At 31.2% G+C, this 57,671-nt stretch carries 60 protein-coding genes (2 of these 60 cut by a window edge); 9 read left to right on the top strand and 51 right to left on the bottom strand.

Annotation, left to right across the window (positions count from 1 at the left end):
- The 23 genes from ACFQ1O_RS03635 to ACFQ1O_RS03525 form a co-directional block, all read right to left on the bottom strand.
- On the bottom strand, nt 1–534 hold the 5' portion of the coding sequence (locus ACFQ1O_RS03635; protein WP_377713444.1) for an NAD(P)/FAD-dependent oxidoreductase. It extends 519 nt beyond the left edge of the window; 534 of the gene's 1,053 nt are visible here — the first part of the coding sequence; the start codon lies at nt 532–534; its stop codon lies off the left edge, out of view.
- Nucleotides 535–548: 14 nt separating this feature from the next.
- On the bottom strand, nt 549–1,463 hold the full coding sequence (locus ACFQ1O_RS03630; protein ID WP_377713442.1) for a 3-deoxy-7-phosphoheptulonate synthase: 915 nt from the start codon (nt 1,461–1,463) through the stop codon (nt 549–551).
- Between the two features lie 263 nt (nt 1,464–1,726).
- Nucleotides 1,727–2,857: an FAD-dependent monooxygenase gene (locus tag ACFQ1O_RS03625; protein WP_377713440.1), complete on the bottom strand. Its 1,131-nt coding sequence runs from the start codon at nt 2,855–2,857 to the stop codon at nt 1,727–1,729.
- Between the two features lie 52 nt (nt 2,858–2,909).
- The gene (locus tag ACFQ1O_RS03620; protein WP_377713438.1) at nt 2,910–3,473 is read right to left on the bottom strand and encodes an anthranilate synthase component II; all 564 of its coding nucleotides are present in this window, start codon (nt 3,471–3,473) and stop codon (nt 2,910–2,912) included.
- Between the two features lie 10 nt (nt 3,474–3,483).
- Nucleotides 3,484–4,875, bottom strand: coding sequence for an anthranilate synthase component I family protein (locus tag ACFQ1O_RS03615; protein ID WP_377713436.1), 1,392 nt, complete (start codon nt 4,873–4,875; stop codon nt 3,484–3,486).
- Nucleotides 4,876–4,878: 3 nt separating this feature from the next.
- Nucleotides 4,879–5,577, bottom strand: coding sequence for a 4'-phosphopantetheinyl transferase family protein (locus tag ACFQ1O_RS03610; protein WP_377713434.1), 699 nt, complete (start codon nt 5,575–5,577; stop codon nt 4,879–4,881).
- A gap of 13 nt (nt 5,578–5,590) precedes the next feature.
- Nucleotides 5,591–6,883, bottom strand: coding sequence for a hypothetical protein (locus ACFQ1O_RS03605; protein WP_377713432.1), 1,293 nt, complete (start codon nt 6,881–6,883; stop codon nt 5,591–5,593).
- A complete protein-coding gene (locus ACFQ1O_RS03600; protein WP_377713430.1) occupies nt 6,852–7,649 on the bottom strand; it encodes an outer membrane lipoprotein-sorting protein in 798 nt (265 codons plus the stop codon). The genes ACFQ1O_RS03605 and ACFQ1O_RS03600 overlap by 32 nt, the downstream gene beginning before the upstream one ends.
- Nucleotides 7,650–7,675: 26 nt before the next feature.
- Nucleotides 7,676–10,039 carry an efflux RND transporter permease subunit gene (locus ACFQ1O_RS03595; RefSeq protein WP_377713428.1) on the bottom strand — a complete coding sequence of 788 codons (2,364 nt, stop codon included), beginning with the start codon at nt 10,037–10,039 and terminating at the stop codon, nt 7,676–7,678.
- A gap of 10 nt (nt 10,040–10,049) precedes the next feature.
- The gene (locus tag ACFQ1O_RS03590) at nt 10,050–10,559 is read right to left on the bottom strand and encodes a hypothetical protein (protein ID WP_377713426.1); all 510 of its coding nucleotides are present in this window, start codon (nt 10,557–10,559) and stop codon (nt 10,050–10,052) included.
- Entirely contained in the window at nt 10,559–11,656 is a 1,098-nt protein-coding gene (locus tag ACFQ1O_RS03585; RefSeq protein ID WP_377713424.1) for a beta-ketoacyl synthase N-terminal-like domain-containing protein, read from the bottom strand. The genes ACFQ1O_RS03590 and ACFQ1O_RS03585 overlap by 1 nt, the downstream gene beginning before the upstream one ends.
- Nucleotides 11,657–11,671: 15 nt before the next feature.
- A complete protein-coding gene (locus ACFQ1O_RS03580; protein ID WP_377713422.1) occupies nt 11,672–12,901 on the bottom strand; it encodes a beta-ketoacyl-[acyl-carrier-protein] synthase family protein in 1,230 nt (409 codons plus the stop codon).
- A gap of 38 nt (nt 12,902–12,939) precedes the next feature.
- The gene (locus ACFQ1O_RS03575; RefSeq protein ID WP_377713420.1) at nt 12,940–13,689 is read right to left on the bottom strand and encodes a 3-oxoacyl-ACP reductase; all 750 of its coding nucleotides are present in this window, start codon (nt 13,687–13,689) and stop codon (nt 12,940–12,942) included.
- Between the two features lie 160 nt (nt 13,690–13,849).
- A complete protein-coding gene (locus ACFQ1O_RS03570; RefSeq protein ID WP_377713418.1) occupies nt 13,850–14,713 on the bottom strand; it encodes an MBL fold metallo-hydrolase in 864 nt (287 codons plus the stop codon).
- Nucleotides 14,713–15,699: a beta-ketoacyl-ACP synthase 3 gene (locus ACFQ1O_RS03565; protein WP_377713416.1), complete on the bottom strand. Its 987-nt coding sequence runs from the start codon at nt 15,697–15,699 to the stop codon at nt 14,713–14,715. The genes ACFQ1O_RS03570 and ACFQ1O_RS03565 overlap by 1 nt, the downstream gene beginning before the upstream one ends.
- A 1-nt stretch (nt 15,700) precedes the next feature.
- Complete coding sequence (locus ACFQ1O_RS03560; protein ID WP_377713414.1) at nt 15,701–16,039, bottom strand: SCP2 sterol-binding domain-containing protein; 339 nt, start codon at nt 16,037–16,039, stop codon at nt 15,701–15,703.
- A gap of 4 nt (nt 16,040–16,043) precedes the next feature.
- Nucleotides 16,044–17,012 carry a diiron oxygenase gene (locus tag ACFQ1O_RS03555; RefSeq protein WP_377713412.1) on the bottom strand — a complete coding sequence of 323 codons (969 nt, stop codon included), beginning with the start codon at nt 17,010–17,012 and terminating at the stop codon, nt 16,044–16,046.
- Nucleotide 17,013: 1 nt separating this feature from the next.
- On the bottom strand, nt 17,014–18,516 hold the full coding sequence (locus ACFQ1O_RS03550) for a phytoene desaturase family protein (RefSeq protein WP_377713410.1): 1,503 nt from the start codon (nt 18,514–18,516) through the stop codon (nt 17,014–17,016).
- 22 nt (nt 18,517–18,538) lie between these two features.
- A complete protein-coding gene (locus tag ACFQ1O_RS03545) occupies nt 18,539–18,784 on the bottom strand; it encodes an acyl carrier protein (protein ID WP_377713408.1) in 246 nt (81 codons plus the stop codon).
- Nucleotides 18,785–18,799: 15 nt separating this feature from the next.
- Entirely contained in the window at nt 18,800–19,840 is a 1,041-nt protein-coding gene (locus tag ACFQ1O_RS03540; protein ID WP_377713406.1) for a 3-oxoacyl-ACP synthase III family protein, read from the bottom strand.
- A gap of 55 nt (nt 19,841–19,895) precedes the next feature.
- Nucleotides 19,896–20,807 (bottom strand): hypothetical protein, encoded by a 912-nt coding sequence (locus ACFQ1O_RS03535; RefSeq protein ID WP_377713404.1) that lies wholly within the window; start codon nt 20,805–20,807, stop codon nt 19,896–19,898.
- 59 nt (nt 20,808–20,866) lie between these two features.
- Nucleotides 20,867–22,450 (bottom strand): AMP-binding protein, encoded by a 1,584-nt coding sequence (locus ACFQ1O_RS03530; protein WP_377713402.1) that lies wholly within the window; start codon nt 22,448–22,450, stop codon nt 20,867–20,869.
- 58 nt (nt 22,451–22,508) lie between these two features.
- Nucleotides 22,509–23,036, bottom strand: coding sequence for a UpxY family transcription antiterminator (locus ACFQ1O_RS03525; protein ID WP_377713400.1), 528 nt, complete (start codon nt 23,034–23,036; stop codon nt 22,509–22,511).
- A gap of 885 nt (nt 23,037–23,921) precedes the next feature.
- Between ACFQ1O_RS03525 and ACFQ1O_RS03520 the strand changes: the two genes are divergently transcribed.
- Nucleotides 23,922–24,707, top strand: a complete 786-nt coding sequence (locus ACFQ1O_RS03520) for a sulfite exporter TauE/SafE family protein (RefSeq protein WP_377713486.1) — start codon at nt 23,922–23,924, stop codon at nt 24,705–24,707.
- A gap of 95 nt (nt 24,708–24,802) precedes the next feature.
- Here ACFQ1O_RS03520 and ACFQ1O_RS03515 read toward each other — a convergent pair whose 3' ends face one another.
- The gene (locus ACFQ1O_RS03515) at nt 24,803–25,078 is read right to left on the bottom strand and encodes an ATP-dependent Clp protease adaptor ClpS (protein WP_377713398.1); all 276 of its coding nucleotides are present in this window, start codon (nt 25,076–25,078) and stop codon (nt 24,803–24,805) included.
- Nucleotides 25,079–25,097: 19 nt separating this feature from the next.
- Nucleotides 25,098–25,934: a 50S ribosomal protein L11 methyltransferase gene (gene prmA, locus ACFQ1O_RS03510; protein WP_377713396.1), complete on the bottom strand. Its 837-nt coding sequence runs from the start codon at nt 25,932–25,934 to the stop codon at nt 25,098–25,100.
- A gap of 75 nt (nt 25,935–26,009) precedes the next feature.
- Here prmA and ACFQ1O_RS03505 point away from each other — a divergent pair, with 75 nt between their 5' ends.
- Nucleotides 26,010–27,218 (top strand): porin, encoded by a 1,209-nt coding sequence (locus tag ACFQ1O_RS03505; RefSeq protein ID WP_377713394.1) that lies wholly within the window; start codon nt 26,010–26,012, stop codon nt 27,216–27,218.
- A 50-nt stretch (nt 27,219–27,268) separates the two neighbouring features.
- Here ACFQ1O_RS03505 and tpiA read toward each other — a convergent pair whose 3' ends face one another.
- From tpiA to ACFQ1O_RS03460, 9 genes are all read right to left on the bottom strand, one after another.
- Complete coding sequence (gene tpiA / locus ACFQ1O_RS03500; protein ID WP_377713390.1) at nt 27,269–28,027, bottom strand: triose-phosphate isomerase; 759 nt, start codon at nt 28,025–28,027, stop codon at nt 27,269–27,271.
- Nucleotides 28,028–28,063: 36 nt separating this feature from the next.
- On the bottom strand, nt 28,064–28,576 hold the full coding sequence (locus ACFQ1O_RS03495) for a TlpA family protein disulfide reductase (RefSeq protein WP_377713388.1): 513 nt from the start codon (nt 28,574–28,576) through the stop codon (nt 28,064–28,066).
- A gap of 7 nt (nt 28,577–28,583) precedes the next feature.
- A complete protein-coding gene (locus ACFQ1O_RS03490; RefSeq protein WP_377713386.1) occupies nt 28,584–28,883 on the bottom strand; it encodes a hypothetical protein in 300 nt (99 codons plus the stop codon).
- A 1-nt stretch (nt 28,884) separates the two neighbouring features.
- Nucleotides 28,885–29,283, bottom strand: coding sequence for an ACT domain-containing protein (locus ACFQ1O_RS03485; protein ID WP_377713384.1), 399 nt, complete (start codon nt 29,281–29,283; stop codon nt 28,885–28,887).
- A 1-nt stretch (nt 29,284) separates the two neighbouring features.
- Nucleotides 29,285–30,355, bottom strand: coding sequence for an ABC transporter permease (locus ACFQ1O_RS03480; protein ID WP_377713382.1), 1,071 nt, complete (start codon nt 30,353–30,355; stop codon nt 29,285–29,287).
- A 14-nt stretch (nt 30,356–30,369) separates the two neighbouring features.
- Complete coding sequence (locus ACFQ1O_RS03475) at nt 30,370–31,062, bottom strand: hypothetical protein (RefSeq protein WP_377713380.1); 693 nt, start codon at nt 31,060–31,062, stop codon at nt 30,370–30,372.
- A gap of 64 nt (nt 31,063–31,126) precedes the next feature.
- Nucleotides 31,127–32,356 carry a MauE/DoxX family redox-associated membrane protein gene (locus tag ACFQ1O_RS03470; protein WP_377713378.1) on the bottom strand — a complete coding sequence of 410 codons (1,230 nt, stop codon included), beginning with the start codon at nt 32,354–32,356 and terminating at the stop codon, nt 31,127–31,129.
- Nucleotides 32,353–32,757 (bottom strand): hypothetical protein, encoded by a 405-nt coding sequence (locus ACFQ1O_RS03465; protein WP_377713376.1) that lies wholly within the window; start codon nt 32,755–32,757, stop codon nt 32,353–32,355. Before ACFQ1O_RS03465 ends, ACFQ1O_RS03470 begins: the two co-directional genes overlap by 4 nt.
- A 25-nt stretch (nt 32,758–32,782) precedes the next feature.
- A complete protein-coding gene (locus ACFQ1O_RS03460) occupies nt 32,783–33,328 on the bottom strand; it encodes a DUF1599 domain-containing protein (protein WP_377713374.1) in 546 nt (181 codons plus the stop codon).
- 111 nt (nt 33,329–33,439) lie between these two features.
- Here ACFQ1O_RS03460 and folP point away from each other — a divergent pair, with 111 nt between their 5' ends.
- Genes folP through ACFQ1O_RS03445 form a run of 3 tightly spaced genes read left to right on the top strand, consistent with a single transcriptional unit; the run spans nt 33,440 to nt 35,574 of the window.
- Nucleotides 33,440–34,264, top strand: coding sequence for a dihydropteroate synthase (gene folP, locus ACFQ1O_RS03455; protein WP_377713372.1), 825 nt, complete (start codon nt 33,440–33,442; stop codon nt 34,262–34,264).
- Nucleotide 34,265: 1 nt separating this feature from the next.
- The gene (locus ACFQ1O_RS03450) at nt 34,266–34,760 is read left to right on the top strand and encodes a hypothetical protein (RefSeq protein ID WP_377713370.1); all 495 of its coding nucleotides are present in this window, start codon (nt 34,266–34,268) and stop codon (nt 34,758–34,760) included.
- 31 nt (nt 34,761–34,791) lie between these two features.
- A complete protein-coding gene (locus ACFQ1O_RS03445) occupies nt 34,792–35,574 on the top strand; it encodes a diadenylate cyclase (RefSeq protein WP_377713368.1) in 783 nt (260 codons plus the stop codon).
- On the opposite strand, the gene ACFQ1O_RS03440 is transcribed toward ACFQ1O_RS03445, so the two are convergent.
- Both ACFQ1O_RS03440 and truA read right to left on the bottom strand, forming a co-directional pair.
- On the bottom strand, nt 35,571–37,331 hold the full coding sequence (locus ACFQ1O_RS03440; RefSeq protein ID WP_377713366.1) for an ABC transporter ATP-binding protein: 1,761 nt from the start codon (nt 37,329–37,331) through the stop codon (nt 35,571–35,573). The two genes, ACFQ1O_RS03445 and ACFQ1O_RS03440, sit on opposite strands and share 4 nt — an antisense overlap.
- Nucleotides 37,321–38,070, bottom strand: a complete 750-nt coding sequence (gene truA / locus ACFQ1O_RS03435; protein WP_377713364.1) for a tRNA pseudouridine(38-40) synthase TruA — start codon at nt 38,068–38,070, stop codon at nt 37,321–37,323. The genes ACFQ1O_RS03440 and truA overlap by 11 nt, the downstream gene beginning before the upstream one ends.
- 90 nt (nt 38,071–38,160) lie before the next feature.
- Between truA and ACFQ1O_RS03430 the strand changes: the two genes are divergently transcribed.
- Nucleotides 38,161–38,658 carry a metallophosphoesterase family protein gene (locus tag ACFQ1O_RS03430; protein WP_377713362.1) on the top strand — a complete coding sequence of 166 codons (498 nt, stop codon included), beginning with the start codon at nt 38,161–38,163 and terminating at the stop codon, nt 38,656–38,658.
- Between the two features lies 1 nt (nt 38,659).
- On the opposite strand, the gene bshC is transcribed toward ACFQ1O_RS03430, so the two are convergent.
- The 10 genes from bshC to ACFQ1O_RS03380 all read right to left on the bottom strand — a co-directional run bounded on the left by bshC (nt 38,660) and on the right by ACFQ1O_RS03380 (nt 46,613).
- Complete coding sequence (gene bshC, locus ACFQ1O_RS03425; protein ID WP_377713360.1) at nt 38,660–40,240, bottom strand: bacillithiol biosynthesis cysteine-adding enzyme BshC; 1,581 nt, start codon at nt 40,238–40,240, stop codon at nt 38,660–38,662.
- 78 nt (nt 40,241–40,318) lie between these two features.
- The gene (gene rimO, locus ACFQ1O_RS03420) at nt 40,319–41,626 is read right to left on the bottom strand and encodes a 30S ribosomal protein S12 methylthiotransferase RimO (protein ID WP_377713358.1); all 1,308 of its coding nucleotides are present in this window, start codon (nt 41,624–41,626) and stop codon (nt 40,319–40,321) included.
- Nucleotides 41,627–41,733: 107 nt separating this feature from the next.
- Nucleotides 41,734–42,687 (bottom strand): signal recognition particle-docking protein FtsY, encoded by a 954-nt coding sequence (gene ftsY, locus ACFQ1O_RS03415; protein WP_377713357.1) that lies wholly within the window; start codon nt 42,685–42,687, stop codon nt 41,734–41,736.
- A 133-nt stretch (nt 42,688–42,820) separates the two neighbouring features.
- Entirely contained in the window at nt 42,821–42,973 is a 153-nt protein-coding gene (locus ACFQ1O_RS03410; RefSeq protein ID WP_377713354.1) for a DUF4295 domain-containing protein, read from the bottom strand.
- A 33-nt stretch (nt 42,974–43,006) separates the two neighbouring features.
- Nucleotides 43,007–43,189 (bottom strand): 50S ribosomal protein L33, encoded by a 183-nt coding sequence (gene rpmG / locus ACFQ1O_RS03405; RefSeq protein WP_010134999.1) that lies wholly within the window; start codon nt 43,187–43,189, stop codon nt 43,007–43,009.
- Nucleotides 43,190–43,214: 25 nt separating this feature from the next.
- Nucleotides 43,215–43,454, bottom strand: coding sequence for a 50S ribosomal protein L28 (gene rpmB / locus ACFQ1O_RS03400; protein WP_377713351.1), 240 nt, complete (start codon nt 43,452–43,454; stop codon nt 43,215–43,217).
- Between the two features lie 118 nt (nt 43,455–43,572).
- Nucleotides 43,573–44,823: a competence/damage-inducible protein A gene (locus tag ACFQ1O_RS03395; protein WP_377713484.1), complete on the bottom strand. Its 1,251-nt coding sequence runs from the start codon at nt 44,821–44,823 to the stop codon at nt 43,573–43,575.
- 13 nt (nt 44,824–44,836) lie between these two features.
- Nucleotides 44,837–45,178, bottom strand: a complete 342-nt coding sequence (locus ACFQ1O_RS03390; protein WP_377713350.1) for an Hpt domain-containing protein — start codon at nt 45,176–45,178, stop codon at nt 44,837–44,839.
- A 46-nt stretch (nt 45,179–45,224) separates the two neighbouring features.
- Nucleotides 45,225–45,836, bottom strand: a complete 612-nt coding sequence (locus ACFQ1O_RS03385; protein WP_377713349.1) for a fumarylacetoacetate hydrolase family protein — start codon at nt 45,834–45,836, stop codon at nt 45,225–45,227.
- A 3-nt stretch (nt 45,837–45,839) separates the two neighbouring features.
- Nucleotides 45,840–46,613, bottom strand: a complete 774-nt coding sequence (locus tag ACFQ1O_RS03380; RefSeq protein ID WP_377713346.1) for an exonuclease domain-containing protein — start codon at nt 46,611–46,613, stop codon at nt 45,840–45,842.
- A 110-nt stretch (nt 46,614–46,723) separates the two neighbouring features.
- Between ACFQ1O_RS03380 and ACFQ1O_RS03375 the strand changes: the two genes are divergently transcribed.
- Nucleotides 46,724–47,074, top strand: a complete 351-nt coding sequence (locus ACFQ1O_RS03375; RefSeq protein ID WP_377713344.1) for a hypothetical protein — start codon at nt 46,724–46,726, stop codon at nt 47,072–47,074.
- A 55-nt stretch (nt 47,075–47,129) separates the two neighbouring features.
- On the opposite strand, the gene ACFQ1O_RS03370 is transcribed toward ACFQ1O_RS03375, so the two are convergent.
- The 4 genes from ACFQ1O_RS03370 to ACFQ1O_RS03355 all read right to left on the bottom strand — a co-directional run bounded on the left by ACFQ1O_RS03370 (nt 47,130) and on the right by ACFQ1O_RS03355 (nt 53,936).
- Nucleotides 47,130–48,449 (bottom strand): dihydrolipoamide acetyltransferase family protein, encoded by a 1,320-nt coding sequence (locus tag ACFQ1O_RS03370; protein WP_377713342.1) that lies wholly within the window; start codon nt 48,447–48,449, stop codon nt 47,130–47,132.
- 85 nt (nt 48,450–48,534) lie between these two features.
- Nucleotides 48,535–49,647, bottom strand: a complete 1,113-nt coding sequence (locus ACFQ1O_RS03365; protein ID WP_377713340.1) for a glycosyltransferase family 2 protein — start codon at nt 49,645–49,647, stop codon at nt 48,535–48,537.
- A gap of 592 nt (nt 49,648–50,239) precedes the next feature.
- Nucleotides 50,240–50,857: a recombination mediator RecR gene (gene recR, locus ACFQ1O_RS03360; protein ID WP_377713338.1), complete on the bottom strand. Its 618-nt coding sequence runs from the start codon at nt 50,855–50,857 to the stop codon at nt 50,240–50,242.
- Between the two features lie 97 nt (nt 50,858–50,954).
- Nucleotides 50,955–53,936: a T9SS type A sorting domain-containing protein gene (locus ACFQ1O_RS03355; protein ID WP_377713336.1), complete on the bottom strand. Its 2,982-nt coding sequence runs from the start codon at nt 53,934–53,936 to the stop codon at nt 50,955–50,957.
- A gap of 68 nt (nt 53,937–54,004) precedes the next feature.
- Between ACFQ1O_RS03355 and ACFQ1O_RS03350 the strand changes: the two genes are divergently transcribed.
- Nucleotides 54,005–55,462 carry a sodium:solute symporter gene (locus tag ACFQ1O_RS03350; protein ID WP_377713334.1) on the top strand — a complete coding sequence of 486 codons (1,458 nt, stop codon included), beginning with the start codon at nt 54,005–54,007 and terminating at the stop codon, nt 55,460–55,462.
- Here the strand turns inward: ACFQ1O_RS03350 and ACFQ1O_RS03345 are convergent.
- Entirely contained in the window at nt 55,446–55,811 is a 366-nt protein-coding gene (locus ACFQ1O_RS03345) for a CoA-binding protein (RefSeq protein ID WP_377713332.1), read from the bottom strand. The two genes, ACFQ1O_RS03350 and ACFQ1O_RS03345, sit on opposite strands and share 17 nt — an antisense overlap.
- Nucleotides 55,812–55,954: 143 nt before the next feature.
- Between ACFQ1O_RS03345 and ACFQ1O_RS03340 the strand changes: the two genes are divergently transcribed.
- Nucleotides 55,955–57,671 carry the 5' portion of a TonB-dependent receptor domain-containing protein gene (locus ACFQ1O_RS03340; RefSeq protein ID WP_377713330.1) on the top strand. Its footprint extends 650 nt past the window's final position, so the window shows 1,717 of its 2,367 coding nt (coding positions 1–1,717); it begins with the start codon at nt 55,955–55,957; its stop codon lies beyond the right edge, outside the window.

The following is a 57,671-nucleotide window of genomic DNA, read 5'->3' as shown; positions in this document are numbered from 1 at the left end:
AGTTACTTCACTAGCTACGTTTGCTAAAAAGATGCTCCAATCTAATGCAGAATCTCCTCCTCCAGCAATAACTACTTTTTTATCTCTATATACTTCTGGATCTCTTATAATATAAGCTACTCCTTTATCTTCAAAACTCGAAATATTTTGGATAGGCGGCCTTCTTGGTTCAAAACTTCCTAATCCACCAGCAATAGCAACAACTGGTGCCGTATGCTGAGTACCTCTATTTGTAGTAACAATAAAATTTCCGTCTTCTAGTTTCTCTATTGTTTCTGCTCTTTCTCCTAAAGTAAACCCTGGCTCAAAAGATTTTATTTGCTCCATTAAATTGTCTACCAAATCTCCAGCAAGTACTTCTGGAAATCCAGGTATATCATAAATAGGTTTCTTAGGATAAATTTCTGCACACTGACCTCCGGCTTGAGGCAATGCATCTATTAGGTGGCACTTTAATTTTAATAGACCGGCTTCAAAAACAGTGAATAATCCTGTTGGCCCAGCTCCTATTATAAGAATATCTGTTTTAATCATTGCTTTATATTACTTTAAACAAAAGATGAGATCCTTTGTTCTTCCTTTATTAATCCTATTTGTTCTTTTAAGTCTCTTTTCTTTAAGAACACATCTCCTAGTTGATCTTTTAATGTGTCTATTCTAAAGTCTAATTCTAATAGCTTTTCTATAGAAGGATCTAAGCTTAATTCTCCTTCTCTATACAGTAAATGATCTAACATTGCTAATAAGACTTCTGGTAAAACTTGTTGCTTTGCATCACTCCATGCCTTATCTGGATTGTTATGTGTTTCTATGATTAATCCGTCAAAATTTAAAGACAGTGCTGTTCTAGAAAGATCGAAAACTAAATTACGGTCTCCGGCAACGTGAGATGGATCGAAGATTATGGGTAAGTCTGGAAATTCTCTTCTTAATCCTAAAGGTATTTCCCAGATAGGGGCATTTCTATATTTAATCTTCTCATAACTAGAAAATCCTCTATGAATTGCTCCTAATTTTTTGATGTTCTGTCCGCTAAAACGTTCTATTGCACCCATCCATAATGATAAGTCTGGATTAATTGGGTTCTTTATTAAAATTCTATTTTCTATTCCATTACATGCATTAGCTATTTCTTGAACTGTAAATGGGGACACTGTAGTTCTTGAACCTATCCAAAGTACATCTACATCATTCTTTAATGCTAATTCTACATGCTTAGGGTTTGCTACCTCAACTGCTGTTTCTAAACCTGTTTCATCTTTTACTCTCTTTAACCAAGAAAGCCCCTTCTCTCCTATTCCTTCAAAATTTCCTGGCCTTGTTCTTGGCTTCCATATTCCTGCACGAAAGACATCTACGTTAGTTTCTTTTAAGCTATGTGCTATGCTTAATACCTGTTCTTCAGATTCAGCACTACAAGGACCTGCAATAACATAAGGCTTCCCTGTTTTAATTTTTTTCATACGCTCCACAATGATTGAATTTATATGGTTAATTTTTTACTAATATTCATTCAGATAAATACTAACTCAATTTAAAATTTGAGTAGCAACTATATCTATAAATAAATTAATGTGAGGTTTACAGGTGTTCTTTAAACACCTAGAATATTAAGTAGCCTTTATAATTGGGGTTTATAGTTTAAACTTATATAAGTAAATGCTAATTATGTTAATTGAACAACATAATTGCTATAATTGGGGTGACAAACTAAAATACTATTATACTATACTGTAGCTATTTTAAATAGTTTTTCTGATTGCTTCTTTCTCATAACTTCTGGTGAATTTTTAAGCATAAAATTCACACATTTAGCTAAAAACGGATTTTTAACATGAGCCATTTTACCTATGTGCCAACTTGTTTTTACTAATGATTGAGCTTTTGCAATTCTTAACTTTTGATACTTTTTAAACGCCTCTTGAAGTGGATATTTCTCTAAACACTCACTCAACACATAAGCATCCTCTATTGCTTGACAAGCTCCTTGTCCTAAATTAGGAGTCATCGCATGGGCTGCGTCTCCTAGCAGACAGACATTTCCAGTTGCCCAACTAGAGATTGGTTTTAAATCTGAAACTTCATCTGTATGTATTTGATCTACTGGTGTAAGCCCTATCAACTCACCTACTATTGGATGAAACTTATTAAATTTTTCTTTTAATTGATCTTTTTGGTGCTCGTCTATACTATTATTAAAAGTAGTTAGGGCATACCAATACACTTTATCTTTTGCTATTTGAACAAAACCAAAGCGTAAATTATTATACCATGCTTCTTTTAATTCTCCTATTAAATCTTGAGGCAATTCATACTTAACAACTCCTCTCCAACAAACCTGTTTAGCTTTCCTTATCTGAAATTTAGGGAAGAACTCTTTTCTAACTACAGAGTGAATACCATCTGCACCTATTATTGCTTGTGAAGATGCTGTTGTACCATCGTCAAATTTTAAAGTATATGGATGTTCTTTATTTATTTGAACCAGTCTTTTCCCTAATTTTAATTTACTTGTGTCTATATGCTTTAAAAGCATTTGCTGTAAAACTCCTCTATGAACTGCAACATTCTTCACTTGATATTTTTGCTCAAAATAAGAAAGGTCTACTTTAGAAACTGTTTTTAATGATGCTTCAGTTATATTTAAACTACTAATATGATTCCCTAATGCTTCTAGCTCTTCTCTAAGTCCTAGTTTTTGAAATACCTGCATCGCATTATTAGCCATAATTATACCAGTTCCAGCTAGCTTTATCGTCTCTGCGCTTTCATAAATAGTATAATCTATTCCTTTTTGCTCTAAAGCGACTGCTGTAGTTAATCCTCCTATTCCTGCGCCTAAAATATCTATTTTCATTCCCTATTATTGATGGCTATAATAGAATAACCATTATACTTATGATGTTCTCTTATTTGATCCAGTTTTCTAACATTTTCTTTCCCTCCGGTGTTAAAACAGATTCTGGATGAAACTGTACTCCCCTAACATCTAAACTCTTATGCTGAATAGACATTATATTTCCATTTTCATCAAAAGAGGTAGCTTCTAAACACTCTGGAAGGTTATTTTCTACAACCCAAGAATGATATCTCCCTACAGTAAATTCTTTTGGAAGGCCGTTAAACAACAACTCATCTTTTTTGTTTTGAATTATGTTAGTTGCAATACCATGATAAGGTTGTTCTAGATTTATTAGTTTCGCTCCGAAAACTTCACCTATAGCTTGTTGCCCTAAACACACTCCTAAAATACTTTTACTCGGTGCATATCTAGCTATTATTTCTTTTAACAAACCTGCTTCATCTGGAACACCTGGACCAGGAGACAACAGTATTTTTTCGTAATCTTCAACTTCTTCTAAAGTTATTTGATTATTTCTCTTAACTACAGTCTCACAACCTAATTCTTCTAAAAAATGAACTAAGTTGTATACAAAAGAATCGTAATTATCTATAACTAAAACTTTCTTCATCTCTCTATTTTTATACTTCATTAGCATACTCAAGAGCTTTAACTAATGCTCCCGACTTGTTATACACCTCATTCAACTCGCTTTCTTCCGAAGAGCTAATTACTATACCTGCTCCTGCTTGCCAATTTAAGTGTTGATCTTTACTTAAAAATGTTCTTATCATTATAGCATGGTTAAAGTTACCCTCAAAATCTATATAACCAATTGCTCCACCGTAAAAATCTCTATTATTTGGTTCATATTTCTCAATTAGCTCCATTGCTTTATACTTTGGTGCTCCACTTAACGTTCCGGCTGGAAAAGTATCTGCTACTAATTGTAATGTGTTTATCTCATCATTCTTCTTACCTGTAACTTTACTAACTAAATGAATTACATGAGAAAAATATTGAATCTCCTTATATATTTCTACATTAACATCTTTTGCATTTCTACTTAGATCGTTTCTAGCTAAATCAACTAACATTACATGCTCGGCATTCTCCTTAGCATCATTATATAATTTATTGGCTAATTCTCTATCTTTTTCATCACTACCGCTTCTTCTATATGTTCCTGCTATAGGATGTATTTCTGCAATATTATTTTCTACGATTAATTGTGCTTCTGGAGAACAACCAAAGATTTTAAAGTCATGGTGATCATAAAAAAACATATATGGAGACGGGTTAATTTCTTTTAAGACTTTATATACTTTTAATTCATCTCCTTCAAACTTTTGCATAAAACGCTTAGACAATACCAATTGAAAGACATCTCCTCTTAAACAATGTTCTTTAGCTTTAGCTACCATTTCTTTAAAGTCTTCATCTGCAACATTAGACTGTACATCACCAACTTTTTTGAAAGACACTCTAGCTTCTGTTCTATATTGTAAAATAGTCTCTATTAAACTAAAGTCCACTATATAATCTTCTGAATAGATTAGCAAATAAGTTTCTTTCTTTAAATGATCTATAACTATAATGTTCTTATATACATTATAAAATATATCTGGAATATTTAATCCGTCTTTCTTTGTAAGCTCTATTGTTTCAAAATAACGAACAGCATCATAAGACATATAACCAAATAAGCCATTATTTATAAAATCATGCTCGTGTTTCCCTACTTTAAAACTAGCAGCAAAGTCTTTTATACAATTTACAACATTATCTTCTTTTTCTAATAAAGTCTCTTCTGCTTCTCTATTAGGGAATTTCTTTATTACGGTTTTATCTTGAATCTTTAAAGACGCTATAGGATCAAAACATATATATGATATATGTTGCTTCTTTTTTGTGTCATTAGCTTCAAAAAGAACGCTATTCTTATAAATTGTTCTGAATTTATTAAACGCTACTATAGGATCTTCTATAGTCTTATCTAACTTCTTCAATGATAAGTTTAATTGATATGTCATAATCTATAAAAAATGATGCAAAATATTGTTGTTATACTGAGGTTTTATTGTCTTTAATTCCTTTAGGTTTCTTTCCCTAAAGACTACTTTACTTTTTTTGTTAGAAACACAACTAACCCAATAGTTTTCTGCTAACTCTGAGGTATTAAAATACCAGTCATCTCCTTTATAATTGACTTTATTATCAAGACAATTAATTTTCTTAAGACTATTCTTAGTATAAATTCCTGTCCCAATAGCTTTATAAAAGGCCTCCTTTCTAGTCCAAATCTTTAAAAATGCTTCAGCCTTTTTCTTTTGCTTATAAATTTCTTCTTGCTCTTCTAAAGCAAAATAACTTGAGAGGTCTTCTAATGAATTAACTGCTCTATTTTTCTCTATATCTAATCCTATTTCTATTGGCTCATTACATGATGATATTGCTAATGCTACATACTTTCCTCCATGCGATATATTAAATGCTGGAGAGTCTTCTAAATAGAGTTTACCTGTATGTTTTAGAGAAAAAGTTAGTTTATCTAACTCTTTACTAGAAAACTCAAGGCTATTCATATATAGTAAAGCTCTACCCAGCAAACTAGTTTTTTTAGTTATTAAATTACCCTTAACTCTTCTCTGAAAATTATCTGGGAGAACTTCACATATAAAATCAATATCTTCTTTAGACACTCTTGTTATGTCTATAAAGTCTACGTGTATCACTTCTCTTTTATCCTTAGAAGAACCAACCTATTTGCAATCCGTAATAGGTATTAAAGTTATTAATGTATAATGGGTCTGTTTGTGCTATACTTCCAGAGGAAAAACTCATTTTCCCTGACACTTTAAATTCGCTAAAGATTCTTCTTGAAATATCCATATCGAAAAAATGATAGGATACATCTTTGCTAGAAAAAACCTTAGCCCTAAATGTTGTATCATTAATGTCCCCTAGATTAAATGTGTATAACGTTATAAAGTTATTTCCGAAAGGTAAATTCTTTCTTATTCTATATTTATCATGGACATACTCTACACTAATATTCATTGTAGAAGCCCCTTGATAAAGTTTAGAAATATCATAACCTAAAGCTATATGTAATCCAAAGAAATTTTCGTTATTACGATATGTTTGATTAATAAATTCAGAGGTGAAAGTTAAACCTTTATATAACGTTTGCCATTCTAAACTCCATTGAGACATGGTAAGATATAACTCTGAGAACTCTCGCTTTGATGGTTGAAAAACAAAATCTGGATTCTTATTATATCCATAAAAATATCCTAATACAACTTCATTGTTTTCTTTCTTTGCTCCCACCCTTACAGAAACATTAGGCAAGAACTCCTTACTGTTATGATCGTATTGCGGATTGTTCCCATCAATAGGAAAAGGCACTAATAACAACCTACTATCTCCTGCATTAAAGTTTACTTTTCTAAAATAAGGCATAACATATAGCTCTGCACTTATCTTCTTATATATGTATTTAAAATCTATACTTGGTTGCCCTAATTTTTCAAAAGACAAAATAGATTCTTTAATGTCCATTCTATTCATAATATCTACCAGAGAAAATCCTGTAAATTTCCCTAAGGTAAATAGTCTCATACCTGCATTTATAGTTAAATTTTTATTCCAATAAGACACATATAAATTACGCATGTCTGCATGTGTTCTATAGCTGTCTATTGCATCTAATCTAATATGAGGCTGAGCAACAAATTTAAATTTGCCTTTAACGTATTTAAATTCTCCTGTAATTAATGTAGAAAGTTGATGTGACAACTGACTTTCTTTAAAAGGTTCTTTATTAAAATAATTATAATCTAAAGCTATATTCCCTCTTAAATAGGTTTTCCCTTTTTTCTTTTTCTCACTATTCGTGTCTTGAGAAAACCCTAAAAATAATGATAATAAAAGCAAGCAAGAACTCAGAAGTCTTGACTTGCTTTTGATTAATCGAACCAAACGGAACGACCCTTCTTGAATACTATTATTCAACATTTGCAATATTTTCGGAATCAAAGAATGATGCTTCAAATGCTACATCAAACTGGAAATTACTACGCTTTAAAGTTGTTGTTCTTTTGTTCTTTACATTAATAACTTTAGCTGTTGTTAATAGCCAAGAACCTCCTTTAAATTGTTCCCATACTATCTCTTGATTCTTAAAGTACTGTCCTTTTCTATTATAATATTTAAGAAAAGCAGGTAAGAAACCATCTTTGGTTACATGAATATCTACATATTTATAGCCTGAGTATTTGTTTATAGGATAACTTCTTATTACATGACATTCTTTACCATTAAATGATTTAGATTCTAAATATTCAAACTTGTATTTAAACAGGTTCATTATTCCTAAGTCTTCATTAGCAAATTCACTACCCATAAATGCTCCTGACTTATTCTCATTAGCAATACGTTTTGTAGCATTGATTCCTGGAATATAGATCCATTGATCATCACTCTTAGACATAAAAGAATGAATTAAAGATTTCATTCCTTTTACATCTTTTGGAGTATTAAATTTCATTAATGAATATTCTTTTTCCCTGTTAACTTCTTTGTTAAAAGAAACCATTTGTCTAGTATAAGACTTTCCGTTTCCTCTAGTTAAAATCATTTCAACATCAGTTTTATAATCTGAATGACCTAAAATAGTATTTTGAACTTTCTCCATTATTTTATCAGCATCTACTTTAGTTTCTTTTACTTTATTAAAACTAATTAATACTGCTGTCAAACATAATAATGCAAACTGTACAGTTCTCTTTGTAAATTGTTTCATTGGTAAATTGTATTTAAAACGACTTTCTAAGCCACTAATTTTTTATTCTTGGAGTTTGGTTGTAATGCTTTTACCTCTTGTTTATAGCGCTTTTTGTCTACCAGTAAGATTAAACACGGTAAGAACAACAAATCAAAAAGCAATGCAAATGCTATAGTTATAGCACTCATTAATCCCATACTAGAGTTTAATGCAAATGGAGAAAGCATTAAAATTCCAAAACCAGAAATTAGTATAATACTTGTATTCATTAAAGAAGGCCCAACTGTTTCTAACGTTTTAAGAACGGCTTGCTTAGTTGTACTATCGTTATTTCTTTTAATATCTAAGTATTTCACCAAGAAGTGAATTGTATCGTCTACTATTATACCAAGTGTTATTGAAGTAACAAAAGTTAGTGCCATACCAACCTTTCCTACTAATAATCCCCATATACCAAAGGCTATTAGACCTGGCATTATGTTTGGTATTAAGCTTAGCATTCCAAACTTTAAAGACTTAGTTGAAAGAATTATTAAAAATGTAATGAACAGAATTGCTATTAAAAATCCTTTTACCATAAAATTCACATTATTTTCTGTCATATGGTTTACTATAACCGAATTACTTGTTCCCTGAAACCACATTTCTTTAGGTGAATTATCTACTAACCATTGGTTAGCTGCATTCTCTAACTTTTTCAAATCTTTAGTATACAGATTTTCAAAAGACACTCTAAACCTTGAAGCAGACTTATCTAAATTAACCATATTGTTAATGTCTCTTCCAATTGGTAGGTTCATTTCATAGAGCAATAAATACTGACTAATTAATTTTTTATCCTCTGGAATACGATAATATTCAGGATTATCATTATTCATTGTTCTATTAATGGTTCTTATTGTTTCTGTAAAAGCACTAACGTCTATTACTTTATCTTGACTTAAAAACCAATTTTCAAATTCTTCTACCTTTTTTAAATAAGCTGGATCTGTAACTCCTTGCTCTGTACCTGTTCCTAAGGAAAATTCCATAGAATAGATACCTGTAAGGTTGTCTACAGTAAACTTGGTATCTTTAATGATCTTCATGTCCTGATCGAAATAATCTAAGAACATATCATTAATTTCATTCTTAACAACAAATGCAGACAATCCTAAGAAAACAATAGTTACTACAACCAACACTTGCTTAGGTTGTCTTATTAAAAAGACTCCTAATTTTTTAAATCCGCGTTGTACCATTGTAGATTTTGCTTTTACTAATGGTTTGAATCCAATAATTGCGAGTAATGCTGGAAGGAACATTAATGAGAATACAAAACCACAAAACACTCCTATAGATACAATATTTCCTAACTCTCTAAATGGAGGAATATCACTAAAGTTCATACTAAGAAAGCCAACTATTGTAGTTACAGATGTTACAAAGATTGGTTTTGCATTTATAATGATACTATCTTTAAGGGCTTGCTTTCGCTCTACACCTAATCTAATTTGCTGAGATAAGGTGGTTAGTAAGTGTACACAATCTGCAATTACAATGGTCATAATCATTGTGGGTGAAATTGCAGTTAAATTGTTTACATTAAATCCTAAAAAACCAAAAACACCTAAGGATATAGCTATAGAACAGATAATTACTATAAGAGTTCCTATTGTTCCAGATACAGACCTAAAAGCAACAAATAACATTATTAGAATTACTAGGTACATTAAAGGCATTAATGTTTGCATGTCTTTTCCTGCAATCTCAGCAAATGTATTATCTATAATTACTGTACCTGTAGGCCTTAAGCTAACCTCATCAGTTTTATATTTTTGAACTGTGCTCTTTATAAATTCAACAACCTCTGGACCTTCACTCATTGCATCTACCTTAGGAAATTTTATGGTTACAAAAATTCCTGCAACGTGACCAGACTTAGAAACTAAACGGTCTATTAACTGCTTTTCATTTAAAGCAATACTCTTTATTCGTTCTACTTCTTTAACACTGTATTCAGACGCATCCTCTACAAGGTTGCTTACCTTTAGAAAATCTCCATCTACTTCTGTATGTTGAAAATTACTTAGGGCATCTACTCTACTTGCATAAGGAGTTAACCATAATTCATCGGTTAGATTTTCAATAAGGTTTAGGCTCTTCTTGGTAAAAACATTTCCATCCTTAGGTTCTACTACTATAAGAACATTGTCTGTCTTCTCATATTCATCATGAATTAAGTGTAGTCCTTTTAATTGCGGATTATCTTCAGAGAAATAGATATCTATATCTCCTTCTATTTGTAAATATTTTGCACCATAACCTAGGCCTATCACAAGAAACAATCCAAACAACACAATGAACCATTTCCTACGAAGTACCCAGTCTGCAAATCTTTCTAAAAATTTAAGATTTTGTTTGCTCATACATTTAAAATTATAAAGCAACAGCCTCTGTCTGTGGTGTTAATTGTTTTTTATCTGCCATTGCTACTGTAACAGTACCTTTAGCAAATAATGTATCCCCATTATAAGCTTTTACTTTTAAACATGAAGCAGCTCCCATAGTCCAATCTAACTCTCCATGTAAATACACTAATGTTCCAGGAACAACAGGAGCAAAGAATTTTACTTTATAACCTCCAAATACTCCTACTCTCGCAGCATCAATATCATAATTAATAGGCTTCCCAACTTCCCAATCTTGAGTACTTAACTCTACTAATAAACCACAGGCCTGACCCATAGCCTCTGTTAATAATACTCCTGGAAAAATTGGGAGTTCTGGAAAGTGTCCTTGAAATGCTGGCTCACCTATCCCAACTGCTTTAATAGCTGTAATAGACTTTCCTTTTTCGTAACCAATTACTTGATCTACTAACTGAAAAGGGTATCTATGAGGTAATAATTTTTGTATTTGATAGTTTTGAATTAGTGCCTTTTCCATTAGTTATATTTTCTAATTAGTGTTAATACTGCATAACCAGTTTTATCTATTGTTGCAACAATTACATTTTTAGGAGTAGCTGCTACTGCATCTATTTGAATTTCTCCGTCATTAAACTGACCTCTTACATCTTTTAATTGCTCATTGAACAATCCTGTTGTATATAAAATACTTGCTAAACCTCCTGCATTATCTCCATTTCCATAGATCATTTCTGGGAAGAATAAGCTTGGTGTTTCTCCTAATTGAGAAGCTATTTCTGAAGATAGTGTTGTCCCACTAATATTGTGAGCTCCAGAACCAACCATAATCATGTCTATATCTTCAACAGTGAATTGATTGTTGTTTAATAACTCTTGAATTAATGTTGCCATTAAATTCTCTCTAGACTGATCTTTATATGTTTGACCAGAAATTACTCCAGCTATAACACCATAAATTTCTTGACCATTTTCTAAAGCAGTTTCTACTCTCTCTAAAGCAATTGAAGCTCCATATTCATTAGCTATAGGCAATTTTGTTTTTCTCTTTTCACCTTCTCTAATTGCTTCATGGTATTTAGAAATTGTTTCTGTAGAACATACAATAGCACAATCTACAACACCGTCTTTTAAGTGCATAGATGCTACATCTATTGCTTGAATAGCACTACAAGTCCCTCCATTAATTGAAAAGTTAGGACCTGTTATCTTTGATTGAATTGCCATTTGAGATGCTGCTGCATTGGCTATGGTATTAGGAGTACTCATAGGGCTAACTAATTCTGGCCCATCATGCTTAGCTACTAGATCAAAAACGAAACCGTCTTCTATATTAGATAATTCTGTTCCGTCATAAAGGCCTACTCTTTCTTTACTTAACTCTACAACATTTTTAACCTTATTTTGATTGATACATTGAAAAGCCAGGTTGCAATACATTTTAGTTGCCTTACTAAAATATCTTAACCCCCTCTTTCCTAGAAAACCATCTGGATCATAAGTTTCCATTTTTGTTGTAGGTAGGTTTTGATCTACCTTATTATAAAATGTTTCTTTTCCGCTTCCTAATGAAGAAACATATCCTAATCCTACTATTGCGATATCTTTGTTATTCATTTTTTCTGATTATGACTAGTTATATTGACTAAAAATTAAACTACAGATGTTACCTCCAAAAGCAAATGAGTTACTCATAACATTGGTTACTTCGGCAGATTTTACTTCCTTATTATTTAAGTCTATAGAAATAGGGAAAGACTCATCTACTTTTTCAGTATTCTTTGTACTTGGAATAATTTGTTCTTGTAGTGATAACACCGCAGAAATTCCTTCAAAAGCACTAGCAGCACCCATACAATGTCCAATAACTGATTTTAAACTGTGAATAGGAATATTAGTTAATTTCTCTCCAAAGACCTTATACATTGCATTGACCTCATGAGAATCATTAGCCTTAGTTCCTGTACCATGAGCACTGATATAGCTAATATCATCTATAGATAATCCACTATTTGACAACGCTTTTTTCATAGCTAAAGCAGCTCCGTTTCCAGCAGGGTCTGGTGCAGTTGGGTGATGAGCATCACAACTTAATCCATAACCAGAAATTTCTCCATAGATCTTAGCTCCTCTTTCTAAAGCGTGCTCTAATTCTTCTAAGACCATAATTCCAGCTCCTTCTCCAACAACCATTCCTGTTCTATCCTCAGCAAAAGGTTTAATCTCTTCTTTTGTCATAGCTCCCAGCCTATAGAAAATTGTATAACAAGATCTTGTAAATGGATCTGATCCTCCAGCTAACATTACTTTAGAACGTCCTTCTTTGATCATTGAAAAAGCTGTTCCGAAAGCATAATTTCCTGCCGTACAAGCAGTAGGAATAACCATGTTTGTACCTCCTAGGTTACATAATTTTGCTACTGTAGAACTCATTTCTATTGGTCTAAAATATGCTAACATATTTTTAGCATCTTCAGAAAGTTCTTCTTCTTCATCTTGAACATTGTACGTGTCTATTGTACGCTCAACGATATCTTCTGTACCATTTGTTGTCCCTAAGATGATTCCATATCTATTTGGATAATCAATTTTCTCTGGAAGTCCAGCATCTTTTAATGCCATTTGCGACGCTTTATAAGCATACTCTACAGACTTACTATAAGGAGACACATCTTCCTCGCATGTTAAAACATCTTCACCCATAACCTCAGCAGATAACGAGTTTCCTTTAAACCTGTCTTTGTCTAATTTAGTTAACGGACGAATTCCTGTATTTTTTTCTTTTACGTTTTTCCAAAACTCTTGGATATTAGATCCTATTGGACTAACAACACCTAAACCGGTGATTACTACTCTTTTCATAATGTTTTTATTTGAAATTGAATTTTAAATAAGGTAAGTTATGCTGTCAATCCTCCGTCTATAACTAAAGTATGACCCGTAATATAATTGCTAGATGGAGATGCTAAGAACTCTACTGCTTCTGCAACTTCTTCAGACTCTCCCATACGCTTCATTGGAACCATGCTATTGATTTTCTTCTTTGCAGGTTCTGGCATCGCATCTACCATTTCTGTTGCTATAAACCCTGGAGCAACTGCGTTAACTTGTACTCCAAACGACGCGAATTCTCTAGCTAAAGTTTTCGTTAGTGAAATAATGGCTGCCTTAGAGCTAGCATAGTTTGCTTGACCTTGACTTCCTTTTAATCCTGATACTGAAGAGATATTAATTATTTTCCCCTCTCCTCTTCTTATTACCTTATTTCCAAAAGCCTTAGTCATATTAAAAACACCGTTTAGGTTCGTGTCTATAACATCACTCCAGTCTTCTGGTTGCATTCTAAAAAAGGCCCCATCCTTAGTAATTCCAGCGTTATTTACTAAACCGTAAATCTCACCCATATCCTCCTCTATTTGAGGAATTAATTGCTCAATTTCATTGTAATTTTTAACATCTAGTTTGTAACACTTAACTCTTGAAGTGTCATTTCCTAAAGTCGAAATTATTTCTTCTGCAGATTCTTGATTGCTATTATATGTAAAAGCAACTTTTGCTCCAGATTCGTAAAACTTTTCTACAATTGCTTTACCTATTCCTTTACTTCCTCCTGTTATTAGAAATAATTTATTTGTTAGGTCATTTTTCATGATATAATTAATTTTAAAATAGTTAGTCAACCAGAAAAGATTTAATAGATGAATACAAGCTATAGACCATAAAGAGATTTTCCTCTTTGGCTTTTACAACTTTTATCTTGTTTATACTTCTAAACTTTTACTGGATGTGTATAATCTTTTGTAGTAATTGCTAATAATTAGTAATAAAGTCTACTAATCTTTTCATACTTAGATAGTGCAGATTCTCTGGAACGAACTCTTGACTATTGTATGCGTATTTTTGATGTAATAATTGTACAACCGCTTCTTTTTCTAACTTTTTTAGATTTTGCTGTACATCTTCTATAATTCTATGCGTACTTTCTGTACTGTAATGAAAAGCTTCTTTAGCTATTATACCAGACAAGCACTCACTATGTCCTAGTGCAATAGTTTTGGGTTCTGTAGATTTTAACAGATCTATGCTATTTAAATAATCTGAAATACTAGAGAATGCCAATGGAAACCATTCTTTAGGCGAGAAATATTCTCCCAGAGCGTCTGATGCAAAAAGTCTACCACTATACTCTTCAAATAATGCTATTGAACAGTCACTATGTCCTGGAGTTGGAATGACATTAAAGATTAAGTCTGCTGCACATTTTATTTTCTCATTAGCTTTTAAAGTTCTAATAGGAATTTCTTTTAACGCAATTGTTTTCAACCCCTCTAATTCTTTCTTATTATCTTTTAAAGTAATAACATTACTATTAAGACTTTCTATTACTTGAATACTCTTGTCCTTACTTAAGTTAATACAAGATTTTTCTCCTGCATATACTTGAACCTCTGGTAAGTTAGGGTATAAATAACCTAATAATCCGCAATGATCATAATGTGTATGAAGAATTATCCAATGCTTAATATCATTTACATTATCTACAATAGCAGAAAGTCTGTTTTTAACCATTAGATATTGAGCACTAATTCCTCCTTCAATTAATGTCCAATTCCCTTTTTCTCCGATTAAATAAACGGGATTATCAAAACTCCCTACGTTATATAACTTTGCCATTAATTTTGATATAATGCAGCTCCCCAAGTAGCTCCAGATCCGTATCCAACAATTAAATACAAACCTCCTTCTTTAAGTTTACCTTCTTCTCTAGCCATTGCTAAAGTAACTGGTAAAGACCCTGAAGCCATATTACCTAAGGCTTCTACATTAAGTACTATTTTGTCTAAAGGTAAATTTAATTCTTCAATTACTTTATCTAGTATTCTCATATTTGGTTGATGAGGAATCACTAAATCAATATCATCTATAGTGAGATTATGTTTTTCTAATATGTCTTTAGATATTTTAACGAATGAAGACAATGCATGTTGAAACATATCTTTTCCATTCATTCTAAAATAAGGTGTTCCTTGAGTAAACTCTGGATTTGCACTTCCTGGTCCTTCTGTCCATAATAATTTAAAGTAATCACCATCTGCTTGGATAATGATATCCTTAAAACCTTTATTATCTTCTTTTTCTTCTCTTCCAACAATAACAGCTCCTGCACCGTCTCCAAGAAGAATAGATAAATTACGACCATCGTCTGAGTAATCCATACGCTTAGAAAGTACTTCTCCACAAACTATCATTATATTCTTATGCTTCCCAGATTGAATATACTGTTGTGCTATATCTAAACCATAAATTAAACCAGTACATTGAGCTCTAATATCAAAAACAGGTATATGGTTAAACTTAAACTTAGACTGTAACAAACAAGCTTGAGACGGATCATGATGATCTGGACTTAGCGTATTTACAATAAGCATATCTATATCAGATGCTTGTAAATTTGCATCTGCTAAAGCACTAGCCATTGCCGGTACTGTTATATCTGATAAACTTTGATTAGTATCTACATGCTTTCTAGTTAAAACCCCTGTTCTATTCTCTATGAATTCTACAGTAGAATTTAACCTAGAAACTATCTCTAAGTTATCTATATTATTATTTGGCAAACAGTAACCTGTACCTTTTATGACAACATTATGAGTCTTCATATTAAATAAATATTTTACTTAATTTCTGACCTAGAGACATGCTTCCTTTTACCATTAATTTCTTGGTAAGAATGGCTATAATATCTTTTAATTCTTTGTTAACTAACTTTAAATAAGTATCTGTACTACAGATTACAGTAACGTTTGGTTTTTCATGCTTACCTTCAATGATCTCAAAAGTTCCATTATCTATTATTACATGAAAAAAACGGTCTGGTTCACTTAACTGCCATTGATAAACTGCTTGTAAATCTTGACAGTTTTGTGGATTAAAACGTTCTGGCATAGATGCTATTACTTCATCTACTGTATTTAATTTTTTAAAAGTTGTTGCGCTCATAATATTACACTGTTGCTACTTTTTGTTTTTCTAAAATGTCATCAATTATATAGTCAAACCTAGATTCTTCCCAATATGCTCTATAGTCTGGATGATAGATTCCTATTTCTACAAAGAATTCAAAAATTGGAGTCATGATCTCTTTATCTATCCTCTTTTTATTTTCTGAGAATAAAACGGTCTCAAAAAACTCTTCTATATCTTGAAAAGCTGGGTTACTAAAGTTTACTTTTTCTAGAATATCTATATTACCAAATATGGTATCTACCAATCCTCTTAAAAATCCTGGTGTAAATTCTCTAGCTTCTTGCATAAACCCTGGCACTTGATGGCATAATTCTGATACCATTCTTTTACCCCAAGCAATATGTCTAGTTTCTTCTTTATTATGTTCTATTGCAACTGCACAAGCCAAAGGAGACACAAAATCATTTTGTAAGTCTAACATTGCATTGTTCTCTGCAAACCATTCTATAATAATAGTAAGATAGATTGCTTTTAATGGAAACTCTTCCATTGAAGCATTATCTTGATAGAAGTCTTTAATAAACTCACTTACCTCGGCAGGTTCTATTTTAAAGTGCTCCATAGCTTTTCTGAATACCATAGAGTGTACAATTTCTTCTTTGCAGAAATGATGCATGTACTCTACTACAGTTGGGAACTGAGCTAAAGCTTGATGGTTTATTAATTTCATATAATATTCGGTAACTAAGTTCTCGAATGTAATGAAAGCTGCCCACCAACCTCCGGTTTCATATTTTGCCAATCGAATTAATTCCTCTTCTGTTGCTAAATCATAATATTTAGTTCCGTAAATCGATAAATTCTCTTTTCTTTTAAGCCAAGCCTTTTCATTATATGGCTCATCCCAAGGATGGCTAGTTGTTAAGTTCATTTGCTTTTTTTCAGATAGTTTACTCAACCTTTTAATAAACTTATCTGCACTTTCTGATAATACAAGTTCTTTCATTTTAATTCATGTTTTTTAAACTTAATTTGGCATGCATAAAACCTTGACACATTGCAGCTTCATATCCTGCTCCAGAAGTCCAAGTTCCTGCAAACTTTAGTCCCTTTACTGGAGATTTAGATAAAAACCTCATGTTATCATTTGGTGAAATTTTATATCCGAAAGCAGAACCTCCCGGTGAATTTGTGTACTTCTTATTTGTTCTAGGTGTAGAGCTTTCTTTATAAACAATATGCCCTTCTAATTTTGGGAAGTATTTATAAGCTCTTTTAATTATTTGTTCTTGAATTTGCTCTTTTCTTAACAAATAATCTTCCTCCTCTAATTCAAACCAGTCACTCTTATGATCTAAGACAATTAACTGAACTGTTTTACCACATTCTGGATCCATCTTATGGTAATTAGTTACACTTAAACTTAAGCGATCATATCTTACATCTGATTCTTTTTCTTCAGGAGTTAATAAATCTCCTTCATCACTAACAAAAATGTACTCTTCTTGAGTAAATCCTAACTCTTCAGGATCTACATCTGTAATGATGTAAACACAAAAATGTCCCCAACCAAACTCTAGGTCTTGAAGTTTATTTTCAAAAACTTCCTTCCCTTTAAAACTTGGCAGCATATTCATTACATTATTAGGAGAGCAAGTGGCTGTTACTGTTTTAGTAATGAAGCTATGTTTTTTACTATTTACTTGAGCTATATCTCCTTGTTCATCTAAATCAATACCATGAACTGTATCTTTTAATGAGACATAGCCTCCACGGTCTTTAAATTCTTTAAGAAGAAAGTTAGATAATGATTGCGCTGTTCCTAAAACATAACCAGATCTTGTTCCAAAAGCTGTATATAAATAATGTAAAAAGTAGACAGCGTTAGCTTCATTAGCATGAGTCCCTAAGTACATTGCGGTAGCACTTAATACTTCTATAAGGCGATCGTCATTAAAATATGATTGGAAGTATTGCTTTGCTGTTAATTTTTGTAACTGCCTTGTTTCTGGAAGTAAATCTCTATTTAGCTGATATTCACCCAACAACATTCTAGCAAACATATAATTTTGATAACCAATAGTATTGATATCATGAAAGAACTTATCTAATCCTTCCTTTTCATTAGGGAATTTTTCATTAAGGTATTTTTCGATGTCTGTTATATTACCAGGTATGTGATAATACTCTCCTTGTACATGGATTGAAAATAACTCATCGAAATATTTAAAATCTAGCTTATCCCAAAGATCTATTCTTTTAAACACATCTCTAAGATTACCATTTTCGCTTAGACCTGTTATTTTGTGTTGGCTGCAATCAAATCTATATTTTCTTTTATTGCGCACAAAACTGGTAGCATACCCTCCAGGATAAATATGTCCTTCTACTAAAGCCACATTTTTCTTTTTCTCCAAGAGGGTTATACCATATATCAATCCAGTTAAACCAGCACCAATAATAAGTTCGTCGACCTCTTTTGTTTTTACGACTACTTCTTTACTGATCATTCTAATTTATTATTAATTGGTCTTAGCTTACAGGTTCTAACTGTTCTGTAATCATATTAGCAATACTTCTAGGAGTAGTCATTTCTGGTAATCTCTCTTCAGAAAGTTTTACTTTGTACTTTCTTTCGATCATTACCATAATTTCTAATCCTCTAAGCGAATCAATCTCTAATGCATTTGGTAAATCAACGTCTGGTGTAACGTCTGCTACCTCACATTCAGCGATTGGTGCAATAATTTCAGCGATCTCCTTTAATAAATTTTCCATGATTTCAATTTTTATTTAGTTAATTTTAATTTGTTCTCCTATTTTCCAAACTTGTGCTCCGAATCCCCATCCTATTGCAGCGCCAGCAATTACTACAGTATCTCCTTCTTTAACCCTTCCTTGCTTTATTGCTTCATATAGTGTGACAGGAGTAGATGCCGATGCTAAACATCCGTAATTCTGAACCGTTAAAATGTATTTATCGTAATCTATATCTACAGCATTTGCCCAAATGTCTACCATAGTCTTAGATGTTTGGTGAAAGATGTAGAAGTCAACATCTTCTGTAGACATGTTTATTTTTCCTAATGCCTCTTTGATCATTTCAGGAACCATTATTGGAATAAACTTTTGCATTTTAGCTTGAGTATCTTCTTCTATAGTGAAGTATAGATTATAATCTTTTGGCTTTACTTCTCCGTTTTTTGGATACCATGGGTTTCTCCATTGAGCTACAGCTAAATCGTAAACTTCTGCATTGGTTTTAAAAGCAGATGATAATAAACCAGACTTTCCTTCTCCTTTATTAAGAATTGCTGCTACTGCTCCGTCTGCAAAAATTGTAGATGATTTATCTGTAAAATCTAGTATGCTAGAAATGTACTCTGAAGCGCACACTAAGACATTTTTAAACCCACCTGTCTTTAAATATCCGTTAGCCATTTGCATAGAAACAAGAAATGTTAAACACTCTTGATCTACATCTAAAACAACTGCTTTAGTACAACTTAATTTTCTTTTAATCTCTTGAGATAGTCTAGGGTAAACTTTTGTAAAATCTTCAGACCAACCATCAAAACATGTAGAGTTACATAAGATTAAATCTACATCTTGAGGTGTAATACCAGCTAATTCAATAGCTTTTTTGCTTGCGTCTAATGCTAGATCTATAGCTGTTTCTCCAGATTCTCTATCAATAATATGCCTACTATCAACCCCCCAAAACCTAAACCATGTATTAGAAATAACTTCTATTTCTGAATATGGAGGTTGATCATTGGCAATAGAATTCTTAGGCATTTTAATTGCCAAACTTTTTATAGTGGTATTTTCCATAATTAATTTAAAGTGCTCTTTGAAAAAGATGTAAAGACAAAATGATTTGTAAGAATTAAACAGATAATACTGTTCCGCTATATCTATTTATGAAAGGACTATAACTAATACTGCAAATAGTAGAGACTTCCTTATTTTCTTTTAATTCTCTTAAATAGTGAGGTAAACTAAATGCTCCTAATGATTTAAACGTATCTTCTTTTTGAATGCTTTTAAAGACCTTTTCTGAATCCTCACATGTAATATCATGTTTAGGGAACCAAGATTCAAATACTACTCCGTCTACTTCTTTATTCTTTTCTAGCATCTGATTAAGAAACTCTTGTCCTGTTTTATTAAGATCTTCTACGTATTTCTCGTCTGCTTTCCAGGTTAATTTAGATCTAAATTGTTCTTCGGCTAATTCTCCTCCTTTTGGAAGCATATCATATCTACAAAAAACATCTTTGGTCTCAAGGTCTTTATAATCAATAGCAATTTCATCATTATCTTGCTCCGCTAAAATAAGGGCTATACCATCTGGTATATTGAACCCGCTTTTATAATCTGGATGCACAGATGAATGTAAAAACTCTGTTCTAATAATTAATACATTCTTTCTATTTTGATCTACCATAAATGCTTTAGCAATAGTAAAAGCTGTATTCCAATCACTTTCATGAATATCTATAACAAATGCATTTTCTGCTTTAATTAAATAGTGAATAGGATGGGCAACTCTAGGCACTCCTATTGTTTTGTCTTGAAACAATCTATCTGGAGTTAGAGTGATATTTAATATTAAATCTATTTCTAACGGATTAAAATTAACTTCTTCTAATAATTGTTTACATACTGGTAACGTTGCATCTAAAACAAGGTCTTCTGAAGAAAAACGAGGTCTATTGTCATCTAATGGTAATTCTTGGTTAGTATTTACCTTGGCACGTTCCTTAGGAAAGTGCGTTATTGCATTTATAATTTTCATTGGTATAATTTTTATGGATAGATACTCAGAATTTTATTCTCTGAATTCAAAGGGGATAATTAAAGTAAGACAGGTTCTTTTAACTGTTCTATAATATTCTTTTTGATAATCTTCCCATTAGAATTGTATTGAAAACCATCAAAAACAACTACTTGTTTTGGACACATATAACTTGGGAATTTTTCAGAAAGTTTTCTTTCTAAGTCACCTTTTAAAACAGAAGCATTAGTTGTATTATCTAATAATGTAATACATAAGTAAGAGCTAACATCAGACATTTTTTTATCTTCAATAGCAACGAACACAGCTTCGTTTACAGCATAGTTTTCTAGAACATAATTTTCTATGACACTAGGAACAACCATTCTTCCGTTTATTTTAAACATATCGTCTACTCTAGAAGAAAAAATAAAATCCCCCTCTTTATCTTGAGAAAAATTATCACTTGTTTTATACCAATTATCTTCTATAAATTTATTTTGGTTTTTAACACCATGATATCCTAGTAACTTATATGACGGTTGTATATATAGTTCTCCATGTTCTTCTCCTTCTTCTTTTACCAATTTTACATTGAATCCCTGAACAGGAACCCCTGTAGCATTAATATTTTCTTTTGTTGGAATTGTAGATATATAAACGTGTCCTATTTCTGTACAACCTATTCCTTGAGTAACATATTTCCCTGTTGCTTCTTTCCACTTATTATTTACTGTAGCATTTAAATTAGAACCTGCAGAATAGAATATTCTAACACCGCCATAGTTAACTTCTTTTTCGTACTTTAGTAAAGCTCCATAAATCTTAGGAACAGCAAAAAATACAGTAGGTTTATATTTCTCTATAATATTTGTAATTCTGTCCATACTTGGCCAGTGATCATCTATAATTACAGTAGCACCAGTCCATATTGGGAAGAATAAACTATTCCCTAACCCATAACCAAAGAACATTTTGGGTATTGAATACACTCTATCTTTACTAGTTATTTTTAATGTCTCTTGTGCAAAGTTTATTGTATTGCTTAACATAGACATTTGAGAGTGAACAACAGCTTTTGGTTTTCCTGTTGTTCCAGAAGTATATTGCCAGAACGCTGGCTCATCTTTACTCTTAACGACAAAGGTCATTTCTAGATCTTCCTCTTCTATAAAAACAGTTTTACTAAATCTTGGATAAAAATATTCTTTGTTCTTTCTTATAATCTCTTGATTGCTAACATATTTATCTTGAATAATTATGTTATTTCTAGACTTAAGAAAAAGTGAACAATTAAATATTTCTTCAATTTCTTTTAAAGGTCTGATCTCAGAAACAACTGAAGTGGCTTCACTATCATTTAATATATAACTAAGATCTTCTAATTTAGTTTTAGGATTTATTAGAACTGGTATAGCTCCTATTGCAATAGCTCCTAAAAAAAACTCATATATAGCTGGAGTATCATTTAATAGTAATATGATTCTTTCGTCTTGCTTTAACCCAGATTTCAATAAATAATCTGCGGTCTTAATTATGTTTTCAAATAATTCATCTCTAGTGAACTCATTATTATTCCAAATAAGTGCACTTTGTCCAAACGGAATATTATTTCCTACAAATAATTGCTTGGTAAGGTTAAACTTTTCCTCAATTTGTAACATTGGTAATATATTTTAAAAAGAACTTTATAATTTAATCTACGTGAAGATAGTTTTAGACTCACATGGCTTTTGAGAACTCAGAAAGATATTCACTAGGTACAGTAGCAACAACATTTTGTTTTAACGCTCCTAGGCGAACTGTTACCATACTTTTGTTCTTAATTTGAAGAACCTCGCATTCTAATCCAGCTAATGGACCACTAGAAATAACCCTATGTTCTCCCAGGCATAGTGTTTCTTCTTTAATAGAGATTTCACTAATTCCTTCTACTTCAATAAGGAATTTAAGTTTTTCTATTTCTTCATCTTTTACAATAGCATAATCATTACCAAAACTAATATAAGAACATACCCCACTAACAGATAGTGCTTTATAAAAATCCATTGCTGTATTTATGTTTACAAATACATAAGATTTAATAAGGGGCATTAAAACTTTTTTAACTCTATCACTCCATTTTCTTTCGGTTAAAACTAAAGGTAAGTAAGCTTCTAAATTATTCTCCAAAAGCTTTTCATAAACTTTCTTTTCATGGCGGGATTTGACATACAATACATGCCACCCCTGCGATTGGGATTTTCTCATTTAATTAAGTGTAAATATTTATATTGGTTAGTTTTTTAACATAGCTTCGCTTCTCTTAGTCACTTAAGAGTATTTCTATTTTATTTTTTTAGGGGGGAATAAAACAATCTAAACTTATAGGTTATTTTGCTTTATTTTACATCGGTAAACATAAAGATGCTAGTTTAAAACAAACTTTTCTTTAAGTAAATAAATTGTTAATTATTATAGTTTTTTTCTTACAATTAAACTCTCGACATAGCTTCGCTCCTCTTAGTCACCTAAGAGCATTACTATTTTATTTTTTTTGGGGGGATAAAACGATCTAAACTTAAAGAAGTTATTGTTTTATTTTACATCAACAAACATAAAGATGCTAGTTTAAAACAAACTCTTTTTTTAAGTAGATGAATCATTAAATATTAAAGCTTTGTCTTTTACATAGCTTCGCTTCTCCTAGTCACAGTTTCTCTTGACTAGAATTTTGAATGTATTTTCTTTCTTTATTGAAAGATTAAATCTTATTCTAAAGCAAAATAAATGTTTAAAAAAACAAAAAACAAACATTTGTTAATATTAATTTATTACATCAACACAAACACCTATAAATCAAAAAATTAACACAAAAACAAATCCTATTAAACTAGAAAATATTTCAGATTAGCCAGAGAATCAAAGATAATTTTCTTTTATTATAAACATTAGATTTAACTATCATATAGTCTATTTTAAGTTTTTTAGGGCAAATATTTACCGACCAACTATCACTTAGTTAAGCTTTCAAATCTTTTTTACACCTTATACACACAAATCCTATAAATATACTATAGTAGTAATAACTTATCTTTGTATTAACCAAAGAAAACTTAGCGCTTCGTTATTATGCATAACGAAGTTTTTTATTACATGGATTTAACCGAAGTATTAGCATATAGTTGTGCACTTTTTATAGGGCTTGTTTTAGGTCTTATAGGTGGCGGTGGTTCTATACTAACCGTTCCTGTGTTAGTGTATATATTACATTTAAACCCAATTACCGCTACTGCTTATTCTTTATTTGTGGTTGGAACTTCTGCACTGGTTGGGTCTTATAAGAATGTTCAAAAAAAATTAGTTAATTACAATTACGCTATTGTATTTGGAATTCCAGCTGTAATTGGAGTGACACTTACAAGAAGGTATTTAGTTCCTAACCTGCCTGAAACCATTTTTAACCTTAGTAAAGAAGATGCTATTATGCTATTTTTTGCTGTAATTATGATTTTAGCTGGATTTTCTATGTATTCTAAAAAAACGAAATGTTATACCCAAGCAGGTAAAATTACCAATTACCCTCTTATTTTAATTGAAGGTTTGGTAGTAGGCTTTATTACTGGTTTAGTAGGAGCAGGTGGTGGTTTTTTAATTATTCCTGCTTTGGTAATATTAGGCAAACTTCCTATGAAAGAAGCTGTAGGAACCTCCCTTCTTATTATTACCATAAAATCTCTAGTTGGTTTCTTTTTAGGTGATGTTTTTACTATGGAAATTGATTGGGCCTTTTTATTACCCTTTACTTTACTTTCTATAATAGGTATTTTAATTGGTGTTTCCTTATCTAAACATATTACCGCACAAAAATTAAAAAAAGGATTTGGTGTGTTTTTGTTAATAATGGCTGTTTACGTAATATATAAAACCTTTATGTGTTAATCAAATTATATATTTAACCCCTTTATAACCCAAAAAGCTATATCGTTTAAAATGATATAGCTTTTTAATTTTTATCGATAATTCTTTTATAAGAATTATATTATTTCTGCACTTAAACCTGCTTCTAATAATTTAGAGCATCTAGGCTTTAAATCTTTTAAGTCTCCTGTCTTAACAGTACACTTACCGTTATAATGCACAATTAAAGAGCACTGCTCTGCTTGTATTGGTGTATGCTCACATGCATAAACTAATGTTTCTATAACATGATCAAAAGTATTAACATCATCATTATACAATACTATTTGATTACTTTCTTTTACAGACTCCTTTACAGATATTTCTTCTAATACTTCTTCTTGAAAACTCATAATCTTCTGATTCTTAACACTAATTTACAAATTTTACAGCTACCCAGTTATTTTTTTCAAAATTTTCAACAAATTTTAATCCTAAAGCATTGCAGCTATCGGTAATTAATGGAATATCGTCTGAATAAAATCCGCTTAATAATAAGGTTCCGTTCTTATTTAAGCATGTAGCGTATTGAGCCATATCGTTTAATAAAATATTCCTATTAATATTGGCAATAATCACATCATACTTTTTTTCTTCTAACAACTTAACGTCTCCTTCATGGGCAGAAATATATTTTCTATTATTTCGATCTATATTTTCTAATGTATTTATATAACACCAATTATCTATATCTATGGCATCTAATTGAGTAGCTCCTTTCATTTCTGCCAAAATTGCTAAAACTCCGGTTCCGCATCCCATATCTAGAACCGATTTACCCTCTAGGTCTAACTGTAAGATATGCTGAATCATCATATGTGTAGTTTCATGATGACCTGTACCAAAACTCATTTTGGGCTCTATAATAATATCGTATTGTGTATTTGGTTTTTCATGAAAAGGGGCACGAACCGTACATTTGCCATCTACTACAATAGCTTCAAAATTCTTTTCCCACTCTTCATTCCAATTTACTTGTTCTATCTCTTCATATGTATATTCAATAGAAAAATCTTCGTTTTTAAGAATTAATATATCCTCTAGAATATTTTCGTTCCAATCTGGTTTCTGAATATAAGCGGTTACTCCATTTTCTGTGTCAACAAAACTTTCAAAACCAGCAAAACCTAGCTCAGCTGTTAAAATTTCTGAAGCTGGCTCTTTTGGCGTTACATTAAAATAATAACCTATATATACGGGAGTACTCATTGATTCTTTTTTTTTGACAAAAATACAGCAAATTACTTAGTCTAGATTATTTTTGTACGGTTAAACTATCATAAAATGAATTTCAAATACTTTTTATTTATTTTCTGTTTGTTATTTTTCTCTTTTAGCTTCTCTCAGGAAGATGGAAATAATATTAAACTAACAGCTCTCCCCTATTACAATTACGGTAAAGGAGTTGGTCTTACCTCTCCAGACAGTTTATTTCAGTTTAATATTCGATTTAGAATGCAAAACAGAATTAGCTACCTAAAAGATGAAGACAAAGATGCTGCTTATGAAGCTGCTATAAGAAGATTACGACTTCGTTTTGATGGTTATGTAGGAATGCCTGAAATAGTTTACGCTATACAACTATCGTTTTCAGAACGAGATGTTGCTTCTGGTAATAAAGAAGAGCGCATTAATATTATTAGAGATGCCATTGTTTTTTATCGCCCTGATAAAAACTGGAATATTGGTTTTGGTCAAACTAAATTACCAGGAAATAGACAGCGTATTAATTCATCTGGAGCTTTACAATTAACAGACAGAAGTATTAATAATGCTATGTTTAATATAGATCGTGATTTTGGTTTACACACCTATTATTTAAATGAAAAAACTAATCAATTCTCTTATAACATTAAAACTGCTATTAGTACTGGTGAAGGAAGAAATTGGACTCAAGAATCTGATAATGGTTTAGCGTATACTGGTAAAGTAGAATTATTTCCTTTTGGAGCTTTTGAAGGTAATGGGAGTTTGTTTGAAGGAGATATTACTCGAGAACAAAAACCAAAACTAATGCTTTCTGGAGCCTATCATTTTAATGAAAAAGCCAGAAGAACTCGAGGCACAGTTGGAACTTTATTATTTGACCAGAAGAATATTAGCTCTTTACTTTTAGATGCTATGTTTAAATACCAAGGATGGTCTTTTCAGGCAGCTTATTTGTCTAGAATGAACAATGACCCAATAAGTGTTAATCCGGATGATAATACCGAAACAACATATGTGTTTAAAGGAATGGGAACAGATGCTCAATTGAGTTATTTATTTCCTACCAATTACGAAGTTGTAGGAAGATACTCTTATCAGCAACCACATTCAGATATTGAAAACTTACATCCTACTACCAATCAACTTAGTTTAGGAGTCAGTAAATATATTTGGGAACATGCTTTAAAGCTTCAGGCTGAAGTTACCAATACACAATTAGATTATTTAAATAATAACGACCAATCTAATTGGTATGTACGCTTCCAAGTAGAAATTGGAATATAAAAAAGAGGAGTTTTAAAACTCCTCTTTTTTATATTATATATTCTGTAATCTTAAATAGATTTAATAATTGCTATAAAATCTTCTGCTTTTAAAGCTGCTCCACCTATTAAGCCTCCATCTACATCTTTATTTGCAAATAATTCTTTTGCGTTAGCTGGTTTTACGCTACCTCCATATAATATAGAAACACTTTCTGCTAATTCCTCATCGTATTTCTTAGCCAATAAAGTTCTAACATGTGCGTGTATTTCTTGTGCTTGTTCAGGACTAGCCGTTTCTCCTGTTCCAATTGCCCAAACTGGTTCATAAGCTAAAATAATATTCTTATAGCTATTAGCTTCTAAATGAAATAAAGCCTTTTTTAATTGATCTTCTACCACTTTAAAATGCTTGTCTGCTTGTCTGTCTTTCAACTCTTCTCCAAAGCAAAAAATAACTTCTAACTCTTGAGTTAAAGCGCTATCAACTTTCTCTTTTAAAACCGCATCTTTTTCACCAAAATAAGCTCTACGTTCACTATGACCAAGAATTACCGTTTGAACCCCTATACCTTTAAGCATTTCTCCAGAAACTTCTCCTGTAAATGCACCAGAAGTAGCTTGATGCATATTCTGTGCAGCCACCTCTACTTTAGATTTTTTGGCTCTTTTAATTGCAGTAGGTAAATTAACAAATGGGGGAGCTATGATAACTCTAGTTGAATCTAACTCTAATTTTTTAATTCCTTTTCTAACTCCCTTAACTAGCTTTTTAGCCTCTTTAAGGTTGGTGTTCATTTTCCAGTTTCCAGCTACTATATTTTTTCTCATGTTAGTTGTCTTATTATTTTGCAAATATAACTGTTATTACTGGTCTGACTTAACGGTTTCTAGAATCTTTTTATCATTAGCTTTAACAGCTTTGTATAATTTAATTTTCCCATCTTTACCTACTACCATATACCTTGGAATCCAATCTAAGTCTACCGACTTACCTATAGGCCCTTCCCAACCAGATGGAATAAAATAATGATCTCCTTCTATTTTTCTTTTTTCTATAGCATTTTTCCAATTAGCTTGCTTCTTATCTAGTGACAAAAACACATAAACCGTTTCAGAATCTTTAGTTTGCTGCTGTAAGGCATTAACTAAAGGTAAACCTTTGATACAATCTCCACACCAAGAAGCCCAAATATCTATTACAATTGTTTTTCCTTTGTATTTATTTAATACATTTTCTAATGTAGTTTTAGTTCCATCTAAAGCCAATAATGTATCGGCTAAAGCTTCTTTAGGAAAGTTTTCTTTTGGTTCTGTATTAGAACAACTAACCATTGCTATAAAAACTATTACTAGTACTTTTTTTAGGATATTTTTCATTTTTAAATTATTTAGTTATCATTAATATAATACATACCAATAAATTGATCACATTTATATACATGTATTTAACGGCCTTGTTATGTTTTATTATTACTTGATTAATTTCATTGTCATTTACTTCATCAATAAATAAAACTGGATTTGCAAAAAATATTCCACCATGCCATGAGCCACTTTTAAACTTGTCATTCTTAGTTAGTTCTTTTAATGTCATTTTATGAATTACAGTTATAAAAAAAGTAATTATAGCAACAACTAAAAAAACCACCAAAAACACATGACTTATTTTAAACTGATAGTCCATATTAAGCTTTATTAGACAATTTCTTTAAAACCTCAACAGCCTTCTCCGCATCGTTTTTATGTACAAAAATATGATCGTGATAATAACCAGCTATTACATTACAACTAATATCATACTTGGCTAAAGCATTAGAAAATGCTGCTGTTAATCCTACGGCGTCTAAAGAAGAGTGTATCTCTAAACTAATCCATGAAGCTATATACTCATAGCTTAACTTTAATTTATCTGCTTTAGATTTCTCTATAATTACAGTTACACCTTCTTCTTCTTTAAACTCGCAAATGGTATCATTTCTACTTATTCTATCTAAAGAAGTTAGGGTGCAAAAAACATATTCTCCCTCATTGAGTTTAGGAGTCATATGCTTAATTAGCTTAGATAAATTAGTTTCTCCACTCATCTTAGCTTATTCTTATCTTTGGATCTAACCATCCGTAAATTAAGTCGACTAAAATATTAATCATTACAAACATGGTTGCTATGATAATTACTGACCCCATAATTACTGGTAAATCTAAATTATTAAGAGCATCTACTATTTCTTTTCCTAATCCGTTCCAATTAAAAATATATTCAACAAAAACTGCTCCCGCCAACATAGACGCAAACCAACCAGATATAGCAGTTACTACAGGATTCATTGCATTTTTAATAGCATGATTTTTAATTATTTGAAACTCTGATAATCCTTTTGCCCTAGCTGTACGTATATAATCTTGATTAAAAACTTCTAATAAAGAATTACGCATTAATTGTATTACTACTGCTAACGGACGAATTCCTAGCACAACAGCTGGTAAGATTAAGTTTTTAAGCTTTAATTCTATTTTTTCACCAAAATCATCTAGCTCGTATAGGTTACCTGTCATTTCTAAGTTGGTATATTTATGCAATACATAACCAAATAGCCAAGCAAATATAATGGCACTAAAAAAAGAAGGCACACTCATACCTAAAGTACTCAATACCTGTATTAATTTATCTACCCAAGTATCTTTATACAAAGCTGAAAAAACTCCCAAAACAATACCTAACAATAAAGCAATTATGATTGCTGCAAATGCCAACACAAAAGTATTAGGCAAAGTTTCTGAAATAATTTGCCCGACTGATTTACCTGATTTTTGAAAAGATTCTCTTAAATAAGGCTTTTTTAGAGCTACTGTAGTTCCTCCTATTGTAAACAAGCTCTGTGCGGAATATTTATTAGTAGCTAAACTTGTATACCCTTCTGAAACATGAATAGACAGCGGAGACAAATCATTAAGGTAGTAACCATATTGTTTAATTAAAGGTTGATCGAACCCATATTTCTTTTTAATAATTGCTATTTGCTCACTATCCTCATTTTGCCCTAACATCATTTTTGCAGGATCTCCGGGGAGTATATTAAACAAAAAGAAAATAACCGTAATTACTCCAAAAAGAGTCAATACGGCATATCCTAATTTATTTAGTAAATATCTAATCAAATGAATACTTGGAATTAATCTGTAGTAAGTTTAACATTAACTTTTTCTATCCTATCGTTCTTCTTACTTCTCTTCTTTATTAAATCATCTTCATACACATCTACATTTACAAACTGTATAAAACCAAAATCATCTTGAGTTTTTACTTCTGATTCAAAACCTTTTCTATTCATAATGTTGTATTTAGATGTAGCATCTTTCTTTAACAGCCAAACTTCTTTTTCTCTATCAAATTCAAAAGTAATCAAACGAGTCCATCTATTCGACTTTCCTGCTTCATGCTGAACTGCAAATGTATTACCTGTAAATAAAATTGAAGTTAACGGACTTCCGTTTGCTGAACCACACATATAACAATATACTACAGAATCGTTTTTATGCATAAGCTCTAAAACACCTTGATCATTTCTTTTTAAAATTAATAACGGTCGTCTAATTTCTTCTTCTTTGTTTGAATCCTTTCTTTGCTTATCAACTTCTTTCTTATCACCCAGAACAGCTATTACATCTGTTAAAGTATCTCCGTTAAAATCTCCAGCAGAATACGTTATAACAAACTGATCTTCTCCAACAAATGGTGTTACTTCTTGTATTGGAACTTTAGGCTTTTCTTTTACTACATAATCTTTTAACCAAAGATCTTTTTTCTTTTGAGCCGTTGATATACAAGTAATCAATAAAACTAAAATTGTAATTATATTTTTCATAAGCATTTTCGTTAGCAAGTTAATTGGTCTTATTGATTACAATTATTATTCCAATACAACTATTTTATAATTTTAAATCTTCAATATCTTTCCAATGAACTTTTTGCTGAATAACTGCTTTATCCATTTCAAAGACACCTGGATTAGATCTAATAACCGTTTTTAAAGTTGTTGGATCGCAGAAATAAAAATCAAAGTTTAAGTTATACTTATCTTTTATAGCCTGGTAAGCATCTGGCGATTCTCCTGTTAAACCTATTACAGTAAATCCTTTTTTAATAGCTTCATCTGTTTTTTCTTTTACTACTTTAAATCCTTCATCACTCGATTTAGAAAAGTCATATGCTACCACTCCTAAAACATTGTCTTTAGACAAAAATAATTCGGTATCATCTGTTTCACTTTCAATAGTAAAATCATGTATAGGTGGGTCTACACCTTCTCGAATCGTTTCCGTTTCTACACCTACATAAGTACCACCTTCTACAGTTGGGTAACTTCCATTGGTTGTAAAAATTTCTTCTTTACCGTTTACATTGAACTTCCATTTATATTCTACCAATTCTGGTAAAGCATCTTCTGGAACTTTCATCCCTTCTATTATACTAGCGTTTACTTTATAAGGTCTGAAATCTTTAATTGGTAAATGCTGATAACAATACACAGTAAAAACTGTTGTCGCAATTATAGGCAGTGCTAACTGTCTCCACTGATTTTTATCGAATCGTTTAATAACAAACATTAAAGCAAAAACTATTATTGAAAAAATTACTGGAAACCACCAACCTATTACCCCAACAGCAAATAATGCTATTAAAATTATTGACGGTAACATATATTTAAAGTCCTCTGATTTTTTATTTGGAAATATTTGCTTTCTAAAAGCAAATAATATCAACGAAAACACTAGTAATATAGCATCCTTCCAAAATGACTCCCATGGAGTTAGTTTTAAAGCATCGCCAAAACAGCCACAGTCTTTTACTTTATTAAAATAAGCCGAATAAAAGGTTAAAAAAGTAAAAAACAACATCATTAATAAGTTAAGTGCTGTTGTAAGCTTTGCTTTTAATCCAAAAATCAAAGCTATTCCTAACACCACTTCAAAAATACAAATAGAAGCAGCTATAACTAAGGTGTAACTTCGCAAGAACTCCATTCCTAATATGCCTTCAGTAAAATATTCGTCTAGTTTATATGAAAAACCTAAGGCATCATTGGCTTTTATAATTCCAGAAACGATTAATAAACTTCCAACTAGTAATCTCGATATAGTTAGTATAATGTTTTTCATACTTTAGTATTAAGGTTCTTTAATTGTATTTTTTCTAATTCTTTGTCTATTTTTTCCAACGAGTCAGCATCAATAAGGTCTATATTTAAAATCATTACTTTTTCATTCGTTTTTAAAATATATTCATCAGCTTGCTTTTCAATTGAAGTTATATCACCTAAATAAAACTTTTTGTCCTGTGAATCATTTAGACATATAAATTCATTATCTATAGTGAGATACTGTTCCTCTAATTGAAAGAAGTAACTAATCAAATACACTACAGATAGAATTATAAAACCATAATCGGTCCAATAAATTTCATTTTTTTCTAGTAATGTAAATACTCCAATAAATAACCAAATAACTCCAAAAATTAATTTATAAATCAACTTCTTTTTTTTGTATTTGACCTTTATCATTAGAGCTTTTTAAATTCTATAAGCATTAACTATTTTGCTCTTCTATTAAAATTAATGCAAAAATAGAATAGTTAATCATGTCTTGATAATTAGCATCAATTCCTTCACTTACTAGTGTTTTTCCTTTATTATCTTCTATTTGTTTAACACGCAATAATTTTTGCAAAATCAAATCGGTTAAAGAACTAATACGCATTTCACGCCAAGCCTCACCATAATCATGATTTTTAGCCTCCATTAATTCTTTTGTAAGCTGAATTTTTTCATCGTACAACTCAATTGCTTCTTCTATACTTAAATCAGGTTGCTCTACTACTCCTTTTTCTAATTGCACTAAAGCCATTAATGAGTAATTTATAATTCCTATAAACTCTGCTGTTTCTCCTTCATCAACTTTTCTTACCTCGTTTTCTTGTAGCCCTCTAATACGTTGCGCTTTTATAAATATTTGATCGGTTAGAGATGGTAATCTTAAAATTCTCCAAGCACTACCGTAATCTTTCATTTTATTGATAAACAAGCTTCTACAAACCTGTACCACATTATCGTATTGTTTAGCTGTCTTTTGCATTGATGCTATATATATTTTCCGTAAATTTCGTTGATTTTTTGCTGATTTACAACAGCTCAAGACAATTAATGTACCAACCGCTTTTTAAGCCTTATAAACAGTAGTTTCATCATGACCATAAACTGTAATGGAAACTTAATCAACCTTGAATCTCCTAAAGTAATGGGGATTTTAAATTTAACACCTGACTCTTTTTATGATGGTGGTAAATACAATGATGAAAAAAGCATTTTAGACCAGACTCAAAAAATGCTAGAAGATGGAGCAACTTTTATAGATATTGGTGCTTACAGTTCACGACCAGGGGCCAAACATATTTCTGAAAAAGAAGAATTACAACGTATTGTTCCTATCGTCAAAAAAATTATTTCTGAATTTCCATGCACTATCATTTCTATAGATACTTTTAGAGCTAGTGTAGCTAAAGCATGTATTAACGAAGGTGCTTCTATTGTTAATGATATTTCAAGCGGAAGTATGGATGATAATATGCTTGCTACAGTAGCAGAATTACAAGTACCCTATATCATGATGCATATGAAAGGGACTCCTCAAAATATGCAACTAAACCCTACTTATAACAATGTAACTCAAGAAGTATTATATTATTTCTCTGAGCAAATTTCCAAAGCAAGAAGTTTTGGTATAAATGATGTTATTATTGATCCAGGTTTTGGATTCGGAAAAACAATAAAGCATAATTACACTTTATTAAAAGAATTAGATTTATTTAACAACTTAGACATACCTTTATTAGTAGGCATTTCTAGAAAGTCAATGATATACAAAACCTTAAACTCTTCTGCTCAAGAAGCTCTTAACGGAACTACTGTATTAAACACCATAGCTTTACATAAAAACACTAATATTTTAAGAGTTCACGATGTAAAAGAAGCTGTAGAAACTGTTAAATTAATTGAACAATTAAATGCTTGATATGAAAAAGATATTCTCAACAATATGCGTATTATTTTTGCTAACTTCATGTTCTAAAGAAATCAAAGAATCTACATTACTAAAAGAAATACCTGAGTCTTTTTTTAGCATAGGTAATAAATACAATAATATTAGTATTTCTCAAGAACGCTTACCAAATACAGAGTTCTCTAAGTTTTATTTAAAAAACAATTCTGACACCTATAGTAAGTATTTTAATGTAACACTTAATTTTAAAAAAGGCGACTCTATTACTTTTGAAGGCAGTGATATTGACAAAAATGAACTCATTCCAGTCGTTTTAGATTTTATTGACTTTGCAGCTGAAGGTAAAACAACTATGTTACACCTAAATTTTGATGAAAATAAAACACTAAAAGACTATATAGAGTACAAGCAATTGGTAGATAAAATGACTAATGAGTCTATTACCATCAATCCGAAAGTCTTTATTTATGACTTAAAAGCATTACCAGATTGCGATTGTAGTTTATAAATGCTTATTTTTATCAAAACAACTAGCCAAGGTGGAATTATTTGATTTTTTAGAGTTTGACTTCTTAGACCTAATAGACATTACTTTAGTTGCCTTTCTATTATACTATGTATATAGACTTATTAGAGGTACTGTAGCTATTAATATCTTTATAGGGATTATTATTGTTTACCTAATTTGGGAACTTACGAAAGCCTTGAATATGGATGTCCTAAGTAGCATTTTAGGTAAATTTATTAGTGTTGGAGTATTTGCTTTAATTGTTGTTTTTCAACAAGAGATTCGTAAATTTTTATTAATGATTGGTTCTACTAAGTTTTTCACCAACAACAAACTCTTTCAAAACCTAAGCTTTTTACAAGAGGAATTAAAAACTACGACTAATGTTGATGCTACTCTTAATGCTTGTCATAAATTAGCAGCTAGTAAAACAGGAGTTTTATTAGTATTTAGAAGAAAAAATAATTTAGATTTTGTAAAAACTACTGGTGATGAAATGAATATCAACATAACGCAACCAATTCTTGAAAGTATTTTTTACAAAAATAGTCCGTTACACGATGGTGCAGCAATTGTAGAAGGGAATAATATTACTGCTACTAGAGTTATTTTACCTGTTTCTAACGAAAAAAACATCCCTAGTAGATTCGGATTACGCCATAGAGCAGCCATTGGTATTACCGAAAAAACAGACGCTATTGCTCTTGTTGTTTCTGAAGAAACCGGTGAGTTATCGTATATTAAAAATGGTGAATTTATTTTATTCCAAAATACAGAAGAATTAAGCAAAATGCTGCGTGAGGATTTAAACTAAGCCTCTGCAAACTGTACTTCATATAAATTTTTATAATAACCTTCTTGTAGATTGAGTAGCTCCTGATGAGTTCCTTGCTCAACTATTTTACCCTGATCCATTACAATAATTTTATCGGCTTTTTTTATAGTTGCTAAACGGTGAGCAATTACAATAGAAGTCCTACCTTTAGTTAACTCTGCTGTAGCTTTTTGTATTAATTGTTCAGAATGTGAATCTATTGATGCAGTTGCCTCATCTAAAATTAATATATCTGGGTTACTTACATAAGCTCTTAAAAATGCCAATAATTGTCTTTGACCAGATGACAACGTAGTTCCTCTTTCTTTTACATTGTAATAATAACCTTCTGGCAATTCTTCTATAAAAGCATCTACACCTATGGCTTTTGCCCCTTCTTTTACCGTAGACAATGGAATTGTATCATCATTTAATGTAATGTTATTATAAATACTTTCGGCAAATAAAAATACATCTTGTAAAACTACTGCAATCTTATCACGCAAATTAGATAACTGATAATGCTTAATATTTTTTCCATCTAATGTTATTTCTCCACTGTCTATTTCATAAAAACGACTTAATAAATTAATTATAGTCGATTTTCCAGCTCCAGTTGCACCAACAATAGCAACAGTTTCTCCAGGCTTTACAGCAAAAGAAATCCCTTTTAACACTTCTTCTCCTTCTATGTAAGAGAATCGAACATTTTTAAATTCTATAACTCCTTTAATATCTTCGGATACATAAGTCCCTTCATCTATAATTTTTGATTCAGTATCTAATACTTCAAAAACTCTATTAGCAGCAACCATACCCATCTGTAAAGTATTAAACTTATCTGCTAGCTGACGTAATGGTCTAAATAACATTTGTGTCATCTGAATGAACATCGCAATTACACCTAAATATTTTGTGTCGTAATTATATGCAGCGTCTGCTCCTGCATTCCAAAGCACAATAGCAACAGTAATAGATGATGCTAATTCTATTATTGGAAAGAAAATAGAATTATACCAAACAGTTTTAATCCAAGCTTTTTTATGTAAATGGTTTATTTTCTTAAATTTATGATATTCTGCTTGTTCTCTGGCAAATAACTGAACTATATTCATACCAGACAATCGCTCTTGAACAAAAGTATTTAATGCAGAAACTTGTTTTCTAACCTCTTTAAAGGCTCCTTTCATCGCACGTTGAAATAACCTTGTAGCTATTAAAATAAAAGGCAAAACTATAAATACATATAATGAAAGTTTAAAATCAAAAAAGAGCATTGCAATTATTACCACAAGCATTTTTAAAACATCTCCTACTATCATAAAAAAACCTTGACTAAAAATTTCTGCAATTTTCTCTATATCACTAACAGAATTAGTCACCAGCTTACCTACAGCATTATTGTCAAAATACTGCATTTTAAAATGCATCATTTTATGAAACAACTTGATTCTGATATCTCTAATAATAGATTGCCCTAACCAGTTCGCAAAAAAGATGAATACAAACTGAAAACACACTTCTAAGCATAATACCAAAAACATCATAGAAGAGTAATTAATAAACTTTTCTATATTATTATTTGGTATATAATCACCAATTATAAAATTTAATATTACTGGTCTAGCAGTTGCAAAAAAGGATAATAATATAGCAGCAATCAATACTGCATAAAAGGTCTTTTTATACACATTAGCATATTGCATTATTCGTCTAAGCAATTTAAAATCAAATGTATTTCCTGTTTTATCTGCCATAAAAAATAGTATCTGGATATTGCACCTCTGTTAAATACAAAGCATGCCCTGGCACAGATGTACCTGCTTCACTTCTATTTTTACTTTTAATTATATTATGTAACCCTTCTATAGACAATCTACCTAAGCCTATTTCTAATAATGTCCCTACAATTGCTCTTACCATATTACGTAAAAATCTATCTGCACTAATTGTAAAAACCAAGGTATTATCTCTCCATTGCCAATCTGCCCTATAAATATCGCAATTATAAGTATACACATCTGTTTTTACCTTAGAAAAACATTGAAAATTTGTATACTCATACAATACCTTAGCTGCTTCATTCATCTTACCTACATCTAAAGCTTGTTTCACACAATGGGTAAATTCGTACTGAAAAGCATTTTTATTTATTACAATTTTATATTCATAACTTCTTTTTACAGCATGAAATCTTGCATGGGCATCATCTTGAACCCTAAATATTCTTTGTATTGCTATATCCTTAGGTAATAATGCATTTAATTTATAAGCAATTTTATCTTGATCAATTTCTACATCAACATCAAAATGAGCGAAAATTTGAGTTGCATGAACCCCAGCATCTGTTCTACCTGCACCAACTACCTGAATTGTTTTTCTTAAAACCATACTTAATGATTTCTCTAATACTTCTTGTACCGAGATAGCGTTGGGTTGTATTTGCCAACCATGATAAGATTTACCGTTATAAGACAACTCTATAAAGTAGCGCAATTGAATATTTTTTCTATTGACAGACAAAGATAATCTTTAAAGTAAATAAAATACTTTTACCTTTGAACTTTTAACTTTTATTATGATTTAATGACAAAAGTCTTATTACTTTCTGACACACATAGTTATATAGATGATCAGATTTTAAAATATGTAAAACAGGTAGACGAAGTTTGGCATGCTGGTGATATTGGTGATTTAAAAGTTACTGATACTCTAAAAAAACACAACAAGCTGAGAGCTGTTTACGGTAATATAGACAATGACAAAGCAAGGTTGGAATTTCCTTTAAATAATCGTTTTTTTTGTGAAAAAGTTGATGTTTGGATTACACACATTGGAGGCTATCCTGGTAAATACAACAAACTCATTAGAGATGAAATAAAAAACAATCCTCCAAAAATTTTTATTTGTGGACATTCTCATATACTAAAAGTTCAATATGACAAAACACTTCAGCTTCTACATCTAAACCCTGGAGCTGCTGGTAAACATGGCTTTCATCAAGTTCGAACTATGCTACGCTTTGAAATTGATGGTAATGACATAAAAAACATGGAAATTATTGAATTAGAGCAAAGAAAATAATTTAACTTAATACTTTAAACCTAAAATCTAAGGGTTTAAGCTCTTCTTTTAATATAGAAATTAAATCCTCTCCATACTCTAAATACAACTCAGAAAAGTTTAACTGCCTTTCCTGTAAGCTTTGTTTAGGAAATAATTCATTCTGTATTTCTACAACTCTAGATAAATAATCTGAATGATTTCTTTTCTCTGCTCTAAGCAATCTTTTTTCAAGATTCGCTAATCCATTAAGTTGCTTTTTTTCTTGAGCTGCAACTGCCCCTATAAATGATTTATCTGTTTGTTCTGCAATACTATACAATTCTTTAAACTGTTCTTGCAAGAATTCTTTTTGTGAAGAAAAATCTATTTTTAGATTTGATGAATCCTTTGTTTTTTTGGCTAATAACTCCTCTTGCTTACAAAACAATTCTTCAACACTCAACTCTAACCTATTAAGTGTATTGCTTTGTTGTTCTTTAATTACTAATGCTGAATTACGTAATAATAACATTGGAAATGGAACCTGAAAAGCTTGAAAAGTACTTTTTAATTGCAACCAATAAGCCAATTCTCCCCCTCCACCAATATAACATAGATTAGGCAAAATAACTTCTTGGTATAAAGGTCTCAATAATACATTAGGTGAAAAACGCTCTGGAACCTCATGGAGATGCTTGAGTATTTCTTTTTTTGTAAAGGATACATTGGTATTATTTACCGTATAAAGGTCTTTTTCTTGAATAATTCGCTCTCTAATTCCGTCTTGTAAATAAAATAAATTTATCTCTCGAGGATTAACCTGTAGTTTAGATAACTTATCATTGGTTTTAGATACTTGTTCATAAGTTCTCTGTTCCAATAACTCTATCTCTACAAACGGAGCGAACTCTTGCTTTAATTGTTTATTATTTGCATCTACAATTACTAAACCGTATTCCCCAAATAATTCATTTGCTAAATATAAAGTTGCTTCAGCTAAATTGTTATGTTTTAAATAAGCTTCAGAAAACAAACTTTTCAATTTGGCTGCATTTTTACCTGGTCCTAATTGATTAGAAAAAGTTTTAAAAACTCTATCTAAACCTTCAGTTGTTAATTCTCCTACTGCACCTCCAAAAGCTTTATCCCACTTAACTTTCTTTCCTTTAAAATTAAAGTAATTGATTTCTTCAAAATCATGATCTTCTGTTGCCATCCAGTAAATCGGCACAAAATTTTGTTCTGGATAAATTTTAGACAATTCCTCACAAAGATTAATAGTTGATATTATCTTGTATAAAAAGTATAATGGACCCGTAAACAAATTTAATTGATGACCAGTAGTAATCGTAAACGTATTTTCTTCTTGTAAAAGCTCAATGTTTTTCTGGGTTAGAAGCGAAGCATTTAACTCAGTGTATTGGTTTTGGAGTACTTGTGTAATGAGATTCCTCGTTTCACTTCTAAATGACAACCTTTTTTCTTCTATCTGGTCTTTAAAATTTTCTAAACTTGGATATCTATTATAAAATGGTTTTACAGCTGAAGTCTGATTTAGATAATCACAAATAAAAGATGAAAAATAACCCGTTTGTTGGTACGGTATACTAGTAGGATTCATTAACAATTAATTTCTATAAAAGTACAAAGGTTTTATCATATAAAAAACCCTCCATTGTTGGAGGGCTTTTCTGTATTTCTATGATTCTATTGGTTCCCCAAATAAATCAAAATCTGTTGCATCAATAATTTTAATAGTTGCATATTCTCCTTGTTTTAAGTAAAACGTTTCTGCATCTATCATAACTTCATTATCTACATCTGGTGAATCATGTTCTGTACGACCAATAAAGTAGTTACCTTCTTTACGATCTATCATACATCTAAATGTTTGTCCGATCTTTTCTTGATTTAATTCCCATGAAATTTGCGATTGAACCTCCATAATTTCATTTGCTCGTTGTTGCTTAACTTCTTGAGGTACGTCATCCTCTAAATTATACGCATGAGTATTCTCTTCATGCGAATAGGTAAAACACCCTAAACGCTCAAAACGCATTTCTTCTACCCATTGTTTTAAAGTTTGAAAATCTTCTTCTGTTTCACCAGGATAACCTACAATTAATGTAGTTCGTATAGCCATTTCAGGAACTATATTTCTAAACTCTTTTATTAAATTGGTTGTTTTTTCTTTAGTAGTTCCACGTCGCATTGATTTTAGTATACTATCTGATATGTGCTGTAATGGAATATCTAAATAATTACAAATTTTAGGCTCCTTTTTCATTAACTCCAATACATCCATAGGGAACCCGGTAGGAAATGCATAATGTAAGCGTATCCACTCTATACCTTCTACTTTGACTAAATTCTCTAGTAATTCGGCTAAATTTCTTTTTTTATACAAATCTAAGCCGTAGTAAGTTAAGTCTTGAGCTATTAAAATTAACTCTTTAACACCATCTGCAGCTAGCTTCTCAGCCTCTATTACTAATTCTTCTATGGGCGTAGACTTATGCTTTCCTCTCATTAAAGGGATAGCGCAAAATGAACAAGGTCTATCACAACCTTCTGCAATTTTTAAGTAAGCATAATTCTTAGGCGTTGTTGTTAAACGCTCTCCTATCAATTCATGCTTATAATCTGCTCCCAATGCTTTTAATAATTGTGGCAACTGAGTAGTTCCAAAATACTGATCAACATTTGGAATCTCTTTCTCTAAATCTGGTTTATATCGTTCACTTAAGCAACCTGTTACAAATACCTTATCAACCTCTCCATCTTCTTTTTTCTGCATATACTCTAAAATAGTATTTACAGATTCTTCTTTGGCATTATTAATAAAACCACAAGTGTTAATCACTACAACATTACCTTCTTCTTCATGAGCAACTTCTTTACCATTGGCTTTTAGTTGCCCCATCAGCACCTCAGAATCGTAAACATTCTTAGAACATCCTAAGGTTACTACATTAATCTTGTTCTTTTTAAGTGATTTGGTACGCATGAACTTATTTTATTTTGGATTGCAAAAATACAACTTTCTCTTGAGTTTAAACCAACAAAAAAACCTTAGCTAACTAACACTAAGGCTTCCCGTATATTTATTTTTCTCTATTTAAAAAAAGAATCGACAAACTCGTGCTTGTTAAACACTTGTAAATCTTCTATTCCTTCTCCTACTCCTATATATTTTACAGGAATTTGAAATTGGTCTGATATACCAATTACCACTCCTCCCTTTGCAGTTCCATCTAATTTAGTTACTGCTAATGAGGTTACTTCTGTAGCTGCTGTAAATTGCTTAGCTTGTTCAAAAGCATTCTGCCCAGTAGAGCCATCCAACACTAATAATACATCGTGAGGAGCATCTCCTACAACCTTTTGCATTACACGTTTAATCTTAGTTAACTCATTCATTAAGTTTACTTTATTGTGTAACCTACCAGCTGTATCAATAATAATCACATCGGCATTTTGAGCTACACCAGACTGCAAGGTGTCAAATGCAACTGAAGCTGGGTCACTTCCCATTGCCTGCTTAACAATAGGTATATCTACCCTATCTGCCCACACTTGTAATTGGTCTATAGCAGCAGCTCTAAAGGTGTCAGCAGCTCCCAAAACAACATTTAAACCTTTCTTTTTAAACTGGTAAGCTAATTTACCTATAGTTGTTGTTTTTCCCACTCCGTTTACACCTACCACCATTAACACATACGGTTTTTTATCTGTAGGTATAGTATAATCTGTTTCTTCACCAGATTTGGTTTCAGAAAGCAATGCTGCAATTTCTTCTCGTAAAATTCCATTTAACTCATCCGTTCCTAAGTACTTGTCCTTAGCAACTCGCTCTTCTATACGATCAATAATTTTTAATGTTGTGTCTACTCCCACATCACTAGAAACCAGTACTTCTTCTAAGTTATCTAACACATCGTCATCAACTTTAGACTTACCAGCTACAGCTTTACTTAATTTAGAAAAGAAAGAAGTTTTAGATTTCTCTAATCCTTTATCTAAGGTTTCTTTTTTTTCTTTTGAAAATATCTTTTTAAAAAAACTCATAATTCAATTTTATCTATTGGTAAGCTCTACAAAATAGTTACCAAATATACTCTAAATGAAATATTGTCAGTAAACACAAAAAAAGCTACTCTCTAAATAGAAAGTAGCTCGATATGTTGTATAACTAAAAGAATTACTTCTTAGCTAACCAGTCATTCACTAATTCTGGTTGCATAACAGCTTCAACAAATGTATAAGCTCCGGTTTTTGGAGACTTAACCATTTTAACTGCTTTAGATAATCTTTTAGATCCTGTCTGTAACGATGCTACTGATTTCTTTGCCATAATGCTAAATTTTAGAAGACCCTACAGTCTTAATTACTTAATTTCTTTATGAACAGTCATCTTCTTTAAGATTGGATTAAATTTTTTAATCTCTAATCTATCCGGAGTGTTCTTTTTATTCTTAGTTGTAATGTATCTAGAAGTTCCAGGTTGTCCTGAAGCTTTGTGCTCTGTACATTCTAATATAACTTGTACTCTGTTACCTTTCTTTGCCATTATACTATCTTTTTAAACCTGCGGTTTATTTGTTTAAAAATCCTTTTGCTCTAGCTTCTTTAATTACAGCAGAAATTCCTTTCTTGTTAATTGTTTTTAACGCAGCTGCAGAAACTTTTAATGTAACCCACTTATCCTCTTCTGGAATATAAAAACGCTTCTTTAATAAATTAGCATTAAATTTACGCTTGGTTCTATTTAAGGCGTGAGACACATTGTTCCCAACCATTGCTTTTTTTCCAGTAAGTTCACAAACTCTTGACATCTTTACTTTTCTTTAGTTATTTCTAAACGAGGTGCAAATTTAGTTCTTTTCATTAATTACACAAAGAAAATAACAAAATATTTTACTCCTTTTTTTTACAAATGCAAAACTACTGTATTTACTTGTTATAAGCTAGAATTTCTTTCCTTAACATCTCTAAAGCTTTATTCTTTGCTTTATGCATAACTTTATACCTGTTATTACCAAAATTAAATTCTGAAACCACTACTCCATTAGGACTTGCAACTGCTATAAAAACAGTTCCTACCTCTGCATCAGAATCTCCTTTAGAAGGTCCTGCATTTCCTGTAGTTGCAATAGAATAATCAGATTTAAAATTAGATTGCACTTTTAGAGCCATATCTTTAGCAACTTGAGTACTTACCACAGAATGTTCTTTTATAATATTCTCATCTACACCCAACACATAACTTTTGGTAGGTGTTTGATAGGTAACCATACTACCTTTAAAAATTGCAGATACGCCTGGAATTTTAGTAATAGTACTAGCTATTAATCCTCCTGTACAACTTTCAGCCAGCGAAATAGTTTGTTTTTTTTCTAACAATAAATTAGTCACTAATAATTCAGGGGTATCATCATCAAACCCAATAACAATATCTTCTAATAAACTTATTAATTGATTACTTAGTGTTTCTAAATCTATATTTAATTCTCTTTCATTAAAACTAGTTCCCGACAAACGTAGTCTCAACACATTTAAATTAGGTAGATATGCTAATTTTATATGTTTAGGTAGTTCATTCTCGAAATGAACAAGTCGCTCAGCCACTGTACTTTCTCCTAAGCCTTCAGTAATAATTGTCTTATGCTTGATAAATGGTGTTCGAAACTCTGAAATAATTCTAGGTATTACCTTGTCTTTCAACAAAGCTTTCATCTCAAATGGCACACCTGGTAAAGAAGCAAAAACTTTTTGCCTCTTTTTCATATACATACCTGGAGCAGTTCCATATGTATTATGCAAAATTTCTGCTTTAGAAGGAACTTTTGCTTGTAAAATATTTGACTCTAATAATGGTTTTTTAAGTGTTGTTTTAAAAAGCCTTTCGATATGAGCTAGTATTTCTTTATTTTCAACCAACTCATCATTAAAATATTCACAAAATGTTTGTTTTGTTATATCATCTTTGGTTGGCCCCAAGCCACCTGTAATAATTACAATATCTACTCGTTTTTCTGCTTCAGATAATGCTTCTAAAATATGTTGTTTATCGTCTTGAATTGAAGTTATTTGATAAACAGACACTCCTATTTTATTCAATTCTTGACCAATAAAGGCCGAATTAGTATCTACCACTTGACCAATTAACAATTCATCGCCAATTGTGATAATTTCTGCCTTTATTGACTGCATTTTTTTACAAATTAAAATCTGATTTTAACTCTTTAGTTACTGCCTGAATTAAAATACTAACTTTATTAAATGTTTTACTTACATCTTTTCCTGCTTGCTCAAATTTACCCCAATCTTGAATAACAATAATTTCATTATAAATTGGTAATTCAAACATCTGTATAGTAGGCTTTATCTTATGTGCATTTTGGTATACTTGCTCATAATTCTTTTTAGCCAAACCTTCTTTTATCAATGCAATAGCTTCTGGTACTTCTTCTACAAAAGCTGCAGCAATATCTGCTATAAAGCTTTCATCTCCACCAGCTAGTTCTCTTACATTATTTAATTTATAATTCACTTCCATAAATCTCCTTTTAGATATAACAAACCTAATCCTTAATCCCCTACAACTATTTTACACGAATAGAAAATAATTGCTTATTTTCTAGATAACCAACCAACTCATCATTAGCTTCGACTTTTGATACTCCAGCTGGAGTGCCGGTAAAGATAATATCTCCTATCTTTAATGTAAAATATTTTGACACATATGCTATTATTTCGTCTATTTTCCAAAGCATATGAGATGTATTACCTACTTGAACTTTATCTCCATTTTTTTCTAAATGAAAATTTAAATCGTTTAAATTTTCAAATTCACTTTTTGAAACCCAATTACCTATTACAGCTGCTCCGTCAAAAGACTTAGCCTTCTCCCATGGCAATCCTTTACTTTTTAATTGAGACTGTAAATCTCTAGCAGTAAAATCAATTCCTAAACCAACTTCTTCATAATATTTATGGGCAAATTTTTCATCTATGTACTTGCCAATTCTATTTATTCTAACCAATACTTCTACTTCATGATGTACATCGTTGGAAAAGTCTGGTATAAAAAAGGGTTGCTTTTTTAACAATATAGAGGTGTCTGGCTTTAAAAAAACAACAGGATCTGACGGTTTTTCATTCTCCAGTTCAGCTATATGATCTGTATAATTTCTTCCAATACAAATAATTTTCATAGACTAAAATTTATTATTTAATTGACGTAGTTTAATAGCCGTTAATACTTTTTTAGTATATAAAGGGAAATCTGCACCTTGAATCCAACCGTAATAACCTGGTTCATTTGCTAATACTTCTTCTACCAATTTACCTTTGTGCTTTCCAAAACTAAACACTTCTTTTCCTTCTTTATTATAAATTATAAATCCTGCAAAATCAGCATTTCGTTTACGTGTGGTAAATTCACTTAACTTTTTAATATCATTTTCTAAATCATCATATTTTTCTAATTGAGCTAATAATATTTCGTAAGTAGCCATGGTATCTGCTTCTGCAGAATGGGCATTGTCTAAACTTTTTCCGCAATAAAACTGATAGCCAGCACTTAATGTGCGTTGTTCTTTTTTATGAAAAATGGTTTGTACATCAACCGTAATCATATTCTTCATATCAAAATCAACACCAGCTCTTAGCATTTCTTCTGCTAATAATGGTATATCGAAACGATCTGAGTTAAAACCTCCTAAATCAGAATCTTTAATCATTTGATATACCTTTGGAGCCAATTCTTTAAAAGTTGGTTCGTTTGCAACTTTTTCATTGGTTATTCCGTGAATTGCTGAAGTTTCAGCTGGAATATCCATTTCTGGATTCACCAACCATGTCTTACTCTCTTTATTTCCATTAGGAAATACTTTTAGTATTGAGATCTCAACAATTCTATCTTTAGCTACCTGAATACCAGTTGTTTCTAAATCAAAAAAACAAATAGGCTTGTGCAGTTTTAACTCCATAAATAATCTGAAAATTTATGCAAATATACAATGTATTTTTAGCGCTTTCATTTTAAAAGTGACTATCTTTATAAGACATGATTATTTTTAACAATTAAAAACAAGAGAGTATGATAAAATATTTACTATTTATTTTTCTATTATTTAATTGTTTTATTGGGATATCTCAAGAAGACAAAGATGTAGTTATAATAGAAAAAAGAGCGAAGTACAAAGTAGATATTTACGCTACCAATACTTCTGAAATAAACCAAAGAGTACATATACAATTTAGTGGTGAAGGTTATCGAAAAAGTGGTTTTAAACCCGTTACAACATCTATTAAACCTAAAGACACTGTTTATTTAACTACTGTATACGAAATGAAAAAGGTAAACAATTACCTTAGTTATAAAATCATTCATTTAAACAAGCTAGATGACAAACAGAAAAAACTTGCGCAACAAAAGGTGAAAAACTAAAAAAGCTTACCTAAAATAGGTAAGCTTTTAATATTTTAATTAAATCTCTAATTTCTTAGAAATCTCTATTCACATCCCAAGCCTCTAGATAATCTGCCACTGTTTTAGCAAACATACCTCCTAATGCACCATCAATAACTCTATGATCATAAGAATGTGATAAATACATTTTCATTCTAATTCCTATAAAATCACCTTCTGGAGTTTCTATTACTGCAGGAACTTTTCTAATAGAACCTAAAGCTAAAATACCTACTTGTGGCTGATTAATAATTGGAGTTCCCATTATACTGCCAAAGTTTCCTACATTAGTTACAGTATAAGTTCCTCCTTGTATATCATCTGGACTTAATTTACCTGCTCTAGCTTTTCCAGCTAAACCATTTACAGCTTTAGCCATGCCCACTAAATTTAATTGGTCTGCATTTTTAATAACTGGTACAATTAAATTTCCATCAGGTAAAGCAGCTGCCATACCCAAATTAATATTTTTACGCTTAATGATATTATCTCCATCTACAGAAACGTTCATTCCTGGATACTTCTTCAATGCATGAGCTACCGCTTCCATGAATATTGGAGTAAAAGTCAATTTCTCTCCTTCTCTCTTTAAGAATGCATCTTTAACTTTTGCTCTCCAGTTCCAAATATTTGTTACATCACACTCAACAAATGATTGAACATGAGCAGATGTTTGTACAGAAGCTACCATATGATGCGAAATTAACTTACGCATTCTATCCATTGCAACTACCTCGTCTCCTTCTTGCAACGGAATTGAAGCTTTCACCTCTCCTTTTGGTTGCTGAGCTTTTACTGGTGAAGCAGCTTTTGGAGCTTGTACTTTAGCTGTAGTTGTCACTGGTTGACTTCCTCTATTTTTAAGGTAATCTAAAATATCGTTTTTAGTTACTCTTCCGTCTTTTCCTGTTCCGTTAATTGAATCTAATTCAGCAACAGAAATACCTTCTTCTTTAGCTATATTTTTAACTAACGGAGAGTAAAATTTATCAGATCCTGAAAAATCTGCAGTTTCATTTACTGCTTGTTTAGCTACCTCTACTGTTTTAGTAACCTCAGCTACAGCTGCTGGTGCAGCTTCTGTTACTGTTGGAGTAGCACTCACTTCTCCTCCTTCTGTTTCTATAATAGCAATAGTTTGTCCTACTTGTACAACATCATCAACATTAAAAAGAATCTCTGCTATAACACCATCTACTTCAGAAGGTACTTCGGAGTCTACTTTATCTGTAGCTATTTCTAATACTGGCTCATCCATTTCTATGGTATCACCAACTTCTTTTAACCATGTTGTAATGGTTGCTTCTGCAACACTCTCTCCCATTTTAGGAAGCTTTAATTCAAACTTTGCCATATTCTTAAAAAATAAGTGAGTTTTGATTTTAAGTCTGCGAATTTAATAAATAAAAAGCGAAAAATTGAAGATTTTGCACAATAAATTAGTCTAATAAAATTACTTCACCTCTGCTCTTAGAACTATTACTTCCTAAAGCAAAATGACTATTATTGGGCACGATTTTAAAATAACTATTAGTAGTTTTTAACCTGATAATCAATTGGATTATTTCTTGATATGATACATAATTAGCGTCTAACACATATTCTATTACTCCTTTTTCTGAAGTATCAATTTGCTCTTTAGTTTTTAATAAAACTAGTCCCGATTTAGCTTTTTCTAGCTGATGAAGTAAATCATTATTATTTGACACTAAAACAGTTTCTGTTAGTGTAACTTTATCAAAATCTTTTTCTTTTTTTAATAGAGGAATTAGTTTTACTCCCATCTTAACCACTAAATCAAAGAAAAGATTCTTTCTAAAATGTTTTTTATAGAAGATTTGCATAGCTCCATAAAAACGATTGGCATAAGTAGCGTCTTTTAAAGTACTTTCTCCTTTATAATGAATAACTGAAGTCTTACCGTAATAATAATTTGTGTAACCTGCTTTTAAAATTGTGTAAGACAAATCTATATCTTCTCCATACATAAAATACGTTTCATCAAACCCATTTACTTCCTCGTAAACTTCTTTCTTCATAAGCATAAATGCCCCAACAAGAATAGGGACTTTTGCAACATCACTCTCTTGAACATTAGATGCATAATACGATTCTGAAAGACCTAACATTTTTTTTAAAGATACTATTGGCGTAGGCACTTCTCTTTTACTTTCAGGTAAAAAAGCCCCCGTTCCATCTATAAGCCTACAACCAATAATTCCTAAGTTTTGCTTTGTTTTAGCAAAAGTTAATATCTCTGTAAATGTATTGTTAGCAACAACAGTGTCTGGGTTTAAAATACAAACATACTCTCCTTTAGCAATAGCTACGCCTTGATTATTAGCCTTAGCAAACCCTACATTTTCTTTGTTTTCTATTAGTGTGATTTCTGGAAATAACTTTTTAACCATACTACAACTATCATCTGGAGAGTTATTATCTATTACAATAATTTCTGCTTCTATATTTTCTATAGCAGATTTGACACTCTTGATACAGAGTTCTAAAAAAGAACACACATTATAGTTTAAGATGATTACTGATAGTTGCATTGAATTTTTTTATAATTACTTAGATCTAATTATATGAGAATCAAATATTGTTTTAAAAATTAAATCAGTAATAGCGTTTCACTAATAATTAATACAGTTGATTTAAAGATCAAAAATCATTTTTTGCTAATATAATCAATATGCAAAACCTAGTATTTATTTCTTTAAGAGAATATTATTTAAATAATACTTTTCAGTTGAATTGATTATAGTAATTTTTTCAATCTTTATAGATACAACAAAAGACATACCCCATACAGAGATAACTCTTTTTAAAATCTATACAATTCATTGAAAAGAAAAATCTCACCTCAGAAAGGTGAGATTTTGAGTGTGAGTAAATATTCCAAACAACATCTATCGAGTAAAATGTACTATTAAATCGTTATTCATTAACACTCAAAACATTACACCTACAAATGTAAATATTTATTTTTTTACAAAAAAACTAAAAAACATGGGTAACAAATTAGCTTCTTAAGGAACATATAAGTGAGTAAACATTACTATAATGTCTTCATAGTAAATTTGGGATAAAAAAACGGAACTGGAGAGTTCCGTTTTTTTTATAATAATTAAATAAAATATATAATCAGCCTTTTAAAGATTGTTCAAAAGGTATTCTATTCAAAATAGACCTTCCAAGTGTAACTTCATCAGCATATTGAAGTTCATCTCCCACCGAGATTCCTCTAGCAATGGTAGATACTTTTATCTCTACCCCTTCTAACTGCTTAAAAATATAAAAGTTAGTCGTGTCTCCTTCCATAGAAGCACTTAAAGCAAATATCAATTCTTCTACTTCTCCTTTTTTCACCTTATCTACTAAAGGCTCTATATATAAGTCTGAAGGGCCTACACCGTCCATTGGAGATATAATACCTCCTAAAACATGATAATTACCTTTAAACTGTCCAGTACTCTCTATAGCCATTACATCTCTAATATCCTCCACCACACAAATCACTTTTCTGTTTCGCATAGGGTTCGAACATATTTCGCAGACTTCCAAATCAGAAATATTAAAGCAATTTTTACAATGTTTAATCTCTGAGCGTAAATTCTGCAATGCAAATGCCAAACGATCTGTTTGCTCTTTTGGCTGTTGCAATAAATGTAACACTAAACGCAATGCAGTTCGTTTACCAATACTAGGCAATTGTGACATTTCGTACACAGCATTTTCAAGAAGCTTAGAAGAGAATTCCATAACCGCAAGTTACCACATTATAAATACTTCTAAAAAGTATTTTACACAAAAAAGCCCGAAATGTATTTCGGGCTTTTTTGTGTAGTTTTAAATTATCTTAGTTCACACTTAACTTTTTAGTTACCGAACTATTTATAGTATTTAGTTTAGCAAAATATATTCCAGTAGCTAAATTAGAAACATCTATTGTATAGCTATTATTTAAGATTAAATCTTTAGCGTAGTATACCAATTTACCATTAACATTAAATATTTTAATAGTTATTGGCTCGTTTTTATCCCAAGAAAAGTTTAGCTGAGAGCTTGTAGGGTTAGGGTGGATTGTTAAGTTTTCAAAAACAATATCTTCTACGCTTAAAGCTTCGCTATATAAATCTGACTTCCATAACCCTCTACCATAAGAAGCGGCATATAGTTTATTATCTATTGTTTTCACTTCCAATTCAGTAATTCTAACATTAGGTAAATTATTACTAAATGGCTGCCAAGCTCCTGGAAAAGTTGAATCTATATAAAACACTCCGTAATTCATTCCTACATACAAACCATCATTTCCATTATCTTGCCATACGACAGCAGATGCACTAAATGCAGGTAAGTTGTATAAATAAGAGGTCCAATTATCTCCTCCATCTGTAGAAACATATACCTTTCCCGCTCCTGTAGTTGCTAACGCAATTTTATTAGGATCTGAAGGATGAATTGCTATACTATTAATACTACCTGCAAAGCCAGTTTTTTGCACCCAATTAGTAGCTCCACCATTTTCTGTTTTATATAAATTACTTCCTCTTGCAGCAAACATTATTTGGTTGTTTGAAGGTGCTATTTTTAAATGATTTATATTACCACCAAAATCTTGAGATATAGCAGGTAGAACCCAAGAAGTTCCACCATTAGTTGACTTATACACCTGATCATAACCTGCATAAATTGTATTAGCAGCAGTAGGGTCTTGCTCAAATGGTGTTACCCAGTTACCCGATTTCCCTTCTGGTTCAGACAACCCAAAACTACTATTTCCTCCATTAGTAGATTTATAAAGCGATCCAAATTGAACTGTTCCGTAAATAACATCATTATTATCTTTGTCTACAAAACCTTCCATACCATCTGCTCCTAGCCAATCTTTCCAAACTCCTCCAATTAATATTGAACTACCATTATCTTGAGCACCACCTGTAACCACTTCAGCAGCAGTTTGACTAACCCCTATTCTATAAAACTCTCTAATTCCTAAACCAGAACTCAAATCTCTATAATAATTGGTATTCACTACCGTTGGGTTTTCTGCTATAAAAATCCCACCATCTGAACCAACATATAAGTTTGAACCTACAAATTGTAATAAATCTACATCTGCATGACAGTAACCTATATTGCTACTTGAAGCATTTCCTGGAGTCCATTGTGAGCTTATTGAAAAGGTAATTCCACCATCTGTAGACCTCCAAGTATTTACCCCTGCAATATGCACATCATTAATATCAGTAGGATGTATTGCTATATCCATATCTCTTGGTGCCTGACCAACTCCAGCATCATCAGTGTCTGTTGAATTAGAAGAATACCCAAAATAATTCCTTCCAGTATGATCAATTTCTGTAAAAGTAGCACCAGAATCGGTAGACTTATAAAGCTTACCAAATGCTCCAGAATTTTCTTCTAGCATAAATACCACTGTATCATCAGCTGGCGATACCGCCATCATTTTTACACCTGACCCCATAGAACCTTCGAATCCAGATTGAAAAACAGTACCTAGGGTAGCATCGGTTACAGATACATCGTCTAAAGTAAGTCCTCTTCCGTAATTATTAGTTGCTTCAAAAGCTATGTAATATGTTGATGATGCATTAGGCAAATTTAACGTGATATCTGTCCAAGAAGTTACTTCAGCTGTATAATTAGCTAACTCTGTCCAAGCTCCTCCCAAAGAAGTTTTATACAATACTCTCATTTCGTTTAAAAAAGTATTGCTACCCCAGTTAACATTCGTAAATGAAAAGTTTAATTGAGGATTTGTAGCGCCTTGTAAATTTAATTCTTCTGACACTAACCTAGTTACTGGGTGATCATAGCTAGCATAAAAAAACATAGCCATACCATTACCTGTTTTAGGAGTAACACTTCCATTTTGATTCGAATTACTTATTGTCCAAAATCTCGAACCTGTAACACTTTCTTGAGTCCATGATTTAAACCCAGAAAAAGGATAGTCAAAAGTATTTCCTCCATCTCTAGACACAAAATATTCTGTACCAGATGCATAAATTGTATTTGTATCTCCAGGCTTAAACTCTATATCATATCCATTATTAGCTAAAGGATTAATTTTTGACCATGTAACTCCTGTATCAGTAGATTTAAAAATCCCTCCTGACGATGTACAGTACAATTTGGTTGTATTAGTAGGATCTATTAATATTTTATTTACTGTACCTGAGCCCGTATCTGCCAAAAGGTTCCAAGTAGCTCCTGCATCAATAGATTTAAAAATATTTCCATTAGTAGATCCCCAATAATAGATATTAGAATTAACAGGATCCATAGCTAAAGCATACACATCTATATTAGATAAGTTATCCGTTAATACAGTCCAGTTAACTCCACCGTCTGTAGTTTTCCATACTCCTCCACCTGGACTACCTACAATAATATGATTTTGGTTAGACTCTTGAACTGCTATAGAAGTAACTCTACCTACTCCTGGGTTCCATCCACTTGTTCCGTTTTTATAATCTGGTCCTAACTGTTCCCATGAACCTTGGAAAGCAGCTAAAGACCTATTAGAATTTAATTCTTGTTGTAAACGCTCGTACTCATGATAATAAAAATCAGAAGGTTTTAACATTCCGTTTTCGTCCATATCCATCAAGGCTTTAAATTCCCATCGTTTATAAGATTTAAATCCAACTCCTCTTCCTGTTCCCACCTCAGCAAAATGCTCTTCTGCAGCTTGTTGAATTTGCTGAACCGAATAAGTTCCAGCTTCTATCATTTCTTTATAACGTTGGGCATGTACTGTAAATAGTGTTAATACACATATAAAAAGCGCGTAATAGTAGTTTTTTTTCATTTTAGGGATTTTTATATTCGGTTAAAAGCAAATATACTTATTTTTAACCAAAATTACTTTGTTTAATTATGTCAACAACCAGTGTACTTCTTTTAATATCAGCTTATTTCGTCGTATTAATTCTCATTTCTTACTTAACTGGTAAAAACGATAGCAATGATACGTTCTTTAAGGCTAACAAACAATCTCCATGGTATGTAGTTGCATTTGGCATGATAGGAGCTTCGTTGTCTGGTGTTACTTTTATATCTGTACCTGGAGCGGTTGAAGGAAAACAATTTGGGTACTTACAAGTTGTTTTAGGGTATTTATTTGGTTACCTAGTTATCGCATATATATTGCTCCCTCTATATTATAAGCTAAATTTGACGTCTATTTACACCTATCTTAAAGATAGATTTGGAGTTACAAGTTATAAAACGGGATCTATTGCTTTCTTAATTTCTAGAACAATAGGAGCCTCTTTTAGGTTATTTTTGGTAGCAAATGTTCTACAGCTCTTGGTAGCTAAGCCTTTAGGTATTTCTTTCCCTTTTACCGTAATAATAACTGTAGTGCTAATTTGGGTTTATACTTTTAGGGGAGGCATTAAAACTATTGTTTGGACAGATACTCTACAGACCTTATTCATGTTAATCTCAGTTATTGTGACTACTATTTTCCTAGCATCATCCTTAGAACTTGATAGTTTTTCTGATGTTATAAAACATGTAAACAATAGTAAACTTAGTAAAACTTTCTTTTTTGATAATGTGAATGATTCACAATACTTCATTAAGAGTTTTTTATCTGGAATATTTATCACTATTACTATGACAGGTCTTGATCAAGATATGATGCAAAAGAATTTAACCTGTAAGAATTTAAAAGATGCTCAAAAAAATATGGTTAGCTTTAGTATTATTCTCATTTTTGTCAATTTACTTTTTCTAGTTTTAGGCTTATTACTAACTGACTTTGCTCTTAAAAATGGTTTAGAAGCAAAAAAAGATGATTTATTTCCAACAATAGCAATGCTTCCTAAAGTAGGAATCTTAACTTCATCTTTCTTTTTATTAGGCTTAATAGCTGCTGCTTACTCAAGTGCGGATTCTGCACTTACATCCTTAACCACTTCATTTTGCATTGATATAGTTGACATCGAAAAGCTTGATAGTAACCAACAAAAAAAAGTCAGAAAACTAATTCATATTGGGTTTAGTGTTTTATTAATAATCATCATTATTCTTTTTAAGTATTTATTTACTGATGTTTCTATTATATGGGAATTATTTAAAGCTGCAGGATATACTTATGGACCTTTATTAGGTCTTTTCGCCTTTGGGCTGTTAACAAAAAAACAAATCCATGATAAACATGTTTGGGTAATAGCAGTTATCTCACCTGTTATCTCTTACTTGTTAAACCTTTACTCAGAAAGCTTATTTAATGGCTATAAGATTGGTTTTGAAATATTAATTATAAACGGACTTCTCACTTTTATTGGATTATGGATAATTAGCAAAAGAGTTAATACTGCTTCGTAGATAATAACACTAAAGTACATGCTTCTTCAAAAGCTATATTTTCTTTCAACAGTAGCTCTTGAAACTCAGTATTTTCTGTACCTGGATTAAAAATTACTCTTTTAGGCTTTAAAGAAATAATATAGTTATATAAATCTGGTTGTCTGTTCTTATTTACATATAAGGATACTGTATCAATATGTGAATAGGGTAATAACTCTGTATCAATTTCTATTCCAGCAATTTCTCCTTCTCTTAAACCATATGCTTTTGTTTCTATATTATTTGAAACCAACATATTGATAGCTTTATAAGAATACCTATCTGGCTTTAACGATGCTCCAATAACTAAAGTTTTCTTTTCTCTCATTTGTTAAATTGATGTTAATGAATAAAAAAATAGTAACATATATATGCTACAGTCGTCTTGTAGTTTACAAAATTACACCATCAATTAAAAAGCGAATAAAACTTAAAATGAAAAAATTGCTAACATTATGTTTGTTATTAACAATGATAACTACATATGCTCAAAACAACTCACCTAAAATAGGAAGCATCTCTGGAATTGTTACAGACAACCTTACTAAAGAACCTATTCCTTATGCTACTGTATCCATTCATAATAATAATGAATTGATTACTGGAGGTATTACCACTGAAAGCGGTAATTTTGAACTAAAAAAAATACCTTTAGGAAGTTTTACTGTAAAAGTTCAATTTATAGGATATGAAGATGTTGTACAAAACATTACCTTAACAAGAAATAACAAATCTCAAAACATAGGTAATATAAGCCTAAAGGAAGGAGCAGAACAATTAGATGCAATAGAAGTTATAGCAGAAAGATCTACTGTAGAACAAAAAATTGACAGAAAAGTAATTAATATAGGTAAAGATTTAGTTTCAGCAGGGGCAACCGCTACAGAGATTATGAATAATATCCAATCTGTATCTGTAGACCAACAAACAGGTGCTATTGCATTGAGAGGAAATAACAATGTAAGAGTTTTAGTTGATGGAAAGCCTACTAACATAGACCCTTCTCAACTATTACAACAAATACCTTCTTCGTCTATTAAACAAATAGAATTAATTACCAATCCTTCTGCTAAATACAATCCTGAAGGAATGAGTGGTATTATTAATATCGTTTTACACAAGAATAGTAATATGGGGTTTAATGGGAATATCTCTACAGGGCTTACCTTTGGTATAACTCCTAAATTAAACTCCTCTTTAGGACTTAACTATAAAGTAGGAAAAGTAAATATTTATGGTAATTATGGTTTTAATACTGGAAAAAATCAAAACCATGGTTTTAAAGATAGTTATCAAGAAAACTTAGAAAACCGATCTAATTTTGACTTTGGAACAGATAATACTTCTCACTTAATAAAAACTGGTATTGATTATTATATTAATGATAAAAATACTTTGTCGTTTTATACTACTCAAAACTTATTTTATAGCGATACATTTGGTAGAACTGAGTTATTGTTTAGCGACCCTTCTAATGGAAACGTTTTACAAATAAACAATAGTGAAACAGACTCACACTCTCAAACTTATAATGTTGATTATAAAGTTGACTTTGGTAAAGAAGGACAAAACTTAGAGTTAGAAGTTAACTACAATGTTACAGACGCACCTCAAGATGCTTTTTTTAATTTAAACAATACTCCTAGAGAAGATGTAATAGGTAATAAAAGAGATAATTTATTAATCAATTTAGATTATGTTAGACCTTTTTCTGAAACTACAAAATTAGAGTTAGGGCTTGAAAGTAGAACTCAAAACACTGAAAACAATTTATTATCTACTGGTCAAAACCTAGATGGCAGTTTTACCTACGATAGAGAAATCTATTCCGCATATGTTACCTTAAGTAAAAAATGGAATGAAAAGTGGAGTGCTCAGTTCGGAACTCGTTTAGAAAGCTATAATATAGACGCTGTTTTCACTGGCTATGATGCAGTTGCTGATGCTACTACTACAGAAAAACTTACTGACGATATTTTCTCTATTTACCCATCGGCTTTTGTTACTTATAACCAAAACGAAAAAAACTCATTTAACTTAAGTTATTCCAGAAGAGTTGACAGACCTAGTATAGGGCAAGTAAATCCAATTAGAGAATGGACAACTCCTTCTGTAGACTCAGAAGGAAACCCAAATTTACAACCTCAATTTACAAATTCTTTTGAATTAAATTATACCAGAAAAATTA

Origin of the sequence: Pseudofulvibacter geojedonensis (genome assembly GCF_042675745.1) — a bacterium.
Taxonomy (GTDB): domain Bacteria; phylum Bacteroidota; class Bacteroidia; order Flavobacteriales; family Flavobacteriaceae; genus Pseudofulvibacter; species Pseudofulvibacter geojedonensis.
The sequence above is the reverse complement of the archived record's forward strand: the minus strand, read 5'-3'. Positions and strand labels throughout refer to the sequence as shown.

Coding starts and splice junctions, on each gene's coding strand:
- ACFQ1O_RS03370 (WP_377713342.1), bottom strand. CDS start 48,449: ATGGCAAAGTTTGAATTAAAGCTTCCTAAAATGGGAGAGAGTGTTGCA.
- ACFQ1O_RS03450 (WP_377713370.1), top strand. CDS start 34,266: ATGAAAAAGATATTCTCAACAATATGCGTATTATTTTTGCTAACTTCA.
- ACFQ1O_RS03505 (WP_377713394.1), top strand. CDS start 26,010: ATGAATTTCAAATACTTTTTATTTATTTTCTGTTTGTTATTTTTCTCT.
- tpiA (WP_377713390.1), bottom strand. CDS start 28,027: ATGAGAAAAAATATAGTAGCTGGAAACTGGAAAATGAACACCAACCTT.
- ACFQ1O_RS03615 (WP_377713436.1), bottom strand. CDS start 4,875: ATGACATATCAATTAAACTTATCATTGAAGAAGTTAGATAAGACTATA.
- ACFQ1O_RS03350 (WP_377713334.1), top strand. CDS start 54,005: ATGTCAACAACCAGTGTACTTCTTTTAATATCAGCTTATTTCGTCGTA.
- ACFQ1O_RS03540 (WP_377713406.1), bottom strand. CDS start 19,840: ATGGAAAATACCACTATAAAAAGTTTGGCAATTAAAATGCCTAAGAAT.
- ACFQ1O_RS03600 (WP_377713430.1), bottom strand. CDS start 7,649: ATGAAACAATTTACAAAGAGAACTGTACAGTTTGCATTATTATGTTTG.
- ACFQ1O_RS03460 (WP_377713374.1), bottom strand. CDS start 33,328: ATGCAAAAGACAGCTAAACAATACGATAATGTGGTACAGGTTTGTAGA.
- ACFQ1O_RS03590 (WP_377713426.1), bottom strand. CDS start 10,559: ATGGAAAAGGCACTAATTCAAAACTATCAAATACAAAAATTATTACCT.
- ACFQ1O_RS03555 (WP_377713412.1), bottom strand. CDS start 17,012: ATGAAAGAACTTGTATTATCAGAAAGTGCAGATAAGTTTATTAAAAGG.
- ACFQ1O_RS03525 (WP_377713400.1), bottom strand. CDS start 23,036: ATGAGAAAATCCCAATCGCAGGGGTGGCATGTATTGTATGTCAAATCC.
- ACFQ1O_RS03535 (WP_377713404.1), bottom strand. CDS start 20,807: ATGAAAATTATAAATGCAATAACGCACTTTCCTAAGGAACGTGCCAAG.
- ACFQ1O_RS03375 (WP_377713344.1), top strand. CDS start 46,724: ATGATAAAATATTTACTATTTATTTTTCTATTATTTAATTGTTTTATT.
- ACFQ1O_RS03440 (WP_377713366.1), bottom strand. CDS start 37,331: ATGGCAGATAAAACAGGAAATACATTTGATTTTAAATTGCTTAGACGA.
- ACFQ1O_RS03410 (WP_377713354.1), bottom strand. CDS start 42,973: ATGGCAAAGAAATCAGTAGCATCGTTACAGACAGGATCTAAAAGATTA.
- ACFQ1O_RS03475 (WP_377713380.1), bottom strand. CDS start 31,062: ATGAAAAATATAATTACAATTTTAGTTTTATTGATTACTTGTATATCA.
- ACFQ1O_RS03595 (WP_377713428.1), bottom strand. CDS start 10,039: ATGAGCAAACAAAATCTTAAATTTTTAGAAAGATTTGCAGACTGGGTA.
- ACFQ1O_RS03550 (WP_377713410.1), bottom strand. CDS start 18,516: ATGATCAGTAAAGAAGTAGTCGTAAAAACAAAAGAGGTCGACGAACTT.
- ACFQ1O_RS03515 (WP_377713398.1), bottom strand. CDS start 25,078: ATGAGTTTTCAAGAAGAAGTATTAGAAGAAATATCTGTAAAGGAGTCT.
- ACFQ1O_RS03580 (WP_377713422.1), bottom strand. CDS start 12,901: ATGAAAAGAGTAGTAATCACCGGTTTAGGTGTTGTTAGTCCAATAGGA.
- ACFQ1O_RS03530 (WP_377713402.1), bottom strand. CDS start 22,450: ATGTTACAAATTGAGGAAAAGTTTAACCTTACCAAGCAATTATTTGTA.
- prmA (WP_377713396.1), bottom strand. CDS start 25,934: ATGAGTACTCCCGTATATATAGGTTATTATTTTAATGTAACGCCAAAA.
- ACFQ1O_RS03585 (WP_377713424.1), bottom strand. CDS start 11,656: ATGAATAACAAAGATATCGCAATAGTAGGATTAGGATATGTTTCTTCA.
- ACFQ1O_RS03545 (WP_377713408.1), bottom strand. CDS start 18,784: ATGGAAAATTTATTAAAGGAGATCGCTGAAATTATTGCACCAATCGCT.
- ACFQ1O_RS03385 (WP_377713349.1), bottom strand. CDS start 45,836: ATGAAAATTATTTGTATTGGAAGAAATTATACAGATCATATAGCTGAA.
- ACFQ1O_RS03380 (WP_377713346.1), bottom strand. CDS start 46,613: ATGGAGTTAAAACTGCACAAGCCTATTTGTTTTTTTGATTTAGAAACA.
- ACFQ1O_RS03575 (WP_377713420.1), bottom strand. CDS start 13,689: ATGAAAAATGACCTAACAAATAAATTATTTCTAATAACAGGAGGAAGT.
- ACFQ1O_RS03620 (WP_377713438.1), bottom strand. CDS start 3,473: ATGAAGAAAGTTTTAGTTATAGATAATTACGATTCTTTTGTATACAAC.
- rpmB (WP_377713351.1), bottom strand. CDS start 43,454: ATGTCAAGAGTTTGTGAACTTACTGGAAAAAAAGCAATGGTTGGGAAC.
- ACFQ1O_RS03485 (WP_377713384.1), bottom strand. CDS start 29,283: ATGAGTGGAGAAACTAATTTATCTAAGCTAATTAAGCATATGACTCCT.
- recR (WP_377713338.1), bottom strand. CDS start 50,857: ATGGAATTCTCTTCTAAGCTTCTTGAAAATGCTGTGTACGAAATGTCA.
- ACFQ1O_RS03365 (WP_377713340.1), bottom strand. CDS start 49,647: ATGCAACTATCAGTAATCATCTTAAACTATAATGTGTGTTCTTTTTTA.
- ACFQ1O_RS03430 (WP_377713362.1), top strand. CDS start 38,161: ATGACAAAAGTCTTATTACTTTCTGACACACATAGTTATATAGATGAT.
- ftsY (WP_377713357.1), bottom strand. CDS start 42,687: ATGAGTTTTTTTAAAAAGATATTTTCAAAAGAAAAAAAAGAAACCTTA.
- bshC (WP_377713360.1), bottom strand. CDS start 40,240: ATGAATCCTACTAGTATACCGTACCAACAAACGGGTTATTTTTCATCT.
- ACFQ1O_RS03625 (WP_377713440.1), bottom strand. CDS start 2,857: ATGAAAATAGATATTTTAGGCGCAGGAATAGGAGGATTAACTACAGCA.
- ACFQ1O_RS03345 (WP_377713332.1), bottom strand. CDS start 55,811: ATGAGAGAAAAGAAAACTTTAGTTATTGGAGCATCGTTAAAGCCAGAT.
- rpmG (WP_010134999.1), bottom strand. CDS start 43,189: ATGGCAAAGAAAGGTAACAGAGTACAAGTTATATTAGAATGTACAGAG.
- folP (WP_377713372.1), top strand. CDS start 33,440: ATGACCATAAACTGTAATGGAAACTTAATCAACCTTGAATCTCCTAAA.
- ACFQ1O_RS03390 (WP_377713350.1), bottom strand. CDS start 45,178: ATGGAAGTGAATTATAAATTAAATAATGTAAGAGAACTAGCTGGTGGA.
- ACFQ1O_RS03560 (WP_377713414.1), bottom strand. CDS start 16,039: ATGAGCGCAACAACTTTTAAAAAATTAAATACAGTAGATGAAGTAATA.
- ACFQ1O_RS03565 (WP_377713416.1), bottom strand. CDS start 15,699: ATGAAGACTCATAATGTTGTCATAAAAGGTACAGGTTACTGTTTGCCA.
- ACFQ1O_RS03495 (WP_377713388.1), bottom strand. CDS start 28,576: ATGAAAAATATCCTAAAAAAAGTACTAGTAATAGTTTTTATAGCAATG.
- ACFQ1O_RS03355 (WP_377713336.1), bottom strand. CDS start 53,936: ATGAAAAAAAACTACTATTACGCGCTTTTTATATGTGTATTAACACTA.
- ACFQ1O_RS03570 (WP_377713418.1), bottom strand. CDS start 14,713: ATGGCAAAGTTATATAACGTAGGGAGTTTTGATAATCCCGTTTATTTA.
- ACFQ1O_RS03470 (WP_377713378.1), bottom strand. CDS start 32,356: ATGAAAAACATTATACTAACTATATCGAGATTACTAGTTGGAAGTTTA.
- ACFQ1O_RS03490 (WP_377713386.1), bottom strand. CDS start 28,883: ATGGACTATCAGTTTAAAATAAGTCATGTGTTTTTGGTGGTTTTTTTA.
- ACFQ1O_RS03465 (WP_377713376.1), bottom strand. CDS start 32,757: ATGATAAAGGTCAAATACAAAAAAAAGAAGTTGATTTATAAATTAATT.
- rimO (WP_377713358.1), bottom strand. CDS start 41,626: ATGCGTACCAAATCACTTAAAAAGAACAAGATTAATGTAGTAACCTTA.
- ACFQ1O_RS03630 (WP_377713442.1), bottom strand. CDS start 1,463: ATGAAAAAAATTAAAACAGGGAAGCCTTATGTTATTGCAGGTCCTTGT.
- ACFQ1O_RS03520 (WP_377713486.1), top strand. CDS start 23,922: ATGGATTTAACCGAAGTATTAGCATATAGTTGTGCACTTTTTATAGGG.